Annotated in this window: 53 protein-coding genes (1 of these 53 only partly in view); 29 read left to right on the top strand and 24 right to left on the bottom strand. The window is 38.8% G+C overall.

The annotated features are described in order from the left end of the window. Window positions 1-21 precede the first annotated feature (21 nt). The 5 genes from AC07UV_RS10920 to AC07UV_RS10900 form a co-directional block, all read right to left on the bottom strand. Window positions 22-1380: a Gfo/Idh/MocA family protein gene (locus tag AC07UV_RS10920; protein ID WP_495183741.1), complete on the bottom strand. Its 1359-nt coding sequence runs from the start codon at window positions 1378-1380 to the stop codon at window positions 22-24. A 183-nt stretch (window positions 1381-1563) separates the two neighbouring features. Beyond that, on the bottom strand, window positions 1564-2142 hold the full coding sequence (locus AC07UV_RS10915) for a fasciclin domain-containing protein (RefSeq protein WP_495183740.1): 579 nt from the start codon (window positions 2140-2142) through the stop codon (window positions 1564-1566). 4 nt (window positions 2143-2146) lie between these two features. After that, the gene (locus tag AC07UV_RS10910) at window positions 2147-3520 is read right to left on the bottom strand and encodes a RagB/SusD family nutrient uptake outer membrane protein (protein ID WP_495183739.1); all 1374 of its coding nucleotides are present in this window, start codon (window positions 3518-3520) and stop codon (window positions 2147-2149) included. A 9-nt stretch (window positions 3521-3529) separates the two neighbouring features. Beyond that, window positions 3530-6622: a SusC/RagA family TonB-linked outer membrane protein gene (locus AC07UV_RS10905; protein WP_495183738.1), complete on the bottom strand. Its 3093-nt coding sequence runs from the start codon at window positions 6620-6622 to the stop codon at window positions 3530-3532. A 539-nt stretch (window positions 6623-7161) separates the two neighbouring features. Next, the gene (locus AC07UV_RS10900) at window positions 7162-7611 is read right to left on the bottom strand and encodes a protein-disulfide reductase DsbD N-terminal domain-containing protein (protein WP_495183737.1); all 450 of its coding nucleotides are present in this window, start codon (window positions 7609-7611) and stop codon (window positions 7162-7164) included. 630 nt (window positions 7612-8241) lie between these two features. Between AC07UV_RS10900 and AC07UV_RS10895 the strand changes: the two genes are divergently transcribed. The 5 genes from AC07UV_RS10895 to AC07UV_RS10875 all read left to right on the top strand — a co-directional run bounded on the left by AC07UV_RS10895 (window position 8242) and on the right by AC07UV_RS10875 (window position 14546). After that, complete coding sequence (locus tag AC07UV_RS10895) at window positions 8242-8739, top strand: DinB family protein (protein ID WP_495183736.1); 498 nt, start codon at window positions 8242-8244, stop codon at window positions 8737-8739. A gap of 503 nt (window positions 8740-9242) precedes the next feature. Continuing rightward, a complete protein-coding gene (locus AC07UV_RS10890; protein WP_495183735.1) occupies window positions 9243-9860 on the top strand; it encodes a zinc ribbon domain-containing protein in 618 nt (205 codons plus the stop codon). A gap of 31 nt (window positions 9861-9891) precedes the next feature. Continuing rightward, complete coding sequence (locus AC07UV_RS10885) at window positions 9892-11427, top strand: glycosyltransferase family 39 protein (protein ID WP_495183734.1); 1536 nt, start codon at window positions 9892-9894, stop codon at window positions 11425-11427. Window positions 11428-11447: 20 nt separating this feature from the next. Further along, on the top strand, window positions 11448-11999 hold the full coding sequence (locus tag AC07UV_RS10880) for a putative glycolipid-binding domain-containing protein (protein ID WP_495183733.1): 552 nt from the start codon (window positions 11448-11450) through the stop codon (window positions 11997-11999). Window positions 12000-12257: 258 nt separating this feature from the next. Continuing rightward, the gene (locus AC07UV_RS10875) at window positions 12258-14546 is read left to right on the top strand and encodes a family 20 glycosylhydrolase (protein ID WP_495183732.1); all 2289 of its coding nucleotides are present in this window, start codon (window positions 12258-12260) and stop codon (window positions 14544-14546) included. Window positions 14547-14679: 133 nt separating this feature from the next. Here AC07UV_RS10875 and AC07UV_RS10870 read toward each other — a convergent pair whose 3' ends face one another. Next, window positions 14680-15348 (bottom strand): class I SAM-dependent methyltransferase, encoded by a 669-nt coding sequence (locus tag AC07UV_RS10870; protein ID WP_495183731.1) that lies wholly within the window; start codon window positions 15346-15348, stop codon window positions 14680-14682. 359 nt (window positions 15349-15707) lie between these two features. Here AC07UV_RS10870 and AC07UV_RS10865 point away from each other — a divergent pair, with 359 nt between their 5' ends. Next, a complete protein-coding gene (locus AC07UV_RS10865) occupies window positions 15708-16265 on the top strand; it encodes a hypothetical protein (RefSeq protein ID WP_282256046.1) in 558 nt (185 codons plus the stop codon). Between the two features lie 26 nt (window positions 16266-16291). Further along, the gene (locus tag AC07UV_RS10860) at window positions 16292-16804 is read left to right on the top strand and encodes a GNAT family N-acetyltransferase (protein WP_495183730.1); all 513 of its coding nucleotides are present in this window, start codon (window positions 16292-16294) and stop codon (window positions 16802-16804) included. 87 nt (window positions 16805-16891) lie between these two features. Here the strand turns inward: AC07UV_RS10860 and AC07UV_RS10855 are convergent, their stop codons facing one another. Beyond that, on the bottom strand, window positions 16892-17275 hold the full coding sequence (locus AC07UV_RS10855; protein ID WP_495183729.1) for a winged helix-turn-helix transcriptional regulator: 384 nt from the start codon (window positions 17273-17275) through the stop codon (window positions 16892-16894). 210 nt (window positions 17276-17485) lie between these two features. Between AC07UV_RS10855 and AC07UV_RS10850 the strand changes: the two genes are divergently transcribed. Further along, window positions 17486-18169, top strand: coding sequence for a YceI family protein (locus AC07UV_RS10850; RefSeq protein WP_120258966.1), 684 nt, complete (start codon window positions 17486-17488; stop codon window positions 18167-18169). Between the two features lie 116 nt (window positions 18170-18285). Here AC07UV_RS10850 and AC07UV_RS10845 read toward each other — a convergent pair whose 3' ends face one another. Then, a complete protein-coding gene (locus tag AC07UV_RS10845; protein ID WP_495183728.1) occupies window positions 18286-20022 on the bottom strand; it encodes a tetratricopeptide repeat protein in 1737 nt (578 codons plus the stop codon). 341 nt (window positions 20023-20363) lie between these two features. On the opposite strand from AC07UV_RS10845, the gene AC07UV_RS10840 reads away from it, so the two are divergent. Beyond that, window positions 20364-20831, top strand: a complete 468-nt coding sequence (locus AC07UV_RS10840; protein WP_495183727.1) for a GNAT family N-acetyltransferase — start codon at window positions 20364-20366, stop codon at window positions 20829-20831. Window positions 20832-20853: 22 nt separating this feature from the next. Here the strand turns inward: AC07UV_RS10840 and AC07UV_RS10835 are convergent, their stop codons facing one another. Further along, window positions 20854-22383 (bottom strand): DUF2931 family protein, encoded by a 1530-nt coding sequence (locus tag AC07UV_RS10835; RefSeq protein ID WP_495183726.1) that lies wholly within the window; start codon window positions 22381-22383, stop codon window positions 20854-20856. Between the two features lie 264 nt (window positions 22384-22647). On the opposite strand from AC07UV_RS10835, the gene AC07UV_RS10830 reads away from it, so the two are divergent. Both AC07UV_RS10830 and AC07UV_RS10825 read left to right on the top strand, forming a co-directional pair. Further along, window positions 22648-23217 (top strand): GNAT family N-acetyltransferase, encoded by a 570-nt coding sequence (locus AC07UV_RS10830; RefSeq protein ID WP_495183725.1) that lies wholly within the window; start codon window positions 22648-22650, stop codon window positions 23215-23217. A 211-nt stretch (window positions 23218-23428) separates the two neighbouring features. Next, window positions 23429-24046, top strand: a complete 618-nt coding sequence (locus tag AC07UV_RS10825) for an HPP family protein (protein ID WP_120258970.1) — start codon at window positions 23429-23431, stop codon at window positions 24044-24046. Between the two features lie 70 nt (window positions 24047-24116). On the opposite strand, the gene AC07UV_RS10820 is transcribed toward AC07UV_RS10825, so the two are convergent. Beyond that, complete coding sequence (locus AC07UV_RS10820) at window positions 24117-26546, bottom strand: TonB-dependent receptor (protein WP_495183724.1); 2430 nt, start codon at window positions 26544-26546, stop codon at window positions 24117-24119. Window positions 26547-26798: 252 nt separating this feature from the next. Next, a complete protein-coding gene (locus AC07UV_RS10815) occupies window positions 26799-27203 on the bottom strand; it encodes a VOC family protein (RefSeq protein ID WP_120258972.1) in 405 nt (134 codons plus the stop codon). A 180-nt stretch (window positions 27204-27383) separates the two neighbouring features. On the opposite strand from AC07UV_RS10815, the gene AC07UV_RS10810 reads away from it, so the two are divergent. After that, the gene (locus AC07UV_RS10810) at window positions 27384-27767 is read left to right on the top strand and encodes a hypothetical protein (RefSeq protein ID WP_495183723.1); all 384 of its coding nucleotides are present in this window, start codon (window positions 27384-27386) and stop codon (window positions 27765-27767) included. Window positions 27768-27778: 11 nt separating this feature from the next. On the opposite strand, the gene AC07UV_RS10805 is transcribed toward AC07UV_RS10810, so the two are convergent. From AC07UV_RS10805 to AC07UV_RS10790, 4 genes are all read right to left on the bottom strand, one after another. Then, window positions 27779-28222 (bottom strand): hypothetical protein, encoded by a 444-nt coding sequence (locus tag AC07UV_RS10805; RefSeq protein ID WP_495183722.1) that lies wholly within the window; start codon window positions 28220-28222, stop codon window positions 27779-27781. 344 nt (window positions 28223-28566) lie between these two features. Beyond that, a complete protein-coding gene (locus tag AC07UV_RS10800; RefSeq protein ID WP_495183721.1) occupies window positions 28567-29322 on the bottom strand; it encodes a hypothetical protein in 756 nt (251 codons plus the stop codon). 12 nt (window positions 29323-29334) lie between these two features. Further along, entirely contained in the window at window positions 29335-30123 is a 789-nt protein-coding gene (locus tag AC07UV_RS10795) for a DUF6882 domain-containing protein (protein WP_495183720.1), read from the bottom strand. Window positions 30124-30133: 10 nt separating this feature from the next. Then, window positions 30134-30841: a hypothetical protein gene (locus tag AC07UV_RS10790; RefSeq protein ID WP_495183719.1), complete on the bottom strand. Its 708-nt coding sequence runs from the start codon at window positions 30839-30841 to the stop codon at window positions 30134-30136. A gap of 215 nt (window positions 30842-31056) precedes the next feature. Between AC07UV_RS10790 and AC07UV_RS10785 the strand changes: the two genes are divergently transcribed. The 7 genes from AC07UV_RS10785 to AC07UV_RS10755 all read left to right on the top strand — a co-directional run bounded on the left by AC07UV_RS10785 (window position 31057) and on the right by AC07UV_RS10755 (window position 39522). Then, the gene (locus AC07UV_RS10785) at window positions 31057-31800 is read left to right on the top strand and encodes a LytR/AlgR family response regulator transcription factor (RefSeq protein WP_495183718.1); all 744 of its coding nucleotides are present in this window, start codon (window positions 31057-31059) and stop codon (window positions 31798-31800) included. Beyond that, on the top strand, window positions 31797-33716 hold the full coding sequence (locus AC07UV_RS10780) for a sensor histidine kinase (protein WP_495183717.1): 1920 nt from the start codon (window positions 31797-31799) through the stop codon (window positions 33714-33716). Before AC07UV_RS10785 ends, AC07UV_RS10780 begins: the two co-directional genes overlap by 4 nt. Before the next feature lie 297 nt (window positions 33717-34013). After that, a complete protein-coding gene (locus tag AC07UV_RS10775) occupies window positions 34014-34967 on the top strand; it encodes a preprotein translocase subunit SecD (RefSeq protein ID WP_495183716.1) in 954 nt (317 codons plus the stop codon). Continuing rightward, a complete protein-coding gene (locus AC07UV_RS10770) occupies window positions 34968-35237 on the top strand; it encodes a hypothetical protein (protein ID WP_282256065.1) in 270 nt (89 codons plus the stop codon). Between the two features lie 54 nt (window positions 35238-35291). Continuing rightward, window positions 35292-35930: a hypothetical protein gene (locus tag AC07UV_RS10765; protein WP_495183715.1), complete on the top strand. Its 639-nt coding sequence runs from the start codon at window positions 35292-35294 to the stop codon at window positions 35928-35930. A gap of 156 nt (window positions 35931-36086) precedes the next feature. Next, window positions 36087-38534 carry an ABC transporter permease gene (locus tag AC07UV_RS10760; protein ID WP_495183714.1) on the top strand — a complete coding sequence of 816 codons (2448 nt, stop codon included), beginning with the start codon at window positions 36087-36089 and terminating at the stop codon, window positions 38532-38534. A gap of 373 nt (window positions 38535-38907) precedes the next feature. Further along, on the top strand, window positions 38908-39522 hold the full coding sequence (locus tag AC07UV_RS10755) for a DUF1062 domain-containing protein (RefSeq protein ID WP_495183713.1): 615 nt from the start codon (window positions 38908-38910) through the stop codon (window positions 39520-39522). Window positions 39523-39686: 164 nt separating this feature from the next. On the opposite strand, the gene AC07UV_RS10750 is transcribed toward AC07UV_RS10755, so the two are convergent. Next, a complete protein-coding gene (locus AC07UV_RS10750) occupies window positions 39687-42152 on the bottom strand; it encodes a glutaminase family protein (protein WP_495183712.1) in 2466 nt (821 codons plus the stop codon). A gap of 354 nt (window positions 42153-42506) precedes the next feature. Here AC07UV_RS10750 and AC07UV_RS10745 point away from each other — a divergent pair, with 354 nt between their 5' ends. Then, entirely contained in the window at window positions 42507-44315 is a 1809-nt protein-coding gene (locus AC07UV_RS10745) for a mechanosensitive ion channel family protein (protein ID WP_495183711.1), read from the top strand. Here the strand turns inward: AC07UV_RS10745 and AC07UV_RS10740 are convergent. After that, on the bottom strand, window positions 44312-45766 hold the full coding sequence (locus AC07UV_RS10740; RefSeq protein WP_495183710.1) for an aminotransferase-like domain-containing protein: 1455 nt from the start codon (window positions 45764-45766) through the stop codon (window positions 44312-44314). The genes AC07UV_RS10745 and AC07UV_RS10740 overlap by 4 nt on opposite strands. Before the next feature lie 99 nt (window positions 45767-45865). Here AC07UV_RS10740 and AC07UV_RS10735 point away from each other — a divergent pair, with 99 nt between their 5' ends. Beyond that, complete coding sequence (locus AC07UV_RS10735) at window positions 45866-46747, top strand: DMT family transporter (protein WP_495183709.1); 882 nt, start codon at window positions 45866-45868, stop codon at window positions 46745-46747. A 35-nt stretch (window positions 46748-46782) separates the two neighbouring features. On the opposite strand, the gene AC07UV_RS10730 is transcribed toward AC07UV_RS10735, so the two are convergent. After that, window positions 46783-47283 carry a GNAT family N-acetyltransferase gene (locus tag AC07UV_RS10730; RefSeq protein WP_495183708.1) on the bottom strand — a complete coding sequence of 167 codons (501 nt, stop codon included), beginning with the start codon at window positions 47281-47283 and terminating at the stop codon, window positions 46783-46785. Window positions 47284-47435: 152 nt separating this feature from the next. Here AC07UV_RS10730 and AC07UV_RS10725 point away from each other — a divergent pair, with 152 nt between their 5' ends. From AC07UV_RS10725 to AC07UV_RS10705, 5 genes are all read left to right on the top strand, one after another. Continuing rightward, a complete protein-coding gene (locus AC07UV_RS10725; RefSeq protein WP_495183707.1) occupies window positions 47436-48047 on the top strand; it encodes an FMN-binding negative transcriptional regulator in 612 nt (203 codons plus the stop codon). Window positions 48048-48107: 60 nt separating this feature from the next. After that, window positions 48108-48605: a GNAT family N-acetyltransferase gene (locus AC07UV_RS10720; protein ID WP_495183706.1), complete on the top strand. Its 498-nt coding sequence runs from the start codon at window positions 48108-48110 to the stop codon at window positions 48603-48605. A gap of 9 nt (window positions 48606-48614) precedes the next feature. Then, window positions 48615-49349: a YggS family pyridoxal phosphate-dependent enzyme gene (locus tag AC07UV_RS10715; RefSeq protein WP_495183705.1), complete on the top strand. Its 735-nt coding sequence runs from the start codon at window positions 48615-48617 to the stop codon at window positions 49347-49349. 11 nt (window positions 49350-49360) lie between these two features. Continuing rightward, on the top strand, window positions 49361-50092 hold the full coding sequence (locus tag AC07UV_RS10710; RefSeq protein ID WP_495183704.1) for a glutamine amidotransferase-related protein: 732 nt from the start codon (window positions 49361-49363) through the stop codon (window positions 50090-50092). Between the two features lie 175 nt (window positions 50093-50267). Continuing rightward, a complete protein-coding gene (locus tag AC07UV_RS10705; RefSeq protein WP_495183703.1) occupies window positions 50268-50585 on the top strand; it encodes a hypothetical protein in 318 nt (105 codons plus the stop codon). Between the two features lie 116 nt (window positions 50586-50701). Here AC07UV_RS10705 and AC07UV_RS10700 read toward each other — a convergent pair whose 3' ends face one another. Together AC07UV_RS10700 and AC07UV_RS10695 are read right to left on the bottom strand one after the other, a co-directional pair. After that, window positions 50702-50992 (bottom strand): putative quinol monooxygenase, encoded by a 291-nt coding sequence (locus AC07UV_RS10700; RefSeq protein WP_282256081.1) that lies wholly within the window; start codon window positions 50990-50992, stop codon window positions 50702-50704. A gap of 12 nt (window positions 50993-51004) precedes the next feature. After that, on the bottom strand, window positions 51005-51601 hold the full coding sequence (locus tag AC07UV_RS10695; protein ID WP_495183702.1) for an NAD(P)H-dependent oxidoreductase: 597 nt from the start codon (window positions 51599-51601) through the stop codon (window positions 51005-51007). 97 nt (window positions 51602-51698) lie between these two features. On the opposite strand from AC07UV_RS10695, the gene AC07UV_RS10690 reads away from it, so the two are divergent. Then, window positions 51699-52595 carry a LysR family transcriptional regulator gene (locus AC07UV_RS10690; RefSeq protein WP_495183701.1) on the top strand — a complete coding sequence of 299 codons (897 nt, stop codon included), beginning with the start codon at window positions 51699-51701 and terminating at the stop codon, window positions 52593-52595. 7 nt (window positions 52596-52602) lie between these two features. Here AC07UV_RS10690 and AC07UV_RS10685 read toward each other — a convergent pair whose 3' ends face one another. Next, on the bottom strand, window positions 52603-53172 hold the full coding sequence (locus tag AC07UV_RS10685; RefSeq protein WP_282256084.1) for a Crp/Fnr family transcriptional regulator: 570 nt from the start codon (window positions 53170-53172) through the stop codon (window positions 52603-52605). Between the two features lie 121 nt (window positions 53173-53293). Beyond that, on the bottom strand, window positions 53294-54697 hold the full coding sequence (gene lpdA / locus AC07UV_RS10680) for a dihydrolipoyl dehydrogenase (RefSeq protein WP_495183700.1): 1404 nt from the start codon (window positions 54695-54697) through the stop codon (window positions 53294-53296). Between the two features lie 359 nt (window positions 54698-55056). On the opposite strand from lpdA, the gene AC07UV_RS10675 reads away from it, so the two are divergent. Continuing rightward, complete coding sequence (locus tag AC07UV_RS10675; RefSeq protein ID WP_495183699.1) at window positions 55057-55527, top strand: OsmC family protein; 471 nt, start codon at window positions 55057-55059, stop codon at window positions 55525-55527. Window positions 55528-55529: 2 nt separating this feature from the next. Here AC07UV_RS10675 and AC07UV_RS10670 read toward each other — a convergent pair whose 3' ends face one another. Both AC07UV_RS10670 and AC07UV_RS10665 read right to left on the bottom strand, forming a co-directional pair. After that, on the bottom strand, window positions 55530-56225 hold the full coding sequence (locus AC07UV_RS10670; RefSeq protein ID WP_282256087.1) for a LytR/AlgR family response regulator transcription factor: 696 nt from the start codon (window positions 56223-56225) through the stop codon (window positions 55530-55532). Between the two features lie 2 nt (window positions 56226-56227). After that, window positions 56228-57238 carry a sensor histidine kinase gene (locus AC07UV_RS10665; RefSeq protein WP_495183698.1) on the bottom strand — a complete coding sequence of 337 codons (1011 nt, stop codon included), beginning with the start codon at window positions 57236-57238 and terminating at the stop codon, window positions 56228-56230. 171 nt (window positions 57239-57409) lie between these two features. On the opposite strand from AC07UV_RS10665, the gene AC07UV_RS10660 reads away from it, so the two are divergent. Beyond that, window positions 57410-57671: the start of a TolC family protein gene (locus AC07UV_RS10660; RefSeq protein ID WP_495183697.1), read on the top strand. It continues 1127 nt past the right edge of the window; the window shows 262 of its 1389 coding nt (coding positions 1-262); the start codon lies at window positions 57410-57412; the stop codon falls past the right edge of the window.

Raw genomic sequence — 57671 nt, 5'->3', positions numbered from 1 at the left:
CCACGATTACAATCTATACTATCACAGATAAGGATGTTGCCAGGGCATTCGATAAGGTCTTTTCAATAACTTGGTTGCTTCGGGATCACCGGTGCATATTTTTTTCAATGGATCATATTCTAACGGTCTATTTAATTGCATAGAAATATTGGCAAGTATACAACAGGCTGTCGATATATAGCCCTCTTCGATGTCAGCTACAGGCAATCGATCATGTTCTATTGCAGACAATAGATCCAATAGATGTTGTCGTGTGGCAGGAGCTGTGTGCAATTCAATTCTAGGTTCTTCCAGATCAGCTGGAAATTTATCTTTTTCATAAACTACGTCTTTTTTAATGGGAGTACCTTTACCAACTGGAATAAACTCATATTTCATCACACTTCCTTTTAGCGTTCCTTTATCCCCATAGATAATAAACGCCCAAGGATATTCAGGATCCACAGGATTGCCCCAAGTGCGATGTTGCCATATACAATTAAGCTCATCATATTCAAATACCGCTGTCTGTGTATCCGCAATAGTCGACTTTCCCTCTTTTTGCACATAGATTCCCCCTGTTGCACTAATTTTCTTTGGCCATTTGAGTTGTAATAACCAACGTACAGTATCAAACATATGCATACCCATATCACCTGTGATACCATTCCCATATTCCATAAAAGTTCGCCACCAACCGCCATGGGGTAAACCGTCGTAAGGGCGTAAAGGGGCCGGACCGGTCCATAGTTCATAATCAAGAAAGTCCGGAACTTGCTCCAGTGCCGGATTACCGTTCCTTCTCATATGATAGTAACAGCACATTTCCACATGCGATATCTTACCAAGTAAACCTGGATCTATAATCCGCTGTTTAGCGTCAATCAGATGCGCTGTACTCCGTCGTTGTGTTCCTACCTGTACTTTTTTATTATATTTTCGTGCACATTGGAGTATTGCTTCGCCCTCAAGTACATCAACACTAACGGGTTTTTGCAAATAGATATGTGCTCCCGAACGTATCGCATCTATGGCTTGCCGCGCATGCCAATGATCAGGCGTGCCGATCAGAATGAGATCAAATTGATGATCGGCAAGCATTTTCCGGTAATCTTTGTAGAGCTTTGGAATCTGTCCTGAGCGTTGGCGTTCGGCGACCAATCGTCCCGCCTCCTGCAAATGACGGTTATCAACATCACAAATCGCAACCACATTGACATCACAAACCTGCATCAGCCTAAATAGATCGCTTTTTCCATACCAACCCGCTCCGATCAGTCCGACTTTGATATTTTTAGGCAGACGTTCAAAGGATAATCCTTTAACCTCTAAAGCGGATAAAGTAACAAATGCACTTGCACCCAAAATGAAGTTTCTTCGGTTTAGCGTATAATCAACCATAATTTACGGGCTTATTGTTTAGTTTAGTATAAAATAAAACAATAAACTGAAGATAATGTTTATTGAGCTATCATTTTTCAATTGTATCCATTATCACCATAGCACTTTGTAAACTGTTCGCATTTCTATTTTTTCCGTATACTTTATATACAAGACATTGCAGAAAACAGATCGTCAATATACCTATTTCGCCTTCTCAGATAAAAATACAATGTGATCAACGACATGGATGACACCATTATCCGGAACTAAATTAGATGTACGGATTTGCCATTGATTATTGGTCCCTTCATTGATGAGCCCAACATAGGTACTCGTATGGGACAAATACATAATTTCACCTTTTTCAGTCCTATAGGCAATTGGTTTGTTACTTGGAGCCAAGGCAGGATCGCTAAAATTCACTATCGCCTTTACAATATGATAACGCAAAATATCCTTCAATATCGGCACCGGAATAGCGGCAATATTGTCGTATTTATTTTCTTTTAAATATGCTGTAAAAGCTTGATTGGTGGGCAGAATAAAGGTCGCTTTTTCTGTACGTTCATACAATGCTTCATCCTTACATTGCAAGATAACTTGTTTCAGTAAGGACAACGAATCCTTCCCCTGAATATATGTCCATGCTGACATATTCAGTTTACTATTGTCTTCCGCGTAGTCATATTCAAAGCTTTCTTGTATTTCGCAACTAGAGAACAATGACAGCATACCAAAACCGCATAGAAAAAAAATAACGATATATTTTATCCTCTTCATAAGATTATCTATAAAATTCATTTTGTTGCAAATTTGGGTTTTTAAGAAGTTCACCTTCGTGTATTGGCCACAGCAAATTTTGTTTATCGGAGAGGCCATTGATCGGCTTCATTGTCGAAATAGCGGTTTCACTTCGCAGGAGATCAAACCAACGGTGTCCCTCAAAACAAAGTTCTACAGATCGCTCGTGCAAAATACTAGCAACTAAACTTCCGAATTGGCTTTGCGCCTTATTTTGATCTAAAGCTGGAAGCCCTGCACGGATGCGGATCGGGTTTAGTAAGTCCAATGCTTCGACAGGCTGATTTAAATGGGCATGAGCTTCAGACTTTAGTAATAGGATATCGGCCAATCGTGTTAATACAATATTGCCAGCTGAGGGTTCTGGGCTCTCATCATTAAATCCTTGTCCAAAAAACTTCCATATCTTACGGGGCTGAACTTGAGATACATCGTAAATACGAGGTTTGCGAAAATCTTCAGGTTCGATTGACGCTATAAAACCCGCACTGGGTACATAATCACTATCCGATCCATTGGCATACCAGACACGGAGCTTATTGGGTTGCACTTCATTGTATCCGACTTCAAAGATACTTTCGGTACTGCTTCCTTTTACAAAGATGTTATTCCAATCCTCAATTGGCACCAAGGCATATTGCGGATCTGCTAGTACTTTTTCAGCCATTTCTATCGCCTGCGCATATTTTTTTTGCCACATATAGAGCTGCGTCAGAAAAGCATAAGCTGCTCCTTTGGTAATCAGTACACGGTTTCTGGCACCCGAATAGGTTGTGGCACAATTCTCCGTTGCCAAAATTAAATCTGCTTCAACCTTGGCTAATACCTCCGCCTCAGTGTTCTTCTTGACAAACAGGTCCTGATCCAATCCCTCATATGGCTCCGTAACCAAAGGTACCTGCCCCCATATCCGAACCAAGTAAAAATAAGCTAGTGCCCTTAAGGCATGAGCCTGCCCAAGTAATTGTCTTTTAAGTTCGCTATCTTCAGTTCCGAATGCCTGTGGAATATATTTGATCGCATAGTTCGCCCGGGATATAACAGTATAAAAATTATCCCAACGCGCCGAATTGATAACCGGAGTCAGTGTGTTCTGTTGCAGCGCAGCAGGGTCACCGGCATGACGGGTCACAATATTATCGGCCCGCCCTTCTCCCCAGTAAGCAAAATTCTGGCGAAAAAGAGATTGCAGACCATTATAGATGCCATTGACACCAGCCTGCGCATCACTGGGCTTTTTATAGTAGCCCTGTCCAGAGACATTACTAATAGGCTCCTTATCCAGCAACGAATTCGAACAACCGCTAACGGATAAAAATAGAAAAGAACAAAATGTATATTTTAACAATTTTTTCATCACGATTTATTAAAGACCAAGGATTAAACCAAACATAAATGTGCGGCTCTGTGGATAAGAGCCCTCATCCAATCCTACACGAAGACCAGAATAGGAATTAACATCGGGATCAAAACCGGTATACTTTGTCCAAGTAATCAGATTTGTAGCGGTAACAAAAGCATCGAGCTTACGCAAACCGATACGTTTGCTCCAAGAAGGGTCAAAAGAATACCTCAAATTGATGTTTTTTAACTTCAGATAAGAGCCATCTTCGACCCACCTGCTTTGCACCCGACTATCAGACTGTTTTGGATCATCCCGAATCAATCGAGGAAAATCTGTTTGATCTCCCTGTTCCCGCCACCGGTTAAGAGCGTCAGTAGACAGATTATTATAACGAACAATTGAATTGCGCTGATGATTCAACTCACTATAAATCTGATTACCCACCGAGTATTGAAAAAACACATTCAAATGAAAATTCTTATAGCTAAAATCATTAGAGATCCCTCCGAAATACTTCGGTTCAGCATAACCAATAATCTCGCGGTCATTTTGATCGATAATATTATCATTGTTCACATCCTTCCAAATGGGATCTCCACCGGCAAATACCGGTCCATTCGCGCCATTTGTTACCCCACTTGTATTGTCTTCATCTCGCGCATACACACCAAGATAACGCCATCCATAAAATACACCTATAGGTAAGCCTTCCTGTAGGATATGGAAAGCCCCATTTTGAATATGACCGCCAGTCAGAAGATTCTTAGGCAACGATGTAACTTTATTTCTATTTAAGCTGACGTTTATATTTGTGTTCCAACTAAAAGCTCCCTCCAGATTACGGGTCTGTAGGCTAAACTCTAATCCTCGATTCTCAATAGATCCTATATTTTGTGTAATAAATTCAAATCCCGTAGTCCCGGGCATGGGCACATTATAAAGCAGATCTTTCGTTTTCTTCAAGTAGGCATCCGTAGAAAACAGGATTCTATTTTTTAAAAAGCCAAGCTCTAACCCGAGGTTATATTGACGCGTTGTTTCCCAAGTAAGGCTCGGATTGGGCATCACAGTTGGTGCCGCTCCCGAAAAATCCAAATAGTTCGTTCCTAAAGTAAACTCTCCTCTCGCGGCATAATCACCGATGGCCTCGTTTCCGGTACTTCCAAGGCTAAAACGAAGCTTACCATCGCTAAGCCAACCCAAATTCTTGATCCCTTTTTCTTCAACAAAACGCCAGCCCGCTGACGCAGAGGGAAAGAATCCAAACCGTCGGTTACGACCAAAACGGGAAGAGCCGTCTGTACGAAGGTTGAATTCCAACAAATATTTTCCGAGATAGTCATAAGTTACCCGACCGAAATAAGAAAGCATCGCATGTTCCGAAGCGATATTTACACCTGCGTTTGAAATGATGGATGCACCGTTCAATGTCCGAATATCATCACTCGGAAAGTATTCTCCATCGAGACCTGTCCGGTCATAACGCCATTTCTGAAAACTTATTCCCAATACCGCCCCAATATTGTGCTCATTAGCTACATTTTTAGCATAGGTAAAATAACTCTCATTGCCCCAGGTAAGGTTTCCGGAAGATCGTACAGCACCTTTATTATACCCCTCGCGGTAATCCAATATGGATGGCATAAATTCATCTTCTTTCATTGAAATATAATCCAGGTTTACATTGCTTCGGAATTTAAGATCTTTATAAAGATCAATTTCCAGATATTGGCTTCCAACGATGCGATTACTCTTGTTCAGATTGGTTGCAAACAAAGCCATCCCAACGGGATTCCGCTGTCCGATCATATAACCATTCAGTGATCCATTGGGTAGATACATCGACATAATAGGTGGCCGTATCAATAAACTCCGGATAATACTCAGATTCCCTGAACCTGCAGCATTTGTCCGGTTGTTGACTGCATTTGTATAGGAAATACTCTGGCCTATCCTGATCCGATCGGAAATCGTAAAGTCGACATTCAATCGGGAGGTAAATCGCTTGTAATTGGAATTCAAGATCACACCATCCTGATCCAAATATGATGAACTCCAGGCATATTTTGTCCCTTGATTCCCTCCTCGTACAGAGAGATCCAACTTATATTGCTTTGCTGAACGCATCAACTCATCCTGCCAGTCCACGTCACCACTGTTCATGGGATTGAGCGAATCAATAATTGTATAAAATGGTTCCTCAGGTTTCGCCATCCCCCGATAGGAATCCAAAACTGCTTCTCGATATTGCCTTGCGTTCAAAACACTTAGTTTGCGGGTCAGGGCGCTCACTCCCGCAGTTGCATTTAATATCACCTCGGGTCTACCTTCAGCACCTCGTTTCGTCGTAATCATCACGACTCCATTGGCAGCTCTAGAACCGTAAATCGCGGTAGACGCAGCATCTTTCAGAATCTCAATCGAAGCGATATCGTTCGGATTGATATCCGTCATCGGGTTCAGCCCAGAATTTTCAGTACCGTTTAAAGAAGAAATGGAATTGGATTCCAGTGGAATTCCGTCTACAACAAAAAGCGGATTGTTTCCCGAATTCAATGAAGAACTCCCCCGAACGCGTATGCTCATCTCACCACCGGGTGCCCCGGAATTGGACGAAACCTGCACCCCCGCTGCCCGTCCCTGTAAAATTGAAATGGGATCCTGCAATGTTGTTTTAGCAATTTCTGAAGCGCCAACGGAAACAATAGATCCTGTTAGATTTCGTTTTTTCTGACGCCCATATCCCACCACAACGGTCTCTTCCATCAAATTGGAAACAGCAACTAGTGCGATCGTATAGCTTGCACGTGAGTCTATTTTTATCGTCTGACTCGAATAGCCCACAAATGAAAAAGTAATAGATTGCCCTATAGCCACGTCATCTACTACAAAGCCTCCCCTTTTATCCGTACTCACCGTCACATTTTTTGTATTGCTGAGTTTTAAGGTAACTCCAAGTAAAGGCGACTTTGTGGTCGCATCAATCACGTTACCAGTGATCGTCTTTTGCTGAGCCCCCACAATTCCAGGAAAAATTAAAATACTGCACAAAAAAAATAAGGATAAAACATAATATGGTCCTTTAAGGTTACACTGGTTAGCACTAAATTTCATATGAAGACTTTAAGTTTATATCACATATTAACTATCGATAACGATTAATAAAAAATATTTTAATGAAAACATTTACATTAAAACATTAAGCATTATCAAATAATTAACGTTTGAAAAAAAACAATAGTATGCGTAGTGCTAATTTTAGTAACATTTATGTGACGAAACCACTTTCAAGAAACATTATATTGTCCCACTATCTATTTCATGAATACTATTTTCTTTCCCAATCAAGTCAATAAAAATTCCAAATGGGTTTTTCAAAATTTTGACGAACATCAAACCGCAGACTGCCTTGCTTGCGAAAATTATCATAATTTCGAATAGAAGGCATAAAGCAGGTCAAAAAAAAGCCCTAGAGCGGGGAACTCTAGGGTCTTAGCCATATATTAACCTATTTTATGAAAAGTATTTGCATTATTAACGCATTATTGTGGCAACTTATTTTGTGCTATATTGAAAAAAATTAATAATTATAAAAAAATCCCATCTATAGCGCTATAAATGGGATTTTTTATGCGATACAAAATAAGATTTTTTTATTTGATCGTTACTGCAAAAGCATATTCATCTGGAGGAAGACATTGTGATGCATCACATGCTTGCCATTCCACACTACCTTTCACAGTTGCTGTTCCTTTTTTCAAAGTCACCTTTTGTTGGAAGATCACCTCATTTGTAAAATATCCTACATCCATTTTAAAAACCTCTTCGTGCTTTACTTTTGGTTTTGGTTCAGCAGTTTTTCCTGCCAATACATAATCGGTCGCATTAGCAAATGTGAAAGAAGTCGGAGTAGGTCCGCCATCCTTTACATTTTGCGAATAAATATGCCAGCCATTTTGAATGGTAGCTTTTACATAGACGACTGCCTCTTTGTTGTTCAGCTTTTTGCTAGCTACAGTCCATTTTACCGGTTTGTGAATCTGAGCAAAAGCACCAGTTATCATAAAAATAACTGCAGTCATCAACAATACTAATTTTTTCATTTTTTTATATTTATTTTGGTTTATTACACGATGTCCATTCTCCTACCTTCATATCTATTTTCCTCTATATGTAAATATGACGATATGGAAAGACAAAAAACGCTACAACAATATTCGCTATAAACAATATAAAACACAACAACAGGTTGATAAAACAATAAATTTTATTGAAAACAATGTAAAAAACAATACGATTTACATTTATACAACACGTTTTTCAATATTCTCCCCTTATTTTTTTGTGTCCTAAAAAATGAAAACAACCACTATATCATACTGGCTATACCACCCAAAGTCTACTATTATCCACTTAAAATCAGAGACAACAGATTTGTTACGTTGCAGTGTTTGTCAAAAATCATCTTTGGCACAGAAATCGCACTATATAAAACTCATAATTTAGGTTAATAATTGGTTAGGTTAGACCGCTTGAAGTTCCCCGCTTCAAGCGGTTTTTTTATTATAAATCTTCATATTCAAATCCATACTGACACATAGCTGTCAATATCCAAACTTATCTTTGACGTAGGATAAAAAAACAGAACGACCTATCATTTGTTCAATAAGGATGGGTAGAAAAAACAAGATCATTGTATCAAAAAATATTAAACTAATATATACCAAAACAAGATGAACACACTTCAACAACTAAAATCTGAACTTGAAAATGAGTATCAGATCACTAAAAATTTTATCGAACTTTTTCCAGAAGGCAAAAATGACTATGCCCCACATGAAAAAAGTATGAAAATCATGCCCCTTGCGACCCATCTCGTGGAGGTATTTGAATGGCCAAGTACAATTTTGAAAACGTCTGAACTGGATTTTGCCGATGGTGGCTACACGCCTACTATCCTATCAACGCGGGAAGACTTACTCAAGAAACTAGACCAAGATTATTACGCAGGCAAAATAGCCTTAGAAAATGCGGCCGAAGATGATTTAAATCCAATTTGGACCATAAAAAGCGCTGGTCAAAAACTCGCAAGCTGGACAAAATATGAAGCAATCCGTCATTCTTTAAATCAGATTACACATCACAGGGCACAGCTAGGTGTTTATTATAGGCTGAATAATATCCCCTTACCGTCAAGTTACGGACCTTCTGCTGATTCACAGAACTTTTAGTATAGTCCAACATAACTATAGTTTTTTGAATGAATATGCATGAAAACAGTCCGCGATCGACCTTCACTTATGATCTAAGACTGTTTTTATACAATTTCGCTATGCGCCCTATCCCAACCTGCTTCGTCCCTCAGCCGGGACAGCGTCAGGATGAATCCGTGGTGTTTCCGTAGTGAGTCCAAGGTGAGTCCGTGTTATACTCACTAAAACCACGTTCACATGATGGCCAGACTATCCTAACACCTACACTCAGGTATGGATAAAGCTCGAATCAGACACGAATAGTTCTCGAATAGTTACCGAAAATAGTCCAAATACTCGCACTCGCTTGCCGGAAACACGGTCTTTTGAGGTTAATAACCGTCCTATATCCATCAATCACACGAAGAGTCAATATAATGGCATAATTTTTGAAAAAAAATCAATTAACCAATTAGCGAATTATACTAAATAAGCTAGAGGTTCAAAGCAAATATAAGAAGCAGCATATTTAAACCTTGATTATGATTATTTTCGGAACAAGAACAAAGTTACTACAAAACAGCTCCAATGCAGCTGTTGGGACTTGCAATTATTGCAACACAGTCGGATCCTTATATGCCTACAAACAGGTTAAATACTTTCATATCTTTTGGTTCCCCATTTTTCCATATAGTACAGAGATTATTAGTGTATGTAATCATTGCAAAAAAGTAAATTACCAACGTGAGATTGCCCCCCAAACCCTTGCAACAATCCGTTCAAGCGGTATGCCGAAGACACCCGTTGGATATTTTTCTGGATTAATACTAATCGGTCTTTTCTTCGGATCTGCGGCCGCAGCGGGAATATCCGGATCCATCAAAACAAAAAAATACCTGGAAAGCCCGGCTGCTGGTGATGTATATGAAATCAAACGGAAAGAAAATGGGAAGTCCATGTACACGTTATACCGCGTGGCTAATGTCACGACGGATTCCATTACTTTCGACGTCAACGACTACGAAGCAGAGGGAACAAAAGGTCTTCGCAAATTGAGAAAAGAACGCAGCGATAGTTATTCAGAAAAGATTACTTTAGCCCGTGCAGAGGTGACCAAAATGAAAGCTGACAATCAAATATCTACGATAGAAAGAAAATAGAACTGGAGCTTATGGACAAATCCGTTCTTAAATGAAAAAACATATTATTCTAGTCAGCCTTATCCTGCTGAAATTTATCATTCAGTATCAATTGATAAGTCCAATATATGATTTACATCGGGATGAATTCTTACATTTAGATCAGGCCAATCACTTGGCTTGGGGATATTTATCAGTTCCACCGTTGACCTCTTGGCTTTCCTATCTCATCAAGATTTTAGGAAACTCCGTGTTCTGGATCAAATTTTTCCCTGCACTGTTTGGAGCGTTGACCATTCTTATCGTCTGGAAAACCATTGAAGAACTCAAAGGAGGTCTTTTTGCTTTGGTATTTGGTACATGCTGTGTTATTTTTTCAGTCTTATTTCGTTTAAATACGTTGTATCAACCCAACTCTTTTGATGTCCTGTCATGGACATTGATTTATTATTTTATCATAAAGTATTTAAACAGCGGACATCATAAATGGCTATACTTTATTGCAGTCACCTTTGCTTTGGGATTTTTAAACAAATATAATATCGCTTTTTTGATCCTAGGACTTATACCGGCCATTATAGCTGTTCCAGAACGTAAAGTATTATTCAATAGCAAACTTTATTATAGTATTCTAATTGCTTTTTTAATTATCCTGCCTAATTTAATCTGGCAATACATGAATAATTTCCCTGTTTTATATCATTTCAAAGAACTTGCTGAAACCCAGCTCATCAATGTCAACAGATGGAGCTTTATCCGATCTCAATTTCTATTTTTTTTCGGAACTTTTCCTGTTATTGGCTTTGGATTACATGCTTTATTATGCTATCCCGCATTTCGAAAATATCGGCTATTCTTTTTGTCTTTTTTAATTACAATCGGTATTTTTCTATTTTTAAAAGCTAAAGACTATTATGCAATCGGTATCTATCCCATTTATTTTGCTTTTGGTTCAGTCTATATTTCAACACTTTTAGAAAATAAAGCAGGAAGAATTCTAAAACCTCTTTTAATTGCACTTCCCCCTGTTTTCTTTATTCCTGTTTATATACTGACATTCCCCAACAGAAGTCCACAATATATTGCGAACCATCCCGAAAAATACCGCAAAATTGGTATGTTGACTTGGGAAGATGGTAAGGATCATCAACTTCCACAAGATTTTGCGGATATGCTGGGATGGCGGGAGCTCGCCCAAAAAGTAGATGACATTTATCGCAAAATTCCCAATCCACAAAATACACTCATCCTTTGTGATAACTATGGTCAGGCGGGCGCTATAAATTATTATTCCAAACTTGGAATCCGTGCAGTCACCTTCAACGCAGACTATATCAACTGGTTCGATTTTAGTCATGTGTTTTGCAACTTGATTCGTATAAAAAACTCAAGGGAAAACCAATCTGAAATGAATGAAACCGCTCCTTATTTTGTACAATCTATACGCTCAGATTCCATTACAAACAAGTATGCAAGAGAATATGGAACTGTGATTTTCACATTCATCAATGCAAAAATCAATATCAACCAACGAGTCAAGAACGAAGTCGAACAAGAACAACGACAACATATGTTGCCCGTTAAATAATTACTTAATATAGCGATCAGATGAAAACAGTATTATGGCAGGGAGTCGCTTTCCATTCCCTGGAGTATTTCAACATACAGGAAAATGATGATCATTATGTTGTAGCATCAAAAATTATAGGTTCCTATCAAAAAAAAATTTATTCGATCTACTATCAACTGATTATAAATAAACAGTGGGAGATCGAAGAATTTCTTATTGATTCCGAGGTCAATAGGACCAAAAACATCCTAACTGGGAAAAAAACGGATATCAATTGGGAAATCAATCATTTCGACAATCCAAGCTTCAGGGGTTTTCAATATATAGATATTTCTTTAACTCCCTTTACAAACACGCTACCGATAAACAATCTACAGCTTAAAATAGGTGATTCAAAAGAAATAGATATCATCTATATCGACCTAATAAACAGCGACATCACTCCCGTTCGGCAACGTTATACAAGGACACATTTATACGAATATCTGTATGAAAATATAGTCAGTGATTTTACAGCCCGTATTCAGGTGGATGAGAATGGACTGGTCCTAAACTATCCCGGTTTATTTGAAAAGATAGCTGGAAATTAGTTTCAATCATCCCGAAATAAAATCAATGCAAAGACTTCCCACAACCTTGTCCTAACAATACCTTCTGATCAAAAAACAAATCGGCACGTGTATAGGCTTTATAACTGTGCTACTAGATAACAGTGTTAGCACACGTTTTTTTACCTCCGTTTATATAAAATATTTCTATATTGGCTCCGAGTTTTTCATGCTAAACCGACAAATTCTATTTGGCAAGCTCTTAAACACATAATTATTAAAAAATCACAAAAAAACTTTATGTATAAAGCTATTTCACTGATCCTACTATTGTCTGCTTTCTATTGGCCTAGTACAAGTTATGCGCAAGAAAAAAATCATATCCCCCAGCTGATCCCTTTTCCTGAACAACTGGAATCATCTACGGGTTTCTTTCAAATAGCCGAGGGAGAACTTTCCTATACGATTGATTCCGAAATCTCCTCAAACTCCTTAGATCAATGGGTACGTCTTTCATTATTCGGGAAGATTCCTAAAAAGAAGGTGACACATGCCAATGCAACACTACGATTGGTTAAAAAAAACGGCCTTTTAAAAGAAGGTTATGAATTAACGATTGATAAAAAAGGAATACAGGTTTCTGCTTCTTCGGATCAGGGACTATTTTACGGACTACAGACAATACAACAGCTGTATCTTCTAGCTAAACCCAATGGCAGTATTCGTTTGCCATATCTGTCAATTAAGGATCAGCCAGCATTTCAGTGGCGCGGTGTGGAACTAGATGTAGCGCGGCACTTTTTCTCAAAAGATTATTTATATAAGTTTATCGATCTCTTGTCGTCCTATAAATTCAATAAGCTTCACCTGCATTTGACGGATGACCAAGGTTGGCGTATCGAAATAAAAAAGTATCCAAAACTTACTTCACAAGGTGCGTGGAGAACGTATAATAACCAAGATTCGGCCTGTCTTGCGAAAGCGAAAGATAACCCCGATTTCAATCTACCCAGCGAACACAAACGTATCAATAATGGACAGGAAGAGTATGGAGGATTTTACACACAACAGGATATCAGAGATATCGTCACCTATGCCTCGAGCAGACATGTGGAGATTATACCTGAGATAGATATGCCCGGACACATGATGATCGCAACAAAAGCCTATCCAGAACTACTCCTGGACAGTGAAACTGCAGGCTGGGGAAAACAGTTCTCGGTGCCAATCAGTCCATGGAAAGAAAGTAGTTATACATTCATAGAAAACGTACTGAGCGAGATTATCGAACTTTTCCCTTCCACTTATATTCATATTGGTGCCGACGAAGTGGAAAAAGACTCCTGGTCAAATTCAGCCATAGCTAAAGCATTTATGAAGGAGAAAGGCATAGCAAATTTACATGACTTACAAAGCTATTTTGTAAAACGCGTTAATAACTTCATACGTTCGAAAAACAAACGCAGCATCGGTTGGGATGAAATACTGGATGGTGGTTCGGATACATCGATGACAGTTATGTATTGGCGGGGATGGGTAAAAAATGCACCTCGTGAGGCGGTAAATCGTGGTCATCGTCTCATCATGACACCTACCAATCCGTTGTATTTTGATTACCTCCCCAATAGTAGTAGTTTGGATGCGGTGTATAACATGGCTGTCATACCATCCGATATTCCGAGCAACAAATCAAATTTAGTTCAGGGAGCGCAGGCAAACATATGGACAGAAATGATTCCGTCTACAGCCCGGTTAGAATTTATGATTCTGCCAAGATTGAGCGCCCTGGCAGAGCGGGTCTGGACCAACAAATCACTATATGAGAGCTATAGAAATAGATTAATCGCGCACTTTGGGCTCTGGAACAAAATGGGACTACGTTACCGTATGCCAGATTTAAATGGTTTTGCCGATAATCAAGTGATCATTAACGGGCAATCCACGTTGAAAATTGAGAATGAACTTCCAGAAAATGCAATACATTATACCACCGATGGTAGTCTACCAACTCAGAAAAGCCCGGTACTAAGCGATTCACTTATTGTCAAAAACGAAGGAGCCATACGTTTTGCAACGATATCTTCTTCAGGAGCAAAGAGCGAATTGTACCAGGTGAATTTCAAGAAAGACACCTGGAAAAGAGGTGTTACCGAAGATGTAAGGAATATGCGCGCAGGATTGACTGCAACGCTATTTAATGGAACATTTGCAAACACAGCTGCAATAACAGGCAAAGCGGTACGCCAGGAGATTATTAAGAATATCCATTTGAGTGATACGATTAAAATGCCTTCATTTGGCACAAAAATTAAGGGTTATCTATATGTGAAAGAAAAGGGGATCTATAATTTCTATTTCACTTGCGATGATGGTGGAGTTTTGCGCATACATGATCAGGTGGTCGTAGACAACGACGGACAACATGCTCCTATTATGAAAAGCGGACAGATCGCCTTAGAAAAAGGATATCACCCGATTAACATCGATTTCATAGAGGCCGGAGGTGGCTTTACGCTAAAACTTCAATATCGTGTTAATGCTTCCAAAGTTACCGACATACCCGACGATCATCTCTTTCATAAAAACTAAGGTTAAAAGGGGTGTCCGCAACGGATACCCCTATTTTTTTATTTTACTCATATCCCCCATAGTCTCTTTCAAATATTCAATTCCCAATGGCTTACTTTTTGAAAAGCTTCTTTACCATTTACATATTGAAAACTTAATTTTTCTTTGTCATCCAGCCCATATAAATCGTTGATTGAAAAAAACGTACCGGAACCTCGAACCCCGCTTCAACACATAACGCTGCAAGCCGATCCTCAGACACATGAAAAAGCTCCTTCTCTATCCTATTCAGTCGAAGACTGATCTGCTCTTCTGGTATGTCATCGGACAATAGAAGTCTTAGAATTTTCAGATTTTCTTTAATCATGCTGCTATCTCCTGTGATATCCAAGATCATAAGTGGTGCTCCTACAACCAGTCTTTTTCCAATCTCTTTCAGTAACGTTAGTTTATTTCCATTATCTTCAAGAAAATGAAGAACCAACAATAGCGTAGCCGCATCATATTTTTTATCGTTTTTCAAATCTTGGATCAGGGCTTCAACAAGTACAACGTTAGGATATCCCTCAAGTTTCTGCCGAGCCTGTTGAATCATTTCTGGGGAGGGGTCTATCCCTGTTATATTCCATGTTTTCCCTTTTGCGACAAGCTTCTGTATCTCATTACCAGTTCCACAGCCAACAACCAGCAGTTCTCCGGGATCCGTATCTGTCAACAGCTTAGGCAAACAATCCAAAAAATAATGATAATTGGGAATCCAGGCTTCAACGAACTGATCATAGCCACTCGCTCTTTCATTCTCAAATAATTCTACTTTATTCATATCTTTAAAAATACTACTTTGAAAAAAGGCAGATCAGGTGTTACGCTATAAAGATAGCTCAATTGAACCAGTATCTCTTTTAATTAATCCTTTTCAATTGAAAAAAATTATATTAAACTAACATTCTGACCAATAACCTCTAGCCAAATTTATTGGAAATACATCCCCCAACAAAAGCCGGTAATTATTCTTAAAAAAATATTGTCTTCTGTTCTGCCATCTATACAACCAAAACTTTTACTATCTTTATTCTACTTAGCCAGAGTTATGATAACGACAAATAAAAAGCCATCTGGATGGACTAGATGCAACCAAGACAATTTGTTAAGATCAGCTCAAAAACATATTGACAATACTATATGAGCTTTTTAAATTTCTTAAAAGGACAACATAAATTAAAACAGATTGATGTTAGTGAAGACCAGGACTTTGTTGATCTGCAGTTAACGATAACCAAAAACTGGAATGATGAAAACCTAAATCATATTATCCAGGCAAAGGGGCTGTGGGGGGAAGAAACAGTCGGTATAGAAATCTCATTTCGACGCGATATGAAATTGGGTATCGTCGACACAGAAGTAGACAAGAAAAGATTTTATCGAGAAGGGATCAACTTCTATTCCATCGGGGAATTGAGTGATAATTTTGCTAAAGCTTTAAGTAGCTTATTTAAAACTGAGGCCAGCTCTTTCAAGATGCTTGACACTGTAGGCTCCACAGCATTTGTACTTAGTGGCCAACCAGAGTATTTTGACGAAGAGTATATAAAAACAAAAATTTTCTTCGACGATACAAACGAAAAAGATAGCTATGCAGAATGGTATGTGAATATTGACCTAAAAAATAGAATTCTTGAATTAAGGGAAAAGGATCAGGAGTATCGAAAAAACATCATTAATGTGTTGACAAATAACTAGCTTTTCGATAATTTAGAAATTAGTACATGTCTATTCAGCTATTAACATTTGAGTCTGACTCCTATTCTATTCGTCAGTTATTGGAAAGCGAATTCGAATATTATAAATCAATTCGTCTAGAAGCAATTCAAACGGAGCCCACCCTATTTCGCTGGAGCGATCCAGCAGAAACAGATCTGTCCGATTTGGACTGGCAAGAGCGTATAAAATATCCCCGGATTGTCTTTGGACTTTTCAAAAAAGACGATCTGATCGGGATGACCAGCATGTTATTATTAAACGATACTGAAGCATATTTTGGGCAATCTTTTATTCGTCCCAAACATCGCGGACAAGGGCTTTCAAGTCTCTTGTACAAAATTAGAATGGCCTGGGTCAATCCAAAGCAGATCAAAAGGCTCATCATCAGTCATCGGGAAATCAACACGATTTCAAAAAAAGCGATCCTACGTGCAGGTTTCGAATATAGTCACCGGGAACTCGTGCATTGGCTGGACGGCACAACTGGCTACTCATTGTACTACCGCTTAGAACTTTAATACAAAGTTAATCCGATTTCGGAAATCGCACGACAATAATTATATCATTCGATTGAAAGCATATTGCGAACAAAAAGAACAAACTTCCTAAATAGTTGTTGGGTTAGTCCCGTCTTTTTGATAAAGTGTGCTTCTGTAAGTGATACCCCATTTAGCTATTTCATCAATAATGGGGCCTAATGTTTTACCACAATCAGTAAGCTCATACTCCACAGTAAGCGGCTTGGTATTCAAGACGGTTCTTCTGATAAGATGGTTCATTTCCAGATCTTGCAGCTCTTTGGACAGCATCTTTGCTCCAATCCCATCAACTTCCCTTAACAATTCCATAAAACGTAGCTTTTCAAACAACATTAATGTACCAATAATGTGGAATTTCCATTTACCTGCCAAAATCTCCATGCTATCATTTATCGCCAATATCCGCGTTTTACAGCCGGTGGAGGAACTTGATAGTGCTTCCTTTTTCATTTTACTTGATCTCCTTCTATTAATTACAAAAATACTGAATTACAGCGTCACAGCGTACTATCTTTTTGGAAAGTAGTTTCTTTAAGGAAACTAATACCAAAAATAAACTATCTATAATCTACCTTTGTATTCATAAATTAAAATGGCATGATTGATGCCGACGATACAGAACAATACAAACATCTTATTAAAAAATAAAACGATTAAAAAATGAAAAAACAATTAATCTCGGGTTTAGCCCTTATTTTGTTATTCGCTTCATGTCAAAATGCAACTGGAGACAAAGCTAAAACAACATCAGCGCAAGAAGTGACTGAACAAAAAGGACAGACTTATACTGTAGAGGCTGACAAAAGTACACTAAAATGGACAGGTTACCACAAAGGTGGTTTGAATCCAAGATATGGTGTCTTAAAAAGCGATGGTACACTTTCAGCTGAAAACAATGCTATCACTGGTGGATCTTTCACGATTGATGTCAATTCAATTGTAACAGACAGTGCCTCCGTAGACCCTACGACTGCAGGTGGTAAAAAATCAACAGATTTGGATGCACACTTGAAAAGTGCGGACTTCTTTGACACAGCGAAATACCCTACAGCTAAATTTGAAATCACCAAAGTTGCTCCATTTGATGCTGCTCAAGGAAAAAGCGTTGTTGCTGATGCTACAAACACTGTCAGTGGTAACTTGACAATCAAAGACAAAACAGTAAACGTAACATTTCCTGCTAAAATTACTTTCAATGGCGAAGAAGTTACTTTTTACTCTAAATTTACGATTCAAAGACAAGATTGGGGACTTACCTACGGTACCGAAGGTAATCCTCAAGATTGGATGATCGCACAAAATGTTGACATTGAACTTAATGTTACAGCGAAAAACGCAAAATAAGATTTCTAATGGCTGATACAGCCTCCTAGAATTCTGGCTATAATCAAGTTGGCTTACAAAAGAGCCAACTTGATTACTCTTTACCCTATTCGCATCCTTAACCTACCAAATCCGTATTATTCCCCATCCTGATCCACCAATTCCATTTTCTTCTTTAGACGTTGTTTTGCTTTTTTGATTGCTTCGGTAGATACACAGAGTAGTTCACTCATGCTACTGTTGTTTAGATCCAATTTTTGTAGAGCAAGTATACGCAGATCGTTATCTGTTATTTTTGAATAGTTTTGTTTCATTTGTGACAGATAACCCGGATGGACCTTATCAAAAACATGCTTGAATTTTAGCCATCGTTCATCGGTCATGATATGTGTCTGCAACATTGCATTTAAGCTGTCGGAAACCTCAGCCATGTAAGCAGGATTTTGCACTGACACCTTCACAATCTCCTGTCGGAGCTGTTGAATAGTTGTGTCATTTTGCTTGATCGTATTGGTAAATTCGCCAAGGGAATCTTTTAAAATCAAAAGCTCTTGATCGAGTAATTGCCTCTCGTAACCAAGCTTGAGCCGGTCTTTTTCAAGAAGGGCATTTCTCATTTTGATTCTTGCCTTTGATCTGTTGATTAAGAGCAATACAATCGCAAACACCAAAATCAAACAGACCCCAATAAATTGATATGTCCGTTTGGTGTGAAGTCTTTTTTCCTCAGCAGATTGGATCGTTCGATTATATCGCTCAGTCTCGCTTTGCCAAAGAAACCTTTGGATCTCTTTATCATTTATTCTTTTTTCTAATGAATCTTTTAATATCAGATAGACATGCAATTGTTTAAGTTCTTCCTCTTTTTGATTTAAACCACGAGCAATATCAGACAACAATTTTGAGGCCTCCATCTTATATTTCAGGAAATAGGGTTTTTCCTCCATCAGGCTTATGCTGGTTACAGCATGTTGCTTGGCCAGTTTCCATTCCTGAAGCACAATATACCAACTTGCCAGATTAAGGTTTGCTCGCATGGCATCCTTTCGTTCGTCAAATCGCATAGAAAGATCGATATTCTTCCGAACTAAGGCAATTGCTTTTTGCCGATCGCCTGCTTTCCAGGCCTGATCTGCTAGATTACCGGAGATAATGCCAATCCATACCGAATCTTTAGCCAATTTCGCTTCCGACATCGCTCGATTGAAATAAGTAACAGCCTGATGATTAAGCGAATCATTTGCTAGATACACCGCAATGGCATTGATTAGATCCACACGTTCTCTTGATGCTGATTTCGAAAAAGGCAATGCTTCCTGTAAGAAATCAACGGCAATACTATGATCTCCAATATAACTATAAAAATTCGCGATGAATTGGTAATGCTTAACTACCAATGGTATTTTTTTGATGTCAATTTTGGATTTTAAATCATTTGCACGCAAGAAGAATGGGAATGCTTCCTTTACTTTCCGATAGACATAGTTATAGTAGCCCTGTCGTGTATTGCCTATCATTTCCAATTCAATATTAGGATGCTCTTGAAGCAATTGCTCTGCAAGCCGATAGTATTGATCAGAAACATCATTAGTCCGATCAAACGCAATCGAATACCCATCTGCCATACGCATATAATATCCCCATTTCAGTATATTATTATGTTTCCTATCGGCGAGCGTTAGAACAGGAGCCAGCGTATTTTTCAATGCAACAGTATCCTTTCCAAAGTTAGCTGGAAATTGAAGGACAGCTTCCAACTGAAGAACGGGGTCTTCAATATGCGCTATTTTTTCTATAGATTGCCCAACGGCTATATTCGTACTTTTTATCGTCAGAATCGCTAGGGACAATATACAAAATAAATAAATTTTCATTTTTAAAAAGGTCAAGTTTTTATTAAAATGGCTAACGGTAACAGGCCAAGTCGTAATAGATTTAATTTCCAGATCTGCCCTATTAAAATCTGACATTACCCAAATACAGTTGGAACTCCCAATAGTTATCGGAATGACTTCATTATTTATTTAGCAAAATGGTTAATATAGACTCATAAAGCGAGGGTATAGCCCCCGATTCACTGTCGTAAATATACAATTTATCTAAGTAAGAGATCAATGCCATTTTGTTAAAAAATTGTTAGCTCATTACTTTTTTCTAGGATTGGCGGTATATCTGTCTATTTTATACCATTATCGAAATGTGTTTATATTTGTATATGGAGATATCAATACGAAAAGGAATATTAAGCGAATTGCCCCAAATAAAGGAACTATTTGCGGGAACAATTGCTTCAGTATGTCAGATTGATCATAATGCAGAACAAATCGAGGTATGGAAATCTTCGATCAATAACATTGAACGATGGAATAATTTAATCAAAAATCAATATTTTATCGTCGCAGAGATAAACAAACAAATCGTAGGTTTTGCTTCATTGGATCATGGCAACTACATCGATATGTTATACGTACACAAAGATTTTCAGCGACAGGGCATTGCACAACGGTTATATGACCACTTGGAGCATAAGTCTAAATATTCAAATATGGAGACGCTAACAGCAGATGTCAGTAAAACGGCTAAACCATTTTTTGAACGTAATGGTTTTACAACAATTGTCAGACAGGTGCAAGTTCGGTCAGCGGTTGAAATTGTCAATTACAAAATGCAAAAGACTTTTTAACATCGACTGGTCTAGCTGAATATCAAAACTTCTCACCATATGCTATGATTTCGGTTTCCATAAGCAAAAGCTGGTGTTCAGCATTTTTTAATCGTGCGGTCGCCCTGCCATTTTGGGTATCCACGATAATTTCCATCTCAGCCTTTATATTTTTATCGCGATCAAAAAAAGCTTTGAATTTTTTAAAAACATCCGTTTCATCAAATTCAAAATTTACAGCACAACGGTTTTGATTTTTATCATACCATTTGATATATATATGCTGTGGAATTCCCCTTTTTTCAACTGTTACATTTTGTATTCTTTCATCGAAAGCAAAACGTTCAGCATTAAAATACTGAAAAATAACATCATACGTTTTTATTTCTGGAGCGATCACAAACTTTGGATTCCAGGTATAAGCTGTCCTCAGTTTATTCCAATAATCATCAGGAACAGGTTGATTTTTTTTTGCTATTTGTATTGCCAAAGGGATGATCATTGTATCTGTCAAGACCTTATTGCGCCACTCCTGATTAAATAAATCACCATAAACCAGCTCCTTACTATCAGAAACCTTCTGGCCAAAATCGATTTTCTTCGCCTGATAATGACCTATTTCGACCTGACGATACCCCGATCCTCCAGCCCATATTACCAGTCCTCCACCAGGTGCAAACCCGAAAATAATCTTGTCATAATGCTCCTCAACATCACTAGTTGCCCTTCTTTCTACATAGGGTTGTTTAAAAAGTGTAAGCAATTTGTTATAATCTATTGCGTCATGGAATTGGTAGAAAGCATTCTCTGAAAACGAATACCAAGTAACATCAATTGCCTTGGGCAACGACATCATACTTTTATAGGTTTCGGCCCCTGCCTCCCCCCATTTTGCATGATAATTCACTGTATTTCCCTCACTAAATGTAAACTCATAATCCTCATCTTTCGGGAAAATGAATGTCCCTTTGTAGAGTTGTACCGGATAACCTGTTGGATTACTCATTGCACCAGCCCATTCAAATCGACCTTCTTTTAAATTATCTGCCTGATCTCGCCGCTCCCGTTCAGCTTCCCTAACCTCACGGCCAACAGTCGAAAAAATAGACACAAGCACACTAATTAAAATATAGCCCAAAAATGTTAGTATCAACGCTGTCCACGATCTTAAGCCCCAAACGAACGTAATGCTACTGAACAAACTCAAAAAAATACTCAAAATTAAAATCAAAGGGAACATTTCCAAAATTACTCCTCCTAGATCAGCATATATCTTGTGTTCATATTCGTCGCCTAGTGTACTGACAAAAAGCAACACTGGTAACAATGTGGAAAATAAAAAGTAATATAAAAAACTATAAATACCTTCAAAGACAATATTGGGTTTGTCAAATACATTGAATTTTTTTCGAAGCTTATTAAAATGAAAATAAATAAGGGTAATTAAAAGAAAATAGGGCGAAACACAGAATGCCCCATAAACCAAGTTCATATCAGCATCTTGCGTTAACAACATTGCCAATAATCCCAAAATAGTCACAACAAAGGCTGAAATTGTAGCTTTAAGAACCATGTATAGATTTTATTATTTATTGATCATAATATATAGCGGTATCCTGTCTACATTTTGCTTCAAATTTACAATTTGAAAAACAAGAACAACTTTACTCAAAAGTAATAAGAAATGAAATTATAAATACACAACAATTCATATTCAAAGCAAACCAATGCATATTCGTTCTATTTTTTCATACTACTTAAGAACGCTATGCTCGCAATGCTTAAAAAGAAAACGGATCATTTTGCTATCTTAGCCCATGAATAGAAAATACGAGTTATGCATTTGACGATTAGACCCGCACAACAAGATGATGCCGCAGTTGTACCTGAAATCATGTTACAGGCGATGGAAGATATCATTTTTCGTTTTATACAAAAAGAAGACAAAAAAGAAGCAATACGTTTTTTAACCGATCTTTTTCAACAAACCGAAAATCTATATAGCCATGAAAATACTTTTGTTGCTGTAGATCCCGAAGGCAATGTTATGGGATCATTGACGGGATATGATGGAGATCATTTTATTGCGCTACGACAACCAATCCTGGAACTCATGCAAAGACAATACGCCAATGATCTAATTCCTGAACCGGAAACAGTGGGACAGGAATTTTATATAGATTCTGTTGCTGTATCCACTGCTGCCAGAGGTCAGGGTCTAGGAACTGAGCTATTGAAACATGCGATAAAACATGCTAAAAATCAAGGTTTCAAACAAATAGGCCTATTGGTTGATTTAGATAATCCGAATGCCAAGAAGCTTTATGAACGCCTTGGTTTCACATTAGGAAACAAAATGCCTTTCGTTGGTGGGGAATACTATCATATGTATATTCAATTTGTTTAGGTTAATCTACAACATCTAGTTCCTGAAAAACATCAACATTATTATTCAAATATTGGTTTCTTCCAAAATACCCAAATTGTTAACTCAACAAATTGGTCAAAATAGAGTCCAGAACAATTTGATAGTCTATCTTATTTATAAATACCACAAAGATTAATATAAAAGATCTAAAAAGGAATTCTTAAAATTCCCTATTTTTGCACAGATTAACATGAAAAATCAACTTCATCGGCAACTCCGTATTTACAGATATGTTATCTATCGGGAAACGTTAATAGATCCCTGGGAACATTTCTGGTCTTTTATCGGTGCATTCGTAGGCATATTTATCATCGCTTTTATTCAATCACTTCATTTCCCACCACTGGAGAATGTTTTCCTGATCGGATCATTTGGGGCCTCCTCTGTTCTGGTTTATGGAGCTATACAAAGCCCACTTGCGCAACCTCGAAATTTAATCGGTGGTCATGTGGTTTCAGCGATAGCTGGAGTTACAGTAGCACAGCTACTCCCCGATATCATCTGGCTCACTGCCCCCTTTGCTGTAGCCCTGTCTATCGTATGCATGCAACATACCCGCACATTGCACCCTCCGGGAGGAGCGACCGCGCTAATTGCAGTAAGTAGCGGAACCAAAATTTCTTCCTTAGGGTATTGGTATGTATTGAGTCCCGTACTCTCCGGCTGCCTGATTTTATTTATAGTAGCACTTATTTTTAATAATATCACCAAAAATCGGCACTATCCTGTTAAAAGATCACGTTTACGGCGTTCACGGCGACAACATCTAAAATCACGATTTGAACGAACCAAAGGGACATCAACCTAATCTGAATTAGCTAACTCTATTGTACTATTCCCACAGTCCGCATATCCATCTTGCTAATTAGTAGACATTCTTATTTACGTCGATGTGGGATATGTTCCATTTCTCGTGGACTCTTTTCCACTGTTCCTTCTTTTTGTCTGCCGGCACCAAATTTCCAACTAAAAGAAAGACTTACTGATCTGTTGTAATAATTGTTGGATGTTGTACTTCTGAATGAAGGTGATACAGCCATATTCCTTTGTTTCATAGCTCGTTGAAACGGATTACTTACTGTCAACACAATACTGGCTCTATCATTCCAAAGTTCCTTTTGAGCAGAAAATCGATAAGACCATTCGGCCGTATTTCGTCCCTGCAAAGTCACATAACCATTACTATAGTCTCCTGAAATCTGAAGACTGTAACCTTTAGACAGACCATATGAACTGCTGAGATTAGCAGCATAAAACCCGTTGCTATTCCTTACCTGTAACGCTGGGCTCCTAAACCAGACATAATAGAGTTCCAGTCCACCATTGAGCATCCAATTCGGTTGCAGTTCCATGGATAGATTGATCTGTGTACCCAAACGTTTATTTGTCGCAATATTACTGGGTGTAGTACGTGAAATTCCGAGACTGTCGACGACAGTAAGCTGCTCTATCGAATTATTGTTAGTACTATAATAGACACTACTATTCAGATTAAAACCAGATGCTGCACTGTAATTGTGTCCCAATTCCACTACGCGAATCCGTTCAGGTCGCAATAGCGGATTTCCCGAAAGCAGATTTCGCGGGTCACTGGCGTTGACATAAGGATTGAGATCCCATATCCACGGTCTACGTATCCGCTCTGTATAAGCGAATTTGAGTTCATGATGGTCATTTACCTTTTTAGCGACTAACAGGCTAGGCACCCAGTTGCCGAATTTAGATTTAAATGAAGGCGTGGAACTCCTGAAATCAGCCCCCAATACTGTCGTCTCAAAACGAATCCCGGGCCTAATTGTCCACTGATCATCGGTTTCGATTTTTAAACTCATATAGCCCGCCAATATCGTACTGTAGTAATCCATTTTATCCGACCGGGATAGGATTTCGACCAACTCTTCACTTCCCGGATCATGTTCATTATTGAAAACAGTGTAAAGACTACCGGAATTACTTCGCTTCAATTTCATTCCCGTTTCAATGACATTTTTCCCGGTCGCATCTATCGGGTGCGTATAGTCTGCCTGAACATCAAAGTCCCAAGAGTCACCTTTATTTGGTCCTTTCTCCTTAAAAGAGCTTACCCCGGACATTTCTTTTTGACTGGTTATGTATTCCGATCTATCGTTTGATCGGGCGGCCAGCCCAATGATCTGCAACTCCTGTGACTTGCGTCTAAATTTTTTGAGATAATTCAGCGAGAGCTCATAATACTTTACCGAATTCTGCTGCTTACTAAACTGATTATATTCAGCATAGGTATTTCCATCCTGATACAAGTTGTAAAGTGAACTACGCGCAGGCCAACTGCCATACCAATAGGACAGGTCTGCGCCAATTTTTTGCGAGCTGTCTGGGCGGTATACAAATCCTAGACTTGCAGACGCCCCCCTATCCTTTTCAGTTGCATCATTGTGCTGTAAAAGTTCTCCGACCGATACCCCATTGGATAAGGAGGTTCTTTGCAGGGTAGACCTGTTTCGTTCTCGTTCAGCATTCATCGTTGCATTAAAATTGAAATCAATTTTTTCAGTAGTCATAGACCAAGAGCCACTTCCAGATTGATCCAAGTTACCTAAACTAACATCCAAACTTCCATGTGCTCCCCTGATGGATTTTTTTGTGATAATATTAATAATACCAGCAGCTCCTTCAGCTTCATATTTTGCAGATGGCGAAGTAATTACCTCAACAGATTTAATAGAACTTGCGGGAATCATTTTTAAGGCATCTTTCAAGTTCTTAGCCATTATTCCAGAGGGGATACCATTAAGCAGAACTTTAATATTCGTATTCCCGCGCATCCGCAATTCCCCATTACTCCCTACCGTTAGTAGAGGAACTTTCCGCAATAGATCTACAGCCGAACCGGCTTTATTACTGATATCAGAGCCCGCATCATAGATCAGCTTATCACTTTTATAGCGTATCGGCTTTCGCTTCCCTTTCACAACAATTTCCTCCAAGGATTGAAACTGACTGACAAGTCTGACCTCCAATACCTTTGATGAAGTTATCGACTTAGACAGATGACTTTCATATCCCACATAAGTCACTAAAATACTTGGACTCTCAGTCTCCGGCATAACGAACTTAAATCCGCCTCCCAAATCGGTAGTGACTGTCTGTAAAACTTTTCCCGCAGAAATCAGAGAGACTGTTGCATGTTCGATCGGAAGGGCATTGCTCGCATCGACAACTTTCCCTTTAATTTCATAAACGGCATTTTTCCCAACTTGATGCTGAGCATATAAAGAAGGTAAACATAGGATAGACACAAAAAGAATAGCAATTGAAAAATGCTTCAAAACACGGAACATATTGTTTATATTAAATACAATACAAAACAATAAGACTATGTTCTTTTTAAAAAATTTTAATGAGGAATAAGGTGAATAAAAGGCCAAACAACCTTCATCATCAAATTAGTAGCTTTTGTCATTCTCTTTTGGGTAGAGATTTAACAATTGCCATCGTCCATCAGCCATACAGTTGACTAATTGATCAGATAATATGGATGAACGATGGCTGGTCGAAAAAAATACTTCCGTATGTAAATATTAAGCACCTGGAAATTTACTCATATCCATATAAAATATCTCCCAAGTGTGGCCATCATAGTCTTCCACCTTTCTTAACTGCATAAAACCATGATCCATCATCGGCATTGGTTCTATTCCTCCTGCCGCCAGCCCTTTGTCAACAATTTCATTTACCCGATCCAGACTCTCCACAGAAAGAGCAAATAGTCCAGCGATATGACTTTTTGTATCGGCTATGGGCTTATTCGTAAAGGATTTAAATTTATCATGTGTCATGATCATGACAAAAATATGTTCACTCCAGACCATACATTTAGCATCGTCATCACAAAATTGTAGATTTACTTCAAAACCCAATTGAGTATAAAAATCCATTGATTTGTTGACATCCGCCACAGCGAGATTAATAAATACCTGTTTCATCTTTTTAAATTTTTAATTGCTATTGATAACACAAACTTGCGCATTATGGTTTACAAAAATCTTAGCATAAGACAATAAAATTCGTACCTAATCAAAATCTCATATTAGTTGGCAGAAAGAAGCTACAAAAGCTATATTTGTCTAAATGTTAAGTATAATGTTATCATTTAATTATTAAACATGATCATCATAAGAACCTTCGGCGTTATTTTGCTCTTGCTAGGTTTATTTCTCGCATACGGATTGTCCAAAGACAGTCGACTGATGCTCTTTGGCAGCAAAATTAAAGCCGATGTCATTGGAATAGACAGTGTAAAACACAAGCGTTTCGGATACCTACACTATCCGGTCCTCCAATTCAATTATAAGCAAAAACAAGTTCGTCTGGTGAATGATTTAAGTAGCATTAACCCTCAAAAAGTACCTGCTCATATGGAAATATATTACAAGGAAGGTATCGGTATAAGTAATGGTTTTACTGTTATATATGCAGTCTTTTCCATTATAAGCATCATCATGATAATCTTTGGCATCATAGCCCTTCGCACCAAACACGTTCGTTAACTTATATCAGCTTATTTGGAAAGTTCGGCAAGGTCTGCCTGGGAGAATACATGCTCACCTTTAAGATAGCTATTTGCTTCTTTCAGGTAGACATAAATTATTTTTCTAGCTTCGGGATTAGGCAACTTGTATAGGTTATGTACCAAAAACTCTTTATCCCGCAATCGGTCTTTACTGTAATTCAAAAAAGATGGTGCATGTGTCTGTACACTCCAACGGATAAAACGTAAATCAATATTATCAGGATATTTGATGATAACCGATTCCAATAATTTCTTACCTTTTTTAAACTGGCCCAGCTTCGAAAAGGGATTTCCCATATGCTTTGCCCAAAGGATCTCATAAGCGGCAAGATAGCCTTTTTCTGTTGCCGTATTTGCGGCTGCCTCTAGCGTTTTCAAATTGACCTCACAGAGTTTTTTATCTTTGACTGCAGCGGCATAATCGGCTCGCATTTTGTCTACATTTATTTGACCAAAACAACAAATTGCACTTAATATAAAAGAGAAACAAACAAAAAATCGTACTACCATCCCAAATTCAATTAAATTAAATCATGCATTATCCAGATGAATTTAAACATAAAATGTATCATCATATTAACCAAACAGATTGTTGTGTTTATATAAAATTCATCCTCATACCATACTCAGTCTTATTCTAGTTCATATAACAATAGTTTAAGCGCAAGAGTTTTCTTATTTTTTTCTTTCATCAGAAACCGCTATCTCATTTTGCCCATCTAAAGCTCATCGCAAACTGGCCTTCCCTTCCCCTTAATTCTGACTTCAATACACATTTATTCTTCAAACATTCTTGCATCATAACTTTTGATCACAAAACCACCATGCAAGTATCTTGCATTTCTCGTTATTTTCCTTCCATCCGATTGGCGATAAAAAGTGTAAGAGATTTCCCTGTTTTTTGCATCGAATTTTATGGGTATTGGTGGATAAGACTTTAAGTGATCTTTACTCAATTGATCACTTTCAAGAGTAGATGTGTTCCTCAACAGGCTTTCATCAACATTTGTCCAGCTACACACAGCTAAAAAATGTTTATTCGAATCAACCACATCCAAATTATCTTCATACAGGTAAGCCTTATAACAAGAAAAAGATAACTCATCCATTCTTTTGATTAGTAGGTAATGATGCTGATCAAGCAAATGGAGCTCATAGAAGTAATCAAAGGTTCTTTCTTGCCTATTGATCACATGTTTATTTTTCAACACATAATTCCAGTGCTCAAAATTACCTCGGAGGGTGAACAGCTCATACGCTCCGGATTTTTTCAAGCTAAAATCTGAATTTAAACTATCCAACACCTCTCTAAAACTCTTAAAATTTATTATATCATCTTGCTCAAGTGTTTGAATTAATCGTTCACCAAATTCTTCACAAAGTGCTCTTTTGGTCATCGAATCTTGACTGGAAATCGCTGCATTAAGATCAAGAAATGACTGCACAAGCCTTAACTCTTGGTCGGTCTGTCCATAGGCCCCCTGCGTTACTTGAAGTAATAACGTGAACAGCACTAATTTAAGCAGTTTCATCTGTTAGCGTTTCTATCCATTGAGATTCGTAAGACGCGACAGCTCATCAAACTCTGCGGTGATCGTGTCCCCTCCTTTTGTTGCTATGAACTGGGCTCCTTGTTCCGATATTTTATAACCTTTTTTTTCCAAATACCACTGCAAAGCAATCTTATGGTTCATTTCAAATTGGGAAATTAACTGTGGAAAGACAGACAGTATCCGAAGGTGATCATCTTGATATTGACGGTCTAAAACATTACTTTTGATCGTCACCAGCATTGCCCCCTGTCCATAATCAGCAATATAATAAGCGCTCGCGTCAAACATTCCGGAGGCGATCAAACCAATGCGGTGCAAATCATCTTTGGAAAAATCAAAGCTATTGTTGCTGAAAAGATCAATCCCTTGATCTTCACCATATTTTTTTAGTTGAAGAGCCTGCTGCGTAATATTTTCAGAAAGACCAGATTTGGTATTTGCCCATGCCCAAAGCCAAGTTTCGGACGAATGCGAAAAAGTCCCTAAGACCTGAATCGGAAAATCAAGGTTTGGCCCAAAACTAATCTCCTCTTTGGTCATATCAATATTCCAATTATTATTACCGATGACCGTTGCAAAATCATACTGTTTATCAAAAGCAATTCCACCAAATCTTTCAATCAATTCCTGTTCTGTGCAACAGGCCAAGCTATCTTCCGGATCCTTTGTAGACGTAACCTGTTCCACTTTAGCACCTTGCTCTACCTTAGCTCCTTGTTCTGCTTCGGTACCCTGTCCTATTTTAGTACCCTTTCCAAAAAGTTTGTTTAAAAATCCCATAATTGTTTCTCTATTTTTTTAATTCAGCCAGCAATTCTGCCCTTCTAAAACTCTCCCCATTAATTGTCAGTACGATTTCATCGATCTGTTTTAAATCAGCTACTATTTTAAGCAATTCATTTTTTCTATCTATTTTGATTTTCTTATTGATAAAAAATTCATGAATATAAAGTGTGTTCAGTTTCGGAATGGTCTTTAACTCAGTCAGATCTTTCAATTGAAACATATTGGTTAACCGCAATTCGACTAATTGATCCAATTTAGCAAAATCAACTAATTTTTTTGAATTGAGTTCAAACAAAGCAATACGTTCGAGTCCGGAAAAATCACGCAAGAAAGATAAATCACCCATCTTTGATACCGAGGAAATTTCGAGATTTCGTAATGAGGGTACATGAGGCATGATTAGATGATCACTTTTGGAAGTAAAACCTTCCAGTCGCAGCGACTCTAGCTCCAGTTCCTGCACAAAATCTAATGTATTTACTGCTCCCTTCGTACTAATAAACAATTGCTTAAGTGACTTACAATTGGCTAGCGGAGATACATCCTTAACAGCTCCCGCAATTGACAAGTGTTGCAAATTCGTGATTTTCTCGATAAATTTTAGCGAAATGCTCGTATAAAAAAACAGTTCCAATTTCTCAATCTGGTCGATAGGTTGATCTTTGAGAACATCCAAATCTTTTGCGCTATTGATCTCAATCGCTAATTCCATAGTACTTATTTTTATGCTTAACTCAAATATACTGAATGCACTAACCAACCTAATTATGCATTTACAATCCGTCAAAATCATTTATGATTCGTGAAATTATCGAATATACTGACCGGCGATCTGTATCACCTATTGAAAAAAACAGCACAAATTGTAAATGAATAAGATTTTTTTACTCACAATTATTATTTTTACCGAACAGAAAAGTTTGAAAAATGATAACAGTAGCGATAATAGAAGATGAACCCGCTGTCCGTAAGGAAATCAGTTACCTCATACAAGAGGAAACCGACACAGAACTAATTGGTTGGAGCGACAGTGTCAGAACTGCTGTAAAACTAATTGAAGAAAAGAAACCGGATGTGATCCTAATGGATATTCAACTTAAGGATGGTACAGCGTTCGATCTGCTAAAAAAACTCAATGTTATCCCACAAAACGTCATATTCATCACAGCGTATAATCATTTTGCCATCAAAGCGATCAAATATGGTGCTTTAGACTACTTGTTAAAACCTATTGATCAAACCGAATTAAAAGAAGCATTAGAACGCTACCGTCGTCGCAGCGATAATAATCCGCAATGGATGCAGCAGTTAAACATGGCACAGAATGCAATGCACCATGGCGATTTACCAGAAAGTATTGCCCTGACATCCATTCATAATGTACGTATTGTTGCTGTTCACGACATTGTATACTGTAAAGGTGATGGTCCATATACTTTTTTCTTTCTGAGTGACGGTTCCAAGGAGCTCATATCCAAACCGTTGAAATATTATGAGGAATTGTTACCTGCCCCATATTTCCTACGCACCCATCAGTCCTACCTAGTAAACCGTAAGTACATAACCGGTGTTAACCGTTCTGAGTATATTGTATTGAAAAACAAAGAAGAAATACCTATTTCATCGCGAAGGAAAAACATAATTTTAACCGAGCTTTTCCCAGAGAAATGAGATATCTGTTACAATGTATTTTCTTTTTGCTACTTATTTTACATATTGTAGCTTGCGACAAAAGACCGACTTTTTCTTCCCGAGACCATGATGCTGTTTTAGCACAGATAAAGGAGCTCGAAGACAAAAGGTTGACACCCACGAACGGCGACTCACTCAAGAGAGCCTGGCGACAGCTTGGCGAAAATCCTGATGTAAAAAATGACACCGTATTCTTTGCAAAAGTTAAATACAATACCGCTAGGCTATATGCCATGCTTCAGCAAGATTCCGCAGGCTTTTTTGTAGAGCAGGCACTTGAATTGATCGAACCTACCACCGGTAATCTAAAGTATAAAGCACTTATCTATAATGGTATTGGCAATATCCGCAGTGCCGAAGCAAAAGAACGCGAAGCCGGCTATTACTACAACAAAGCAGCTGCGATCGTTCTCTCGGACAGCACCGCAGGACTTTCTGCAGAAGCGAAATCGGCTATATTGCTCTCTGCGGCACAAAATAACCTAAGTTCGTTTCAATACAATCTCGCTGAAAAAATGAATCGGGCGGCCCTCCATCTCTCAGATTCGCTTCCAAAGGAGCATATCAATCGTCAGCGTGTATTCGTGCAGATGATTTATACACTAAATTCGTTGCAGAGGCCTGCCAAAGAAATAGCGCCATACCTCCACAAACTAGAGCAACTCCACCGACTATTTCCCGATAAGTATAATATCAGTTTTTTATACGATTCGAAAATACAGTACTTTGAAACAACACAGCAGCAAGATTCCTTGCTACATTATCAACTACTGAAAATAGAAATTGATGAGCGACTGAGCAATATCAAAGAGTCTTCTGTCTTGATGAATAATCTGTTTGTAAACTACTGTAATGTTGCAGCAATTTATGTGCTATTTAAGAAGCCCGTGCAAGCAGCTCAATATATTGTAAAAGCCAAACAGCTTAGAACACAATTCCCCAAATTGATCTTTCCGCATAATGAAATACTCTTTCAAAAAAGCTTAGCCGAGCTGTACCGTTTACAGGGCAAAAAGGAAGAAGCAATAGCCGTCCTCAATAATATTGTTCAATTACAGAGAAATGTCTATCATTCGGAAAACACACAAGCTATTGCCGAAATGAATGCATTGTACCAACTACAGGCCAAAGATCAATCCATTCGCACATTGAATGAAAGCATTAAGATCAATAAACTACAGTTACAACAAAATCGCCTGTGGCTGGTAATATCCTCTTTGGGCCTTATCTTATTGATTATTATATTATTCTTTCTATACTATAGTTTCCGTCAGCGACGCTTAAGCCAGGAGAAAGAAAAAGTCCTACTACAACAGCAATTACTGCGCACACAGATGGAACCACATTTTATATTCAACACCTTAGCAGCAGTACAGAGTTTTGTGCGATTAGATAAGAAAGAAAGCGCCATCAAATATCTCAATCGCTTTAGTCGTTTGTTGCGGAGCAATCTGGAGTTAAGTCGAGAGAATCTAGTGCCTTTAAATGAGGAGATCGAAACACTGGAAAACTATCTGACCTTACAGCAAATGCGTTTTGAAGATGCTTTTACCTATCACATTACTCAGCCAGACGAGCAGGATCTTAGTGCCATCATGTTGCCTCCCATGTTGATACAGCCTTATGTCGAAAATGCCCTACTACATGGTATTGACCTCGAAACCTGTAAAGGCAATATCGACATTCATTTTCAATTGGATGGAGATATTTTATCTGTAGACATCCTTGACAGTGGCAAGTCTGAACCAAATATCCAAGAAACTCCACATCGCTCGCTCTCCGGAACAATCAGTCATGAACGGTTGCAACTCCTTGGCAGGAAAGCAAGCATAAAAATCACGAAAAATCCTGAAGGCGGGACACTGGTCAAGTTACAAATACCTGTTACATCCTGACTTTTTTTTGATCGAACTATGCCTGCTCATTACCTTGCTATTTTTTGCAACGAAGGTCGATGCAATGAGTTTATTTCAACAAACGAGCACATAGACCACATGTCAAATCTGTAAGATTGATATTTGCGAATCGTAAAAACTATTTACGATTCGTAAATATCACTGTTTTAGCAAGCATTCCTTTCTTAGCTTTGATAAATCAGCAATGGTCTATACATGAAAAATACATTCTCCAATATCGCATGCATTAGACGAATTATAAGTTTCACTATCCTTATTGTTATAACTAGAAATATTATGGCACAAGAAGTCAATCATTATATCGCAACCGGTAAAGACAGATCCAAAACGATCAGCGGACAATATGGTGATCTCAGTGGCATCTGTCTCTTTGAAGATGGCAAATTCATGTTATATGGCTATGCTACCATGGTTTTTGGATCCTATGTCTTTGAAAAGGATTATCTCCTTTTCTATCCAGACCAGTTACCGCAATTTCAACTATATGCAAACCATAACCCCACTTTAGGAGATACCGTATCTGTCAATTTTAGAGGCTTCGAAGAGGGAAAGACTTTTGTACAGTTTGGAGATGACAATGTGCAACCAGTTTTCAACGATGGGGCCAATTGCTTCGATTTCCCGTATCTCTATGAGCTCCCGATGTCACAGTTGAAATTCGTTTTACAAAAAGAAGATTTTGATGCAGGTCCTGCATACCAGACATTCCACTATCAAAATGACCAACACCTCAATGACTTCATCGCAATCTATAATAAACCACAGCGAGCGCGGACGAATTTCGCTGCCTACCTGTATCTAACTGAAGATAAAAAGCTTGCCATAAGTCTTTCTAATTATGGCGGCAGGAAGGGTTTTTTAAGAGAAAACCAAGTAGACCCAACGCAAAAGCGCTGGCTTGAAATATTAGCAATGAAAAAAGAATACGAAAATGCGGGAAGCATTGAGTTGACGGCAATATTTTCCAATGCAGAGTATAACATTTCCTATCCCGACCTAGAGGAATATAATTTCGATAAAGCAACAAATCAATACATCAGCAAGTCCACGAAGGATAATGACCAGGAGAGTGATCCGCATGATCGCTATCTGCGTCAATATACCAAACAGCCATTAGTACCCAAGCCAGATAAGTTTGATACCAAAGCTGTCGCTGCCGTAAGTTTATTTTTTACCAGCTGTAGCCAACCTGACGAATCATACAATCACATAAAAAGAAGAAAAGACTAAATGATCAAACAAAGTTTATACCTCATCCTATTGCTATTACTCTCTACGAGTAGTTATGCACAGTTAAATTTGCGAAAAGCGATTTTGCAAAGTGATTTGATTATTTCTATCAATAACCATCGGCAGGACAGCATTTGGGAAAATAGTTTTAACAGCGACACCAGTTCCGCGGATTATATCTTGTGCAATGCATTGACATCCGAAAAGTTTGAAAAATATGAAAAAAGAGATATTATGGTACATTTACTAAAAGTCGCAAGTGAATGGTAATAAGCAATGGTATCAAGTTTGCTTAGCGTAATGAATAAAAAACAGTGATCGACCATGCGTATCCTGAGACGAGTTATTATATTAGTTATATCATGTTTCACCCATATCGTTGCCTATGGACAGCAGCGTACGGTCGAACAGATCGTAGATCAAGTGATTCATTCATATAACAACAAAGACAGTCTCGCGTTTAATGCACTTCTTAACAAAGAGCTTGGTTTCTATTTCATCACCACTTTGGGAGTCAATAATCGTTGGACACATACATCAAAAATTTCTTTTAATCACCATACAGATTGTTCGATCAACAACCCTTACCAAGACTTTCTGGCACAGGATCAGATCTCAATCCCAAAATCAAAAAATATAACGTATAGCGATCGACCTTTTTTCGAGTGCGAAACAATCTACAAAAAAGGCGTATTTGTCGCAAATAAAGGTAAATACCATCCCTTATCAGAATCTATTATTTTTTATAGAACACACTATTCAGTCATTATCGGTGAAGAAATTACGTCGAATAAAGCGCAAGAACTAGACCATCTCTATAGCCAGGTAAAGCGTATTGAAAATCAGAGTCGACGCATTATTGTCAACAGCGACACAGGCACTTTTATTTTTTATATTACCAAAATTGACACACAATGGTGGCTAACAATGATAGATTTTGCCAGCGCCGATTGCAGTGTGTAATTGTCCGCATCTGAACAAGAAATGTTCGAATACGAACAGTCCCTCCGCACAACGCCAAAACATAAACAACTAAAAATCAAACAACTAAAACAATGGCAAATCAATTGCAATTCTATTTTAACATAAAATAGTCATCTATTGATAATTGATACCGCTATGTTAAAAATCTACATAAAAACTGCTTGGAGAAGTTTAAAAAGTCAGCGCTTCTTCTCATTAATAAAAATAGGCGGATTTGCTTTTAGCATAGCAATCTGTATGCTTATTGTTTTGTACGTAAAGCATGAGTTGAGCTATGATAAATTTCACAAAGATTCCAACCTACTTTTCAGGGTAGTAGGCGTAATCAATAAAGACAATACTGTTCTAAAAGGATTATCGTTACCTGCTCCAGCGGGCGCTACTTTAAAAGAAGAATTTCCAGAAATTATTGCCTCCGGAAGATTATTAACAAACCCTCTTTTTGGTGCTGGAACCAATCAAGTCGCCACAACTGGGAATGCCGAACTATTTTCAGAAGAAGGTTTCTGTTTTGCGGATCAAGCGATCATGGATTTCTTCCCAACCAAAACAATATTCGGTTCATTAAGCCATGCGCTCGACAATCCAAAGACTATTGTAATCACCAAGCGGAAAGCAGCAAAACTATTTAAAGGAAATCCGATCGGAAAACGCATTTATTTAAATAATGAGAAATCAAATGAGTATTCCATTACAGCAGTCATTGACGATATTCCCACAAACTCCAATCTATATGGATTTGATTTCTTTATGACATTAAGTGGTCATGAACCTTATGAAGGTGAAAAATTAAATTGGCTGGCCTCCAACTATACGACCTATTTTAAAGTCAGAGAGGGCACCGATATTCAACAATTGGAAAAGAAAATCACAAAATCCTACATTCAGGATCATTATAAACCCGCTATGATTAAAGCAGGTATGACAGTCAATGAAGAGATTTGGAATACTGCAAGAATGACCTTACAGCCTTTGGAAAAGATTCATCTATATTCCAATGATGTCCAGACTCATAAAATTGAAAGTCAAAATCGTGGTGATATTCGATTGGTCTATATTTTTGGTGGAATAGCGACATTTATATTGATTATCGCAATGATCAATTTTATCAATCTGTCCACTGCCAATGCTGCTACACGTGCAAAAGAAGTTGGTGTCCGAAAGACAATTGGTTCCGGTCGAAAGGCCCTCATTATACAGTTCATGACGGAGTCTTTTTTATACAGTGGAATCTCGATCGCATTTGCCTTATTTTTCGCTGTGCTTTTACTTCCCTTTTTCAATCAGATTGCCGGCAAATCCTTAGTTTTTCCTTGGACGACCTGGTATTTCATCCCCACCCTTTTCATCTTCGGTTTATTGATAGCTATTGTATCTGGAATTTATCCTGCGATGTATCTTTCTAAATTTAAGCCGATTGCTGTATTAAAAGGAAACGTAAATTTAAAATCTAGCCGCAACTGGTTTCGAAATGGACTTGTTATCTTCCAGTTTGCAACATCTATCATCCTGATCATTGGCACCTTGGTCATCAACCAACAAATAAAATATATTTTAAATAGAGACCTAGGATTCAATAAAGAGCAAGTGCTCATATTAAGAGGAACGGGCACTTTGGATGGAAAGCAAAGGTTATTAAAAAACGAATTAAAGGAACTGTCCAGTGTGGCTTCTGTTTCTATAGGCGATTACCTACCAGTTACGATGGATGGCGTAAAACGTAACGGAAATTCATTTTGGAACGATGGTAGACAAAATCAAGACGTGGGTGTAGGCGGTCAGAACTGGATTGTTGATGATGATTATATCTCCACCTTCGGGATCAAAATCCTCGAAGGCCGTAATTTCAACATGAACATGCCAACAGATTCCGCGGCGATAATAGTCAATCAGAAGATGGTAAAAGAGTTGAACATCAAGAATCCAATTGGTGCAAAAATTCGAAATTATGCAACTTATACAATCATTGCTGTGGTCGAAGATTTTATCTTTGGAAACATGCGTAATGAAGATGTTAAACCGCTGGCATTGGTTATTGGTGGTAGTCCGAATATGATGTCCATTAGACTTAAATCAGACAAAATGGAACAAAGTATTCAGAAAATTACGAACGTTTGGAATAAATTCTCTCCAAATCAAAAGATCCAATACACCTTCTTGGATGAAGGATTTGCCATGTTATATGCAGATGTACAACGGACTCAGGTTATTGTCTCAACTTTTGCAGGGTTAGCTATATTTATTGCCTGTTTGGGCTTATTTGGACTTGCCGCATTTGTGACCCAGCAACGGACAAAAGAGATCGGCATCCGGAAGGTGCTTGGAGCCAGTTTGTTAGGAATTATAAAATTGTTATCCGTTGATTTTATAAAACTTATTTTCATCGCCATTCTAATCGCCTGCCCTATTGGCTGGTGGGCAATGAACACTTGGCTACAGGACTTCAACTACAGAATCAGTATCCAGGTTTGGACATTTATACTTGCGGGAATCTCGAGCATGTTAATAGCATTTGGAACCATCTTTTACCATGCGCTAAAAATAGGACGAATAAATCCGGTCAATAGCTTAAAAGACGAATAATTTCCCGTTCATACATTTCATCGACACATGGCATATTACATTGCTGTCGGTGAAATGTTGTTATTACAAAACCTCTCTTAGTAATTTCAATTAAATTACTTAACTTAGCATTTAGACCAAACGATTACGTTTTGAATACAATTCTTAAATTTATAGTTGCTTAATTAGCCTCACAAACCACAGGCTAATCATTCTTTTATTTGGGTAATCCTATCCAAACAGGTTTTCATTTGATTTTATTATTCACCTTACCGCTGTAGCAAATATTTCCTTTTTGTTATGCAAGCTATCGATACCCTCGTGTTGTGATAGCAGAAACATCGTGAATAATTTCAAAAAAATTAACAAAGAATATTAAGCACGACTATAAATAATGCAACAGGAATATACATGGGCTGTCAGTCCAAACAATACACCACTATTAAAGAAATCATGTAGCCACTGCGATAGTAAACAATTTTATTGCAGTGAAAAATTCAGAATAAATGCACAGAAAAAAAACGTTGACGTATGGTTGATTTATCGATGTGTTAAATGCGATAGCACATACAATTTGACCATATTTTCACGTACTAGACCGACTACAATAGACAGTATATTGTTCAACAAATTTCAAAATAACGATACAGAACTGGCTTGGAAATATGCATTTTCCGAAGAAATGAGAAGAAAAAACAAGGTTGATGCCGATTTAGCTACAGTAACCTATGCTTTACAATATGACCAGATTTCAAGCGATGAATTGCTGTCTTTGAATGAAATGATCTTAACATTCGAGGTTGACTATCCCTTTGACTTTCAACTTAGGTTATCATCCCTCATTCGTACCTGTCTCAACCTTTCCTCAAGGCAGCTCGATCAACTAATCATGCAAGAAGCAATTACGGTAACTCGAAAATACTTACAGAAAAAGCATAAGATAAAAGACAAAGATCGCATTGAAATTGATTGTAAAAAACTTAAAAGTGTACTGTGTAAAAAGCCCTAAAGTATACGGTAATGGATTGATCTGATCGTTGATTATCTAAAAAAATAGCCTCAATTTCTAGTTTTTTTTTTTAGAGAGCCGTAGTCTATGACAAATTAAGGGAACCGTTGGTTCCCTTAATTTGTCATATATAAAATGAAGTACTTTTTATAAGTATTCATTATCTATTTTTGCTGAAGTTTATCCGATAGCATCTTCATATAAAAACCACCTACAACACTACGCGCCTTAAAATTCTCACGTATCCCTGTATTCGCATCGTAAAAATCATTTAGTGGAACACGTGATTCTGTTTGGATCGCGTGGTTGTAAACGGGATGCACCAAAGCTTCGAATTCTTCTCTAGTTGGTGCGAACGTTGCAGTCCACAAAATCCAGTCGTTTTTGGTATATGCTTTTCGGCTATCCAATGGAATTCCAAATCTACTTTGTTTGGTAAGGTAATACTTGATCTCCGTGTTGTAGACTTTCTGTGGAAATAGATTTAGTCCCAGCACCTTGTCCCAAATCAGATTATATTTTTGGCTCCAGGTGTTTTTATCGTCAAATGTCAGCGCGTAATGGTCTCCGGCATCTGCCATTTCCATCCATTTTGGCACCATCTCCTCCGCGATGGCACGATATTTCTTCGCCGTTTCAGTTTCACCGATAGCTTCAGCCATTTGCGCATAACAGGCAATCCCTACAATAGCCTTTACCGATAAGTTTACGTTACGGGCAAGATGGCCCGCAAAATCATCTGTACATAATTGCGTTTTAGGATCAAAACCATCCTTTACAAGATAGTCTACCCAAGTGGTGAGCGTCTTCCAGTGCTTACGTGCATAGCTTACATCCCCCTGTACTTTTGAAATCGCAGCTGTCAAAATAATCATATTTCCAGACTCTTCGACAGGCATTGGCTCGCCATAAGTCTGTCCATTGGCCAATGGGTATGTACCTAGATCATGCGCCGCCCAAGGGTGAGGATATTTGCCACTTTCACTAAAGTAAAAGATACCAGTCAACATGCCTTTCAACAATTCCGGATTATAGATCAAGTATAAAGGCGCCGATGGATAAGTGACATCGACAGTATTAATAAAACCACCACTGTTGTTCTCTTTGGACAACCAGAGCAATTCATCCTGTGGACTTTTCACCAAGGTATGTGCAGCAATACTCTGACGATAGGCCAGTGTTGTTAAATGTGCATATTCCTTTCCGCCAGATTTTAGCGCATCCGTGTAGACCTGTTTGTCGAAAGCAACACATCTGTCCATTACTGAACGATATTCATTAGCTGCTAAGGTAAGCTGATTTTCAATGGTTTCCTTACCAGAATTATTCCACCAAGGCCGCAGATCTTTTTTGAAATATTGGATAGCATAAATCTCATCATAGCCAAGTTCAACAAAACGTTCGACTTCCTTGTCGCCCACTGTCCCAAAAGGAATGATTGTATTCAATGATAATGCTGTCCCCCTTGTACTTTTTGACTTTGTATTCCCTTTTCTAAAGTCATCCACAGCCGTTGCCATTGGACTTACAAACTGCTGCGACTGATCTTTTTTGAGTGAGGCAACATAAAAATAGCCCCAGTCAATACGCATATCATCGGCTCCTTTTTGCAACATAGGTTGTTCGACTGTTCCTGCTTTCAAAACAGCTAATTTGTCAGTCTCATATTTTTCAGCAACGACCTCTTGTGATGATTTATAGACCGCAATGTTGGATGCCGCACTTAAAAAGACTTTTACAGCATGTTGCTTTCCATCATTTGCTTTTACCTGATAGGTAATATAAGACACAGGACGAGCCAATAGATTAAGATCATCCATCAATAGCGGCGATGTAAATGTAAGCTTCAGATCGACTTTGCCTGCCTGGAAGTTATATATGGTACGTGTGGCTGTTATTTCCACATCTTTCTGTATGGCAGTTTGTATTTTAGGTCCCCCCTCTTTGAGTCTATCTACTAGGCCAAAATCAAGAAAACGGCCTCCGGCAGTATTGCGCAGATGAATAGCGATCTGATTTTGACCCGCCTTTAGGTCCGACTTATTTATCGGCAAGTATTGGAAGCTGTTTGTCCAACCCGCCTTTTCATAAACCTTTTTCCCATTTAAAAACACTACGACATTATCATCATGATTCAATTTTAAGAAGAGTTCGTTGATGCCTTGGGGGTCGGTCACATTAAATGCACGACGTACCCAGATATCATCCGATTTCCACAAAGTCTTGACATGTTTTTGATCATCTCCTAGAGGAGCAGCACCTGATTTCCAGTCACTGGCTTTATAAGAAGAGGACTGCCACTCTCCTTTGGGTTTAGACTCCGTATATTGTACTGTAAAAGACTGATCTTCCGCAGTGGGAAGAATCGTTTTATAATTGGGTTCCTCCTTACCAAGAAAACGATAAATATTGCCGTCGACATTAATCAGTCCCAAGAGTGAATGATCCGCTTCGGTCCAATGTTTGGTGGTCGATGCATTCAGCTGATCCGTCATCGACCAGATACTAAAGTTTGGATTGTGGGTAATCAATGGGTAAGCTGGCGCTTTTCTTTGTTGCGCCTGTGCATCAAAAAAGCTCGATATACAAGCTAACAAGCAACAAATACTCACTTTTCCGAGTTTGTTCATCTTAAAAATAGATTTTTTAAAGGGTTTGATCATATATTTTGATAAAATTAGCGACGTAGCTGTTTTTCAGGCATAAAAAAATGAATCATTAAAAATGCGTTAAAAATAAACATGAGCTTCACAACAAATAACGTTGGAATAACTGACATTCAGCAGCCTCTTCGTATCATTTTATATGCAATTTATATCATATTGCTGCTGGTCCCCAAAAAGATTAGCGGATAAAAAAGGTAATCGAAAAAGATTGGAACATCCGATAACTGGGTTCCACAAAAAACATTATTATCTTTGGCTATCCGATCAGGATCAGATTGGTTACGCTGAGTGATTGGTATCAATTTTACCTTGGAGAATATGAGAAGATTTTATATTTTTTTCTTTACGATTATACTATGCTTTTGTTCAACAATCGTTGGGCTATATGCGCAAGAAAACGATTCAATCAATAAAAAAGAACTTGGTTTAAGCACCTTGTTAAATGATATCCGACAACAACAGATCAACGATTCACTCGAACGTCAGAAACTACAGCATGAAATCGCCAGTCTCAAAAGTCAGAATAGTCCCAAGAAAGAAAATTTAAAACAACAGCTCAATAATTTTGACGAAGAAAACAACCTGCGCAAGCAACAGTTAAAAATCAAAGTCGACTCGATCAAAAAAAACACCAAGCGTTATGCCGTCGCACCATTTAATGACACCCTTTTTTATATCTACAACAAATTAGGGTCATCCCTGGCCAAAGATCGCGCCTACAATGTGGTCAACAGAATTGAGAATCTCTATGAAGATGATTTTGTAAAAGTAGATTCCTTCAAAATCGAAAACAACGAAATCAGCGCCGATATTGTTTACAAAGATCTGATCATTACTTCCATCACAGAACTTGACGCCCTACTGGAGGGTAAAAGTAAAGAAGAGATTGCCAACCAATACCTCAAACGTATCCAACAGGCCATCAGTCAGGAAAGAGCAGACAATAGCATTACCAAAGTGCTGATCCGTACAGGACTTGTCCTCCTAATCCTTGTGGTCTTTTCGATTTTGGTGTATTTTATCAATAGACTAAAAAAATATGGCACTAATCGCCTATTGACCGAACGTACAGAGCGGATCAAAGACGTTAAGATCAAAAATTATGTATTCCTCACCTCCGTTCAGAAAACCCGTATTTTCATTAGCACAATCAATATTGCGCGTTGGGGACTGATTGTGTTAATCGCTTTCATTATGCTTCCCATTGTTTTCAGCGTCTTTCCCTTTACGCAAAGCTGGGCATCCAATCTGATCGGACTTTTTACCAAACCCCTGAAAAAAGCGGTCTTCGCCATTTGGGATTATATTCCAAATCTGATCACTGTTTTTGTCATTCTATTTGTCATGCGTTATGCGGTAAGGTTTGTAAAATATATTTTTAACGAGATTGATAAAGGTAAATTAGAGGTCAATGGCTTTCACCGGGAGTTTGCTATGCCTACATTTACCATTGTCCGGTTTCTATTACAGGCCTTTACATTGGTACTTGTATTCCCTTATCTCCCTGGTGCCAATTCAGACATCTTCAAAGGAATATCTGTTTTTATCGGGGTGCTATTTTCCCTGGGATCATCCTCCGCCATTTCCAATATTATTGCAGGTCTTGTCATTACCTATATGCGGCCTTTTCGCATCGGTGACCGAATCACAATTGCGGATAAGACAGGTGTTGTCATTGAAAAATCACCCTTAGTAACCCGGCTAAGGACGATTAAAAATGAGGAAATCACCATTCCGAATTCCTCCATCCTATCGGGCAATACGGTTAATTATTCTACCTTTTCAGAAGAAGGAATATGTTTTCAGGTTGAACTCACAGTAGGCTATGAAGAACCTTGGCAACGGATACACGAATTGCTCTTAAATATTCCATCACGAATAGCACGGGTCAATCAACTTCCGGCACCATTTGTCTTACAAAAAAAACTAGACGACTTTTATGTCCTCTACGAGCTGAATGTTTATATTTCCAAATCAGGTGAAATTGAGCTGGCTAAATCCGAAATTTATCAACATATTCTCAATGACTTCCTAGCTGCAGGTATTGAAATGAATGGCCCACACCTATTTGCAAAAGTGGATCATGTACCACAATACCAGCATAAAAACACGGATACATCGTATTAAGGTATGTGATCTATCTCTGGATCAGTTTTATTGGCATGTAGCATCATTTTGGCTAGATTACCCAACTGTACCAGCGCAAAACGTAGTTCATCCGTCCAGGGTAGCCCTAAGCAGAGACGCATACAATTTTGAAATTGATTTTGCAGGGTGAACATTCTCCCCGGTGCAATACTCATGTTCTTTTTTAATCCGTAGTTGTAAAGCTTTGTCGTGTCAATACTTTTTGGCAATTCGACCCAGAGCGCTAGCCCGCCCTGGGGTCTGCTGATCCGCGTTCCTTCCGGAAAAGACTCAGCGATCACATTGGAAAACCGTTGATAGTTTTCTTGCAATGTTTTCCGAAGATGATAGAGATGATGATCATATCTTCCAGTCATTAAAAAATTACCCACTGCCTCGTGAATTAATGTTGTAGACGACAAGGCATGAATTAATTTTAAGCGGAGAATCTGATCCTTGTATTTCCCAGCAGCAACCCACCCCACCCGGTAGCCCGGGGCCAATGTTTTTGAGACCGAGCCACACCATAACACATTGCCATCTTCGTCAAAGGTTTTACAACATTTGGGTCGTTCGTTACCAAAATAGATATCGCCATAAGTATCATCCTCAATCAGTGGAACAGCGTGCTTAGCAAGTAACCTGACCACTTCCATTTTATTTTTATCGGGCATACAATAGCCCAATGGGGTATTGAAATTGGGCACAAGCAGACAAACATTGATCTCGGGCAGTAAGCGTTCAAGCGCAAGGATATCAATCCCCGACATTGGATTGCAAGTCAATTCAATAACCTTTAATCCCAAACTCAGAACCAACTGCAAAATACCGGGGTAGCAGGGACTCTCCAACGCAATCGTATCTCCCGGCTTGGTCAATGCCATCAGACAGAGCGACAAAGCATGCATACAACCATTCGTTGTAATGACATCATCCGCTGTCAATCGACCATCCCAGCCCAAGGAACGGGCCGCTACCATCCTACGCAATTTCAAATTCCCCTGTAAAGGTTCATATTCAGCGCCAGCAGCATCTAATTCTCGGGTTGCAAGTACGATTTCCTTTTTTAATTTCGCCAAAGGCAGTAAATCCCCTGAAGGAACACCGATGGAAAACAAGGTGAGGTCTTTACGCCCCATATTCGCGTACACGCTACTGATCAGCTCATTGGGCTCAACACTATCCGCCATAAGCTTTATTTGACCTGTTTCGGGTAGTTGCAATTTATGCTGATTCAATGCGTTAACAAAATACCCTGACTGCGGTATCGAATAAATTAGTGATTGCGCTTCCAAAGCGAGGAATACCCGCTTAGCTGTATTCATACTGATACCATGTTCTTTGCTCAACATACGCACTGATGGCAGCCGTTCATTGGGCCTGAGAACACCATTTTTTATTTTACTCGCTATATTTTGAGCCAAAACACTATATAGAAAGTCTTTTCCCATTTTGTAAATATAACTGTATCCATCAATTAAACAAAAACTGTAACTGTACTCAACCTTAACTATTCACGAGATTTGTATCAAAATTTAGATAATCTGACAATGCGCATCAATACAAAAGTAACGGAATCATCAAATGGCTGGCTAAACGGTTTACTGGGCGTCATTATATTTAGTGGATCATTGCCTGCAACACGGATCGCGGTCTTAGATTTAGATCCATTCTTTGTGACAGTAGCCCGCGCTTCCATTGCAGGTTTGCTCGCCCTTATCGTATTATTGATCAACAAGGAAAAATTCCCTCAAAAAACACAGTTCTTATCCCTTGGTATTGTGGCTTTAGGCGTTGTCATTGGTTTCCCCTTATTGAGCGCCTTGGCCCTACGCTATGTGACTTCCGCACATTCCATTGTCTTTGTAGGTATACTTCCCGTATCAACTGCTGTTTTTGGTATCATTCGTGGTGGCGAGCGCCCCCGGCCAGTATTCTGGATCTTTTCGATATTTGGCAGTCTTTTGGTTGTTGGATATGCCCTCAAACAAGGTATAGCTTCCTCTCCTATTGGCGATATACTCATGCTATTATCTGTTATTCTTTGTGGACTGGGGTATGCCGAAGGGGGCAAGCTTTCAAAGACAATGGGAGGCTGGCAGGTAATTTCCTGGGCATTGGTATTTTCATTACCAGTAGCTCTGCCCTTGACTTATATTTTTCTTCCAACCACGGTAGCGCATGTAAGCATCGGAGCCTGGATAAGTCTTGCTTACGTTTCCCTCTTTAGCATGTTTATCGGTTTTATCTTTTGGTATAAAGGATTAGCCCAGGGAGGAATCGCTTCTATTGGACAGCTACAGCTACTTCAACCTTTCTTTGGTCTAATCTTAGCTGCCAGCTTACTTCACGAAGAAGTAAATATCGGCATGCTATTCGTTACCATTGGCGTCATACTCAGCGTGGGTGGTGCTAAAAAATTTGCCAGCTAACAAGGTAAAATAAAACAGGCCTTGTTAGCTGACCATTATAAAAACAACACATACATCAGTTCGGCAGCGACAGTACCGTCCGGCCATTCAACCTCACGAGAATGCGTATAGGTAAAATTAAAGGCTTGATTTGCTGCCCTTGACGATTCATTCCCCGCGCGATGCGATACGGTGATATGTTCACACCCCTTCTCGCGGGCCCATGCAATACGCGCCTGATAAAATAATCTAGACAGTCCTTTTCCACGATGAGGTTCTCGAACAAAAGAAGCAATCAGAATCGCATTTGAGGCATCATCACGATCCACCACCACGCCTGTCAGTCCTACGATAACCTCTTGATCGTATAGTCCAAATATCGCACAATTTCCATTCTCAAGTAGTGCCACCCAATCTTGCTGGCTGTAAGCCGCCTCCCGCTGATAATTACTTCCAAATACCCCAGGATCAGTATGCAACGCTTCCAATCTAATCTTCTTATAATCTTCCCATTGTGCTGGATCCAAGCGCCGCAATACGTAATTTTCTTTCCTCATTTCGTCTTTTGCTATCACCAAAGGTAAATATAACCAACAATCTCGATTAAACCCATTAAAATTATCACTGGACTATCCACTTTATTGAATTTGGACCATTTATTCCCTTCACTTTAGCCCTATTTTTGTTATGATCACAAAAACACCTTTGTATGTACGTACCCAAACATTTTCAATTTGAAGACTACACCGAACAGATCGCATTTATGAAACAATATAGTTTTGCAACTATTGTATCCATAAAAGACTATATCCCGATAGCGACACAACTTCCCTTCCAGATCAATGAACATGCAGATAAGCTATTTTTAAGCTCGCATTTTGCTGTTACAAATGAGCAAGCAAAGTATATCGTAGAAAACACTTCGTTGGTTATTTTCTCTGAACCACATGCCTACATATCCCCTGTGCATTATGACAAAGAGGAAAGCGTCCCAACCTGGGACTATATCGCTGTACATGCCTACGGAACAGCACGAATTATAAATAATGAAGACGAAAAAATAGAAGTGCTTGAACAGATGATCAAGACCTATGACAGTGCTTATTTAGACCAATGGCGCGGGCTCTCAGATCGTTTTAAAAAGGGCATGTTACGAGGTATCGTCGCCTTCGAACTGGAAGTAACGGATCTACAGGGGCAAAAAAAGATTAGTCAGAACAAAACTGCTGTCGAAAGGGAACGTATCGCTACACATTTAGAAAAAGGGGGCAATTCTGTCGAAAAGAGCATCGCTAAATCTATCAGAAACTTACAGTCTTAATTTATTACACACAGCCACATGGACAAAAATTCAATAAACATAAAAATTCTCAAAGTGAAAATGACTGATATTGATCTATTGCAGAATATAAGTCAGCAGACCTTCATCGAGGCATTTTCCGAAGCCAATATAGCAGCTAATATGGCAAAGTACATGGCGGAAAAATTTTCGAAGGAAACACTATTGGCTGAATTAAGCAATCAAGGGTCGGAGTTTTATTTTGCGCGACTCGACAATAGAGTCATTGGCTATCTCAAAATAAACAGTGAAAAGGCGCAAACTGAATTACAACATGAGCATGCACTGGAAATAGAACGTATCTATGTACTACAAGAATTTCATGGAAAAAAAGTAGGGCAGCTTCTTTATGAAAAAGCATTGGATATCGCCAAGTTAAAAAATGTCGGGTTTATCTGGCTGGGGGTATGGGAGGAAAATCTTCGTGCGATCAGTTTTTATCAAAAAAATGGCTTTGTCGCCTTCGATAAACATATTTTCAAATTGGGCGATGATGAACAAACCGATATTATGATGAAAAAAAATTGGACCAACAATTAATTCAGAAACATGAAGTCAACTATTATCGACAATATAAATGCTGTACGGCGTCGGATCAAAGAAGCTTGCCAAAACAACGGCAGAGATCCACAAGAAGTAACATTATTGCTCGCAACAAAAACCGTAACAGCAGAGCGAATTAAAATAGCTCTACAGGCTGGACAGACCCTAATTGCTGAAAACAAAGTACAAGAATTAAAAGAGAAGTACGAAGAGCTACAGGAAATTCCGCACAACAATCATTTTATCGGGCACCTACAAACCAATAAGATTAAAGAAATCCTCAAATATAATGTCTCTTGCGTACAGTCTGTAGATCGTTTGGATTTGGCCCAAAAACTCCATCAGCGACTCACAGCCGAAAATAAAACCATCGATATACTCATTCAGGTAAATACATCTTACGAAGAGAGTAAATATGGTGTTGCTCCGGATCAGGTCATTGATCTTGTCAGACAGATTTCGGTTTTCCATACCTTACACATAAAAGGCTTGATGACGATCGGTCTTCTGAGTGCCGAGGCTGAACGAGTGCGCAAGTGTTTCCAGTTGCTCAAAAAGATTCAACAACAAATCATTATGCTCGATATTCCGAATGTATCGATGCAAGAATTATCCATGGGAATGAGTGGGGATCTGGAAATAGCAATTGCCGAAGGCGCTACTATTGTACGAGTAGGAACGGCGATATTCGGACAACGAAATACCCCCGATAGTTATTATTGGAACGAGAATTTGATTTAAAAATATAGCTTATGAATGTGCATTTTATACAACATGAAGATTTTGAAGCTCCAGGAGCCTATTTGCAATGGGCACTAGCACGACACCATAAAACGAGTTTCTCTAGGGTATATCAATATGAAGCGCTACCACAAGACGGCACGATGATAGACTTATTGGTTATTATGGGAGGCCCTCAAAGTCCAGATTCCTCTCAACAAGAATATCCTTATTATGATGCGCGAGCTGAAATTGCCTTAATCAGGCAATGTATACATGCTGGAAAAGCCGTTGTTGGGGTTTGTCTAGGATCACAATTGATCGGTGAAGCCCTAGGGGCAACCTACGAACCGAGTCCGGAAAAAGAAATAGGCGTCTTTGGTATCCAACTTACTCAAGACGGTTTGGCAGATCCGAAAGTTGGGCATTTTGGCGAATTTCTACCTGTCGGTCACTGGCATAACGATATGCCTGGACTTAGCGCAGACAGTCAAGTTCTTGCAGTCAGTGCAGGTTGTCCAAGACAGATCGTGAAGTACACCGATCTGGTTTATGGCTTTCAATGTCATATGGAACTCAACTCGGAAGTTGTCGAACGGTTGATTCAGGCAGAGAAAGATCTTCTACGCAAAAGCAAACAGCATAAATTCGTGCAGACTCCAGATCAAATCCGCGGTTACGACTACACCGAGATGAACAATAAGTTATTTCAGTTTCTCGATCACCTGGAAGTTGCATATCAACATACAAAAAACAATTTTTAGAACGGATCACAGTAATCCAACCCCGGTTCATCGCCATAGATAGCAATCCAACATTACAGCGCATGAACAACGGTGTTGAAAATGACCGAAGGTACAGCATCTGTAGTAGATTTAGCAGATTTTAGGAACGAGGTATGAAAAAAAACTGTAGATTTAGTTATCAAACAAAACGTCGATGGATTTTACACTTAAGCATTTTTTAAGATCAGCCACGCTATTAATCTTCGGTCTGCTGTTATTTTCATGTTCGGTCAAAAAGAACGATGAAAATCTAATTTGGTATGAAAACCAGGTTATTGAACAGGCAGTACCCGAACAAGATTCTGTTTACAGAATACAGATTGGTATGATGGCTTCTTCTTTTTGGTTGGATAACAAAGGTGACGAGCAGAAAGATCAGTTATCTCTTTTACAAGAGAGTCTGAAGCAACGGAATCTCCTTACTATTGGCGTTGAAAAAGGAACCAATAAAATCATTCGTGTCAATAAATAGCAATAAACAGCTAGTACTCCGTAACGCTAACACGAATGATTTCAACAGTTTTTAATATAAAAACGCGTCTGATCCCAGTTCCAATTATAAATTTTGTCCTCCATATCGAGATGGAATCAGGCTATTTTTTCCATTAAGTAAATCTGTGGTGTCTCTTGCAGCTTCTCCTCAACCATTCGCCCAAATGCGAGGATATAAGGTTGCTGGTTATGTGCATCCAGTCCCGTCCGGCTTTCCCAGATTTCATAAAAGATAAACTGATTCTCATCTTCAGCCAGCTGATGCAGATCATACTGTATACAAGCAGCTTCCTTTCGGCTCTCTTCGACCATACGCTGCAATGTATGCATGACCTCGTTTCGAAATGCTGGATTTGCCTTTAAAATAGCCGTTATATAGATCTTCATGATAACTGAGTTTCAAAATAAAAATACCTCTTCCAAATATGCTTTATATTCCCTTTCGTAGTTATCCACACGCTCCTGCGTTGCGCCTTTCTCCATATCATGGAAATGAAAACTTCCAATACTTTCCAGTCCTGCAAATTGATTCATCTTATGGAAGCCAAACAGAACACCTTCATCAACAGAATGCTGATCAAAAAACTCACCTTCCATCGTAAAAGCCGTATCTGGCGCGTTCCAACTTGAGGTTACAAAATACTTTTTCCCATGCATCAATCCACCGGTACCATAATTGATTGCAGGGTTCTTACGCGAACGGCCATCACTCCGATAGATTCCATTATTGTGTCCAGCTGTAAACACTTCATCTATATAAAGCTTTAGACGATTAGGCACCTGAAACCACCATACTGGAAAGTGATAAACAATGATATCCGCCCATTTAAAATTTTCAGCTTCGACCATCGCGTCAAACGCATCATTTACATTGGTCACACGGGTTTCAAATCCATTCTTAACCAAAGTTTGCTCCGTCCAATTTGTAATTGTGGTATTAAAAGAGCCACCTGAGTGTGCGAACTCCTGTCCGCCATTGATAATAAATATATTCATCTCTATTATTTTTATTATTGATAACACAAATTTCTATCATTTTTATGAATCACACAAATAATTTAAATTGTATATTTGTATCATTAAAATAATAGATATGAAATGGAACTTAGAATGGCTTCGTACTTTTAAGGCGATTTATGAGACCGGCACACTGTCAGCGGCCGCACAGGAATTATTTATTTCGCAACCTGGCGTGAGTCTACATCTCAACTCCTTGGAAGCCTTTACAGGGCACAAACTATTCGATCGGTCAGCACGCCGGATGGTACCGACAGAGAAAGGAAAAATTTTATATAATTATATTATTGATCCGCTTAAAAAGCTAGAAATAGGCGAACAACATTTTCACAATCGAGCTCTGGATGAACGTATTACCATCAGCGTTGGTATGTGTTTTGAAACCTTTCAATACACTCTTGAGGAGCATATTGCCCAGCTTCCCTTTAACCTCATTATTAAATTCGGCGAATATCCACAGATGCAACAGGATCTGGACAATGGATTACTCGACCTCATTATTACACCGCAAAAAGGCAATCAGCAGAATTTAGTCTATCAGCCCTTTTCGAAAGAGCGTATCGTGCTGATCGCAGGTTGCCAAACAGATACAACAGAATTGGAAGCTTTATTGCATGGCAATAAGATCAAAGAAGCTTCTGAGCTATTAAAAAAACAGCTATGGTACAGCACTGCCGCAGATATGGATCACCTCAGGAATTTCTGGTCAACACATTTTGGCGAACATCCCGATTTCAGCCCCAATTACATTGTACCCAATATCAGTTCCATTATACGCTGTCTCAGCAATAACAAAGGCTTTTCTATTGTTCCTGATTTTTTATGTGCAGAAGCTATTGCCTCCGGCAAAATAAAACTGGTGTGGGAAGGTCAATCTCCGGTTGAGAATACGCTTTATTTTGGCACACGCAAGAAAACAATGTACCAAGAGGAAATCAGCAAATTGGAAACATTGCTACAGGAAAAATGGTAGATTTCCCTTACTGATTCAGCATCTTACTTAAAAATTCTGGGGTCACGCCAATATAGGCGGCCACTTGCTTTTGCGGAAGACAGGCTATTAAGCTAGGATAGCGTGTGCAAAATCGTTCATAACGCTCCTTTGCAGTCAAACGCAGATTTTCCATGGCACGGCTCTGGTAATATACCAAGGCGTTTTCTGCCAACACCCTGAAATAGATATTCAATTTTGGGATCTCCGTATACAATCTATTGAGATCTGTTTTTGCGATCATTGCAATTTCAGAATCAAATACAGCATCAACGGCAAGATATCCCGGTTTACCCGTGACTAGACTATACATATCTCCTATCCACCAACCTTCGGGTGCAAACTGCTGAATATATTGATACCCATTTTCATCTACACAATAACTGCGCAGACAACCCGAAACGACAAATAGCGCATAACGGCTCACATCCCCTTCCAACAACAAAAACTGTTTTTTCTTGACCTTTTTTAATTTGACAAAGGAAAAGAAAAGATCCATTTCCTCCATCGTAAGATCAATCTGTTTCAGGATGCTTTCCGCTAATATATGTTGATCCATGCGACAATACGAATTGATATTTAACAAATATAGTTTATCCCAAACCCCGAACCAAAGTTTCTATCAATTGTTTATTTTTTGCAGAAAGTCATCTACATGACCTTCTGCAAGTCAAATACAGTTAGATATTGATCGATGGTCGTCCTGATGCTATGACATGTGCTTCCTTCATTACTTCGGAATACGTCGGATGGGCATAAGAAATCCTGGCCATACTGTCTGCCGTAATTTCATATTCCAGCCCTACGACTGCCTGCGCAATAAGATCTGCAGCCCTTGCTCCCAGCACATGTACACCCAGCAGTTCACCGTAGACCGGATCCGCCAAAACTTTCACAAAGCCCTGAGTGTCCATTCCCGCACGTGCACGGGCATTGGCAGAAAATGGAAAGCTCCCAACAGTATATTTCATTCCCTTCGCCTTGAGTTCCTCTTCGCTGAAACCTACAGATGCGACTTCAGGCCAGGTATATACAACAGCAGGTATTCGATCATAATGTATATACGGTTTTTGCCCATTGATCTGTTCAACAACAAATATTGCCTCCTCCTCCGCTTTATGGGCCAACATCGCCCCACCGATCACATCTCCGATCGCATAAATATTGGAGGCAGCGGTCTGCAACTGATTATTCACCACAATTGTTCCCCTAGCATCCAATTGAACATCCGTATTTTCCAGCCCCAATCCTTCGGTATAAGCTTTGCGACCTACAGCCACCAACACATAGTCTGCCGTTATTTCCCGCTCCTGCCCAGAACGAGTTTTGAACGAGACCTGCGCGCTATCGCCCAAATTTTCTGCTTTATAAACAGCCTGTTGAAGCATTATGCTGATCCCTTCCTTTGATAGGATTCTTTTGAGCCCATCCCCTAGTTCATGATCCATATTTGCCAGGAGATGATCCGCATATTCGATGATCGTAACTTGAACGCCCAATCTATTGAATATAGAGGCCATTTCCACGCCAATCACACCACCACCAATTATAACCATGTTTTTTGGCTGCGTCTTTAGGGATAAAGCCTCTGTTGAAGTGATGATTCTTTCCTTATCAATCACTACTCCAGGAATAGTAGCCGGTTTCGACCCTGTGGCGATAATGATCTTATTGCCCTGAATAAGCTCGATAACGTTGTCTTTCTTTACAATGCTCAATGTCGAATTATCCACAAAAGACGCTGTACCCTGCATCACCGTTATCTTATTTTTCCGCATAAGAAAGTTGAGTCCCTGCGTATTTTGCATAACCACTTGGTCTTTACGCGCATACAGCCGTCCAAAGTCTACTGACAAACCATCGACCGTAATTCCATGTGCCGCAAAATGATGCATAGCATCGTGATAATGGTGGGTGCTGTCCAAAATAGCCTTTGTCGGAATACAACCAACATTGGTACATGTTCCACCTAATGTATTGTATTTTTCGACCAATACCGTTTTATACCCCAATTGGGCAGCACGAATCGCCGCAACATATCCGCCGGGTCCAGAGCCAATAATGACTAGATCATATTGTTCCATATCTCAAATTATTTTTATACTTAATTCCTATTTATCACGCTAATACCTGCCTTTTTGAGCTACCTACATTCAACACTAAACAATAATACCATTCGGTATATAAATTATCAAAAAAAGCCTATAAAAGTTTAATTAAAACAATTAAAAAATTTTAAATCGAATAACATGATGCAAATATACACAATAAAATACCATTAAGTATATTTTATTATTAGCAAAAAAAAAGAAAAGCATGATCACTACATAAGCAGATTGGCAACTCCGATACCTCTCCATAGACAATTGGAATTTATGGCACGAAATGTCTCTAATATTTTATAACTTCACAAGGAATAAGCAATAAAAACATCATTTTGTCGATGAAAGAACATCAATATAAAGCGACTGTCGAATGGACAGGCAATTTAGGAAGTGGTACAGATCATTATAAAAACTATGAACGAAGTCACCAGATCAGCATAAAGGACAAAGTGATTATCCAGGGCTCTTCTGATCCGACATTTCGCGGGGATCCCAACAAGCACAATCCCGAAGATCTCTTACTTGCGTCCCTATCCTCCTGCCACATGCTATGGTATCTTCATTTCTGTTCGGTCAACAATATTATCGTGGAATCGTATATTGACCATGCCACAGGGACAATGATGGAGGAGGAAAGTGGCAAGGGCTTTTTTAAAGAGGTCATACTTAGCCCCTCAATCCGTGTACAGCGACCAGAAATGATCGCCAAAGCGATAGCCCTCCACAAAAAAGCCAATGAATATTGTTTTATTGCAAATTCAATGAATTTTCCGGTGCTCCATCAACCCCATGTAAGTGCTGAAGCATGATTTTACCTGTTCCCTAAGCGTTCTTGTAGTTCTCTTCTGAAAGTGATCCCAACAGGCAGACTCATATCATTGATCTGCACCATGCCATGTTCATATTTGCTAACCTTGTTGATGGAGGCAATATACGATTTATGGATGCGGACAAATTTGGAAGCAGGCACCTGCGTTAAGATCTGCTGGGTTGTACTGGCAGTAAGATAAGTCTGTGCCGGTGTCACAATTTTTACATAATTACCAAAACTCTGGATAAAATCGATTTGAGAAAGCTTCACCTCAATCAACCGCCCATCCATACGGATACTAATTGTTTTTGGCTCCTCCTCCTGTGGGATTGTACTCTGGTTAAAAGACAGAAAGCGCTGTACAGCTTTAATAAAACGAGGAAAAGATATGGGTTTCAACAAATAGTCCACCACCCCATAGTCGTAGCTTTCCAATGCGTACTCTGAATAGGCTGTTGTCAAGATCGTTTTGGGTGGATTGTCCAACATTTTCAAGAATTCCATTCCAGTAATTTCGGGCATATCAATATCCAGAAAGATCAGGTCAACCCGATTATTGCGCAGATATTCCAGTGCTTCAAAGGCATTATAGCACTGCGCGACCAATTTCAGATCAGCGCTTCTTTCTATATAATTTACCAATACATAATGTGCAGCTGGTTCGTCGTCAACCACAATACAGCGATTTTTCTCCATGGCTAAAGATTTATAACTAAAGACACCTCAAACTCCTCTTTACTTGCATTTGTATTTAATTGATAGCGGTTGGGATAGAGCAATTTTAATCGCGCTATCGTATTTTCCAAACCTATTTTTGCCGAAAAAACATTCCGTTTTTTCACGGGAACTGAATTTCGTACATGCAAATATAAGTTCCCTTTTTCAATCCTGATCGAAATTGCTACGTAACAATCTTCTATACTACAGGTGCCATGTTTAAAAGCATTCTCTACAAATGTGATCAATAGCATCGGCGCAATCTCGTACTTGACTCCCTCTTCCCGTTGATAATCAAAGTCAATCTTGGTTCGATAGCCCAGACGTTCGCGTTCCAATTCGATATAACTCGAAATAAAGTCAATCTCATCATCCATTGAAACAAATTCTTTGTCGCTACTTTCCATCTGATAACGCAGCAATTGTGACACCTTGATAATCAATTCAGAGGTACGTTCCGGAAATTTAAGGCTGATACCATAAATGGTGTTTAAGGTATTAAACAAAAAATGGGGGTTCAGCTGTTTTTTCAAATTAGACAATTGTGTCTGATTGGAGAGCAGTTCCCGTCGCGTTTTCAATCGCTGAAAACGATAGAATTCAATAAATTGGATACTGCCCAAAATACAGATCAACGAGCCCAATAATACACCGACCTGATAATGAAATGTTTTCTGAGCGATACTTTTATACAAAAAACAGTTCTTATAAATAAAGTTTTCCGTTATTTCTTTTAGCACCAAAGCAAACACCAGTAATATTGCTATCGACGATAAAGCATACAATGTGGCTTTATTCTTTTTAAGCAGAAGAGGCAGCAGAAAAAAACGGTTCACCTGCGCATGGATATATAAGATCAAAAAATAGATCACCCCCATCAAGAAGCCTTTCCAACTCAAAATCAGAATCCAGTCATTCAGCGTAAAGAGGATAAACGAGAAAACCAGCAACATGGTTTCCTGTATGATCTTATTTTCCAGAACCTTTCTCATACTCCCTTATTTTGTTAAAAATCTGTTACAAAGTAAAAGTATTAAGTTTATAACCACCGAAAAATAAATGACGAATTACATTGATCACTTTTAAACGCCATAGATCATTTTAAACGGACTATACAACAACGTTCAGCACTATCTTCGCTTCCATAAAATGATATATAACCTATGCTGAAATTGAATTTAGTGTTGTCATTGGCTGTATCACTTGCGACCTCAACCTCATTTGCACAAAAGCTTACCATCCGTGATGCCGTAGACCAAGGTCTTGCAAATTATGGAATTATTAAGGCAAAGGCGTATTATGTCCAGTCAGCACTACAGACCAACGAACAGGTAAAACGCGACTTCTGGCCTAATTTGACCGTTGCAGCGCAACAAGACTATGGAACCATCAATGGACAGAATGGTCCACTGTATGGATTTGGCG

The organism is Sphingobacterium sp. GW821-FHT03E03 (assembly GCF_059420745.1).
The sequence above is the reverse complement of the archived record's forward strand: the minus strand, read 5'-3'. Positions and strand labels throughout refer to the sequence as shown.

Bases quoted from the DNA above. Each gene is read 5' to 3' on its own strand.
- AC07UV_RS10920 (WP_495183741.1), bottom strand. From the start codon at position 1,380: ATGGTTGATTATACGCTAAACCGAAGAAACTTCATTTTGGGTGCAAGT.
- AC07UV_RS10915 (WP_495183740.1), bottom strand. From the start codon at position 2,142: ATGAAGAGGATAAAATATATCGTTATTTTTTTTCTATGCGGTTTTGGT.
- AC07UV_RS10910 (WP_495183739.1), bottom strand. From the start codon at position 3,520: ATGAAAAAATTGTTAAAATATACATTTTGTTCTTTTCTATTTTTATCC.
- AC07UV_RS10905 (WP_495183738.1), bottom strand. From the start codon at position 6,622: ATGAAATTTAGTGCTAACCAGTGTAACCTTAAAGGACCATATTATGTT.
- AC07UV_RS10900 (WP_495183737.1), bottom strand. From the start codon at position 7,611: ATGAAAAAATTAGTATTGTTGATGACTGCAGTTATTTTTATGATAACT.
- AC07UV_RS10895 (WP_495183736.1), top strand. From the start codon at position 8,242: ATGAACACACTTCAACAACTAAAATCTGAACTTGAAAATGAGTATCAG.
- AC07UV_RS10890 (WP_495183735.1), top strand. From the start codon at position 9,243: ATGATTATTTTCGGAACAAGAACAAAGTTACTACAAAACAGCTCCAAT.
- AC07UV_RS10885 (WP_495183734.1), top strand. From the start codon at position 9,892: ATGAAAAAACATATTATTCTAGTCAGCCTTATCCTGCTGAAATTTATC.
- AC07UV_RS10880 (WP_495183733.1), top strand. From the start codon at position 11,448: ATGAAAACAGTATTATGGCAGGGAGTCGCTTTCCATTCCCTGGAGTAT.
- AC07UV_RS10875 (WP_495183732.1), top strand. From the start codon at position 12,258: ATGTATAAAGCTATTTCACTGATCCTACTATTGTCTGCTTTCTATTGG.
- AC07UV_RS10870 (WP_495183731.1), bottom strand. From the start codon at position 15,348: ATGAATAAAGTAGAATTATTTGAGAATGAAAGAGCGAGTGGCTATGAT.
- AC07UV_RS10865 (WP_282256046.1), top strand. From the start codon at position 15,708: ATGAGCTTTTTAAATTTCTTAAAAGGACAACATAAATTAAAACAGATT.
- AC07UV_RS10860 (WP_495183730.1), top strand. From the start codon at position 16,292: ATGTCTATTCAGCTATTAACATTTGAGTCTGACTCCTATTCTATTCGT.
- AC07UV_RS10855 (WP_495183729.1), bottom strand. From the start codon at position 17,275: ATGAAAAAGGAAGCACTATCAAGTTCCTCCACCGGCTGTAAAACGCGG.
- AC07UV_RS10850 (WP_120258966.1), top strand. From the start codon at position 17,486: ATGAAAAAACAATTAATCTCGGGTTTAGCCCTTATTTTGTTATTCGCT.
- AC07UV_RS10845 (WP_495183728.1), bottom strand. From the start codon at position 20,022: ATGAAAATTTATTTATTTTGTATATTGTCCCTAGCGATTCTGACGATA.
- AC07UV_RS10840 (WP_495183727.1), top strand. From the start codon at position 20,364: ATGGAGATATCAATACGAAAAGGAATATTAAGCGAATTGCCCCAAATA.
- AC07UV_RS10835 (WP_495183726.1), bottom strand. From the start codon at position 22,383: ATGGTTCTTAAAGCTACAATTTCAGCCTTTGTTGTGACTATTTTGGGA.
- AC07UV_RS10830 (WP_495183725.1), top strand. From the start codon at position 22,648: ATGCATTTGACGATTAGACCCGCACAACAAGATGATGCCGCAGTTGTA.
- AC07UV_RS10825 (WP_120258970.1), top strand. From the start codon at position 23,429: ATGAAAAATCAACTTCATCGGCAACTCCGTATTTACAGATATGTTATC.
- AC07UV_RS10815 (WP_120258972.1), bottom strand. From the start codon at position 27,203: ATGAAACAGGTATTTATTAATCTCGCTGTGGCGGATGTCAACAAATCA.
- AC07UV_RS10810 (WP_495183723.1), top strand. From the start codon at position 27,384: ATGATCATCATAAGAACCTTCGGCGTTATTTTGCTCTTGCTAGGTTTA.
- AC07UV_RS10805 (WP_495183722.1), bottom strand. From the start codon at position 28,222: ATGCGAGCCGATTATGCCGCTGCAGTCAAAGATAAAAAACTCTGTGAG.
- AC07UV_RS10800 (WP_495183721.1), bottom strand. From the start codon at position 29,322: ATGAAACTGCTTAAATTAGTGCTGTTCACGTTATTACTTCAAGTAACG.
- AC07UV_RS10795 (WP_495183720.1), bottom strand. From the start codon at position 30,123: ATGGGATTTTTAAACAAACTTTTTGGAAAGGGTACTAAAATAGGACAG.
- AC07UV_RS10790 (WP_495183719.1), bottom strand. From the start codon at position 30,841: ATGGAATTAGCGATTGAGATCAATAGCGCAAAAGATTTGGATGTTCTC.
- AC07UV_RS10785 (WP_495183718.1), top strand. From the start codon at position 31,057: ATGATAACAGTAGCGATAATAGAAGATGAACCCGCTGTCCGTAAGGAA.
- AC07UV_RS10780 (WP_495183717.1), top strand. From the start codon at position 31,797: ATGAGATATCTGTTACAATGTATTTTCTTTTTGCTACTTATTTTACAT.
- AC07UV_RS10775 (WP_495183716.1), top strand. From the start codon at position 34,014: ATGGCACAAGAAGTCAATCATTATATCGCAACCGGTAAAGACAGATCC.
- AC07UV_RS10770 (WP_282256065.1), top strand. From the start codon at position 34,968: ATGATCAAACAAAGTTTATACCTCATCCTATTGCTATTACTCTCTACG.
- AC07UV_RS10765 (WP_495183715.1), top strand. From the start codon at position 35,292: ATGCGTATCCTGAGACGAGTTATTATATTAGTTATATCATGTTTCACC.
- AC07UV_RS10760 (WP_495183714.1), top strand. From the start codon at position 36,087: ATGTTAAAAATCTACATAAAAACTGCTTGGAGAAGTTTAAAAAGTCAG.
- AC07UV_RS10755 (WP_495183713.1), top strand. From the start codon at position 38,908: ATGCAACAGGAATATACATGGGCTGTCAGTCCAAACAATACACCACTA.
- AC07UV_RS10750 (WP_495183712.1), bottom strand. From the start codon at position 42,152: ATGAACAAACTCGGAAAAGTGAGTATTTGTTGCTTGTTAGCTTGTATA.
- AC07UV_RS10745 (WP_495183711.1), top strand. From the start codon at position 42,507: ATGAGAAGATTTTATATTTTTTTCTTTACGATTATACTATGCTTTTGT.
- AC07UV_RS10740 (WP_495183710.1), bottom strand. From the start codon at position 45,766: ATGGGAAAAGACTTTCTATATAGTGTTTTGGCTCAAAATATAGCGAGT.
- AC07UV_RS10735 (WP_495183709.1), top strand. From the start codon at position 45,866: ATGCGCATCAATACAAAAGTAACGGAATCATCAAATGGCTGGCTAAAC.
- AC07UV_RS10730 (WP_495183708.1), bottom strand. From the start codon at position 47,283: ATGAGGAAAGAAAATTACGTATTGCGGCGCTTGGATCCAGCACAATGG.
- AC07UV_RS10725 (WP_495183707.1), top strand. From the start codon at position 47,436: ATGTACGTACCCAAACATTTTCAATTTGAAGACTACACCGAACAGATC.
- AC07UV_RS10720 (WP_495183706.1), top strand. From the start codon at position 48,108: ATGACTGATATTGATCTATTGCAGAATATAAGTCAGCAGACCTTCATC.
- AC07UV_RS10715 (WP_495183705.1), top strand. From the start codon at position 48,615: ATGAAGTCAACTATTATCGACAATATAAATGCTGTACGGCGTCGGATC.
- AC07UV_RS10710 (WP_495183704.1), top strand. From the start codon at position 49,361: ATGAATGTGCATTTTATACAACATGAAGATTTTGAAGCTCCAGGAGCC.
- AC07UV_RS10705 (WP_495183703.1), top strand. From the start codon at position 50,268: ATGGATTTTACACTTAAGCATTTTTTAAGATCAGCCACGCTATTAATC.
- AC07UV_RS10700 (WP_282256081.1), bottom strand. From the start codon at position 50,992: ATGAAGATCTATATAACGGCTATTTTAAAGGCAAATCCAGCATTTCGA.
- AC07UV_RS10695 (WP_495183702.1), bottom strand. From the start codon at position 51,601: ATGAATATATTTATTATCAATGGCGGACAGGAGTTCGCACACTCAGGT.
- AC07UV_RS10690 (WP_495183701.1), top strand. From the start codon at position 51,699: ATGAAATGGAACTTAGAATGGCTTCGTACTTTTAAGGCGATTTATGAG.
- AC07UV_RS10685 (WP_282256084.1), bottom strand. From the start codon at position 53,172: ATGGATCAACATATATTAGCGGAAAGCATCCTGAAACAGATTGATCTT.
- lpdA (WP_495183700.1), bottom strand. From the start codon at position 54,697: ATGGAACAATATGATCTAGTCATTATTGGCTCTGGACCCGGCGGATAT.
- AC07UV_RS10675 (WP_495183699.1), top strand. From the start codon at position 55,057: ATGAAAGAACATCAATATAAAGCGACTGTCGAATGGACAGGCAATTTA.
- AC07UV_RS10670 (WP_282256087.1), bottom strand. From the start codon at position 56,225: ATGGAGAAAAATCGCTGTATTGTGGTTGACGACGAACCAGCTGCACAT.
- AC07UV_RS10665 (WP_495183698.1), bottom strand. From the start codon at position 57,238: ATGAGAAAGGTTCTGGAAAATAAGATCATACAGGAAACCATGTTGCTG.